The 57671-nt window shown below is 63.6% G+C and carries 50 protein-coding genes (1 of these 50 running past the window's edge); 22 read left to right on the plus strand and 28 right to left on the minus strand.

Annotated elements, in window-relative coordinates:
- From PH256_RS07390 to PH256_RS07410, 5 genes are all read left to right on the plus strand, one after another.
- Positions 1-183: hypothetical protein (locus tag PH256_RS07390; protein WP_270913596.1), on the plus strand; the 183-nt coding region annotated here is incomplete at its 5' end.
- The gene (locus tag PH256_RS07395) at positions 153-1040 is read left to right on the plus strand and encodes an aldose 1-epimerase family protein (RefSeq protein WP_270913597.1); all 888 of its coding nucleotides are present in this window, start codon (positions 153-155) and stop codon (positions 1038-1040) included. The genes PH256_RS07390 and PH256_RS07395, both read left to right, overlap by 31 nt.
- 79 nt (positions 1041-1119) lie before the next feature.
- Entirely contained in the window at positions 1120-1869 is a 750-nt protein-coding gene (locus tag PH256_RS07400) for a tRNA threonylcarbamoyladenosine dehydratase (protein WP_270913598.1), read from the plus strand.
- A gap of 40 nt (positions 1870-1909) precedes the next feature.
- A complete protein-coding gene (locus tag PH256_RS07405) occupies positions 1910-2395 on the plus strand; it encodes a MarR family winged helix-turn-helix transcriptional regulator (RefSeq protein ID WP_270913599.1) in 486 nt (161 codons plus the stop codon).
- Between the two features lie 38 nt (positions 2396-2433).
- A complete protein-coding gene (locus PH256_RS07410; RefSeq protein ID WP_270913600.1) occupies positions 2434-3648 on the plus strand; it encodes a MalY/PatB family protein in 1215 nt (404 codons plus the stop codon).
- Between the two features lie 131 nt (positions 3649-3779).
- Here PH256_RS07410 and brnQ read toward each other — a convergent pair whose 3' ends face one another.
- The 4 genes from brnQ to acpP all read right to left on the minus strand — a co-directional run bounded on the left by brnQ (position 3780) and on the right by acpP (position 8488).
- Positions 3780-5096, minus strand: a complete 1317-nt coding sequence (gene brnQ / locus PH256_RS07415) for a branched-chain amino acid transport system II carrier protein (protein WP_270913601.1) — start codon at positions 5094-5096, stop codon at positions 3780-3782.
- 306 nt (positions 5097-5402) lie between these two features.
- Positions 5403-6479, minus strand: a complete 1077-nt coding sequence (locus tag PH256_RS07420; protein WP_270913602.1) for a hypothetical protein — start codon at positions 6477-6479, stop codon at positions 5403-5405.
- A gap of 229 nt (positions 6480-6708) precedes the next feature.
- Positions 6709-8148 (minus strand): proline--tRNA ligase, encoded by a 1440-nt coding sequence (gene proS, locus PH256_RS07425; protein WP_087183031.1) that lies wholly within the window; start codon positions 8146-8148, stop codon positions 6709-6711.
- Positions 8149-8257: 109 nt separating this feature from the next.
- Positions 8258-8488 (minus strand): acyl carrier protein, encoded by a 231-nt coding sequence (gene acpP / locus PH256_RS07430; protein WP_058964107.1) that lies wholly within the window; start codon positions 8486-8488, stop codon positions 8258-8260.
- Positions 8489-8759: 271 nt separating this feature from the next.
- On the opposite strand from acpP, the gene dapF reads away from it, so the two are divergent.
- The 3 genes from dapF (at position 8760) to PH256_RS07445 (ending at position 11083) form a co-directional block, all read left to right on the plus strand.
- A complete protein-coding gene (gene dapF, locus PH256_RS07435) occupies positions 8760-9590 on the plus strand; it encodes a diaminopimelate epimerase (protein ID WP_270913603.1) in 831 nt (276 codons plus the stop codon).
- A 166-nt stretch (positions 9591-9756) separates the two neighbouring features.
- The gene (locus tag PH256_RS07440) at positions 9757-10161 is read left to right on the plus strand and encodes a pyridoxamine 5'-phosphate oxidase family protein (protein WP_270913604.1); all 405 of its coding nucleotides are present in this window, start codon (positions 9757-9759) and stop codon (positions 10159-10161) included.
- Between the two features lie 355 nt (positions 10162-10516).
- Entirely contained in the window at positions 10517-11083 is a 567-nt protein-coding gene (locus PH256_RS07445) for a 6-carboxytetrahydropterin synthase (RefSeq protein ID WP_270913606.1), read from the plus strand.
- Positions 11084-11184: 101 nt separating this feature from the next.
- Here the strand turns inward: PH256_RS07445 and PH256_RS07450 are convergent, their stop codons facing one another.
- The 5 genes from PH256_RS07450 to PH256_RS07470 form a co-directional block, all read right to left on the minus strand.
- Positions 11185-12549, minus strand: coding sequence for a murein hydrolase activator EnvC family protein (locus PH256_RS07450; RefSeq protein ID WP_270913607.1), 1365 nt, complete (start codon positions 12547-12549; stop codon positions 11185-11187).
- A gap of 157 nt (positions 12550-12706) precedes the next feature.
- The gene (gpmI, locus tag PH256_RS07455; protein WP_270913608.1) at positions 12707-14227 is read right to left on the minus strand and encodes a 2,3-bisphosphoglycerate-independent phosphoglycerate mutase; all 1521 of its coding nucleotides are present in this window, start codon (positions 14225-14227) and stop codon (positions 12707-12709) included.
- Between the two features lie 69 nt (positions 14228-14296).
- Complete coding sequence (gene tpiA / locus PH256_RS07460; protein WP_087185498.1) at positions 14297-15064, minus strand: triose-phosphate isomerase; 768 nt, start codon at positions 15062-15064, stop codon at positions 14297-14299.
- 108 nt (positions 15065-15172) lie between these two features.
- Positions 15173-16381, minus strand: a complete 1209-nt coding sequence (locus tag PH256_RS07465; protein WP_087185497.1) for a phosphoglycerate kinase — start codon at positions 16379-16381, stop codon at positions 15173-15175.
- Between the two features lie 140 nt (positions 16382-16521).
- On the minus strand, positions 16522-16743 hold the full coding sequence (locus PH256_RS07470; RefSeq protein WP_270913610.1) for a hypothetical protein: 222 nt from the start codon (positions 16741-16743) through the stop codon (positions 16522-16524).
- A gap of 55 nt (positions 16744-16798) precedes the next feature.
- On the opposite strand from PH256_RS07470, the gene PH256_RS07475 reads away from it, so the two are divergent.
- From PH256_RS07475 to PH256_RS07510, 8 genes are all read left to right on the plus strand, one after another.
- Positions 16799-17812 carry a zinc dependent phospholipase C family protein gene (locus PH256_RS07475; RefSeq protein ID WP_270913611.1) on the plus strand — a complete coding sequence of 338 codons (1014 nt, stop codon included), beginning with the start codon at positions 16799-16801 and terminating at the stop codon, positions 17810-17812.
- Positions 17813-18112: 300 nt separating this feature from the next.
- Positions 18113-19855, plus strand: a complete 1743-nt coding sequence (locus tag PH256_RS07480) for an aryl-sulfate sulfotransferase (RefSeq protein WP_270913612.1) — start codon at positions 18113-18115, stop codon at positions 19853-19855.
- Positions 19856-20167: 312 nt separating this feature from the next.
- A complete protein-coding gene (locus tag PH256_RS07485) occupies positions 20168-20899 on the plus strand; it encodes a sigma-70 family RNA polymerase sigma factor (RefSeq protein WP_270913613.1) in 732 nt (243 codons plus the stop codon).
- Positions 20896-21888, plus strand: coding sequence for an anti-sigma-I factor RsgI family protein (locus PH256_RS07490; protein WP_270913614.1), 993 nt, complete (start codon positions 20896-20898; stop codon positions 21886-21888). The genes PH256_RS07485 and PH256_RS07490 overlap by 4 nt, the downstream gene beginning before the upstream one ends.
- Positions 21889-22019: 131 nt before the next feature.
- Positions 22020-23330, plus strand: a complete 1311-nt coding sequence (locus PH256_RS07495; protein WP_270913615.1) for an anti-sigma-I factor RsgI family protein — start codon at positions 22020-22022, stop codon at positions 23328-23330.
- A complete protein-coding gene (locus PH256_RS07500; protein ID WP_270913617.1) occupies positions 23320-24009 on the plus strand; it encodes a polyphosphate polymerase domain-containing protein in 690 nt (229 codons plus the stop codon). Before PH256_RS07495 ends, PH256_RS07500 begins: the two co-directional genes overlap by 11 nt.
- A gap of 22 nt (positions 24010-24031) precedes the next feature.
- Positions 24032-24703, plus strand: a complete 672-nt coding sequence (locus tag PH256_RS07505) for a DUF4956 domain-containing protein (protein WP_087183935.1) — start codon at positions 24032-24034, stop codon at positions 24701-24703.
- A gap of 4 nt (positions 24704-24707) precedes the next feature.
- A complete protein-coding gene (locus PH256_RS07510; protein WP_270913618.1) occupies positions 24708-26114 on the plus strand; it encodes a CotH kinase family protein in 1407 nt (468 codons plus the stop codon).
- Between the two features lie 82 nt (positions 26115-26196).
- Here PH256_RS07510 and PH256_RS07515 read toward each other — a convergent pair whose 3' ends face one another.
- The 16 genes from PH256_RS07515 to PH256_RS07590 all read right to left on the minus strand — a co-directional run bounded on the left by PH256_RS07515 (position 26197) and on the right by PH256_RS07590 (position 45052).
- Entirely contained in the window at positions 26197-27471 is a 1275-nt protein-coding gene (locus tag PH256_RS07515; RefSeq protein WP_270913619.1) for a hypothetical protein, read from the minus strand.
- Between the two features lie 94 nt (positions 27472-27565).
- Positions 27566-27961 (minus strand): hypothetical protein, encoded by a 396-nt coding sequence (locus PH256_RS07520; protein WP_270913620.1) that lies wholly within the window; start codon positions 27959-27961, stop codon positions 27566-27568.
- A gap of 41 nt (positions 27962-28002) precedes the next feature.
- Positions 28003-30354: an ABC transporter permease gene (locus PH256_RS07525; RefSeq protein WP_270913621.1), complete on the minus strand. Its 2352-nt coding sequence runs from the start codon at positions 30352-30354 to the stop codon at positions 28003-28005.
- Positions 30351-31136: an ATP-binding cassette domain-containing protein gene (locus PH256_RS07530; protein ID WP_270913622.1), complete on the minus strand. Its 786-nt coding sequence runs from the start codon at positions 31134-31136 to the stop codon at positions 30351-30353. Before PH256_RS07530 ends, PH256_RS07525 begins: the two co-directional genes overlap by 4 nt.
- Before the next feature lie 33 nt (positions 31137-31169).
- On the minus strand, positions 31170-32354 hold the full coding sequence (locus PH256_RS07535) for a hypothetical protein (protein WP_270913623.1): 1185 nt from the start codon (positions 32352-32354) through the stop codon (positions 31170-31172).
- 28 nt (positions 32355-32382) lie between these two features.
- Positions 32383-33657, minus strand: a complete 1275-nt coding sequence (locus PH256_RS07540; protein WP_270913624.1) for a hypothetical protein — start codon at positions 33655-33657, stop codon at positions 32383-32385.
- Between the two features lie 126 nt (positions 33658-33783).
- Entirely contained in the window at positions 33784-35028 is a 1245-nt protein-coding gene (locus tag PH256_RS07545) for a hypothetical protein (RefSeq protein WP_270913625.1), read from the minus strand.
- Positions 35029-35093: 65 nt separating this feature from the next.
- A complete protein-coding gene (locus PH256_RS07550; protein WP_270913626.1) occupies positions 35094-36410 on the minus strand; it encodes a hypothetical protein in 1317 nt (438 codons plus the stop codon).
- A gap of 92 nt (positions 36411-36502) precedes the next feature.
- Positions 36503-37774: a hypothetical protein gene (locus tag PH256_RS07555; RefSeq protein ID WP_270913627.1), complete on the minus strand. Its 1272-nt coding sequence runs from the start codon at positions 37772-37774 to the stop codon at positions 36503-36505.
- 19 nt (positions 37775-37793) lie between these two features.
- A complete protein-coding gene (locus tag PH256_RS07560; RefSeq protein ID WP_270913628.1) occupies positions 37794-39065 on the minus strand; it encodes a hypothetical protein in 1272 nt (423 codons plus the stop codon).
- Positions 39066-39277: 212 nt separating this feature from the next.
- A complete protein-coding gene (locus tag PH256_RS07565; protein WP_270913629.1) occupies positions 39278-40186 on the minus strand; it encodes an SPFH domain-containing protein in 909 nt (302 codons plus the stop codon).
- 56 nt (positions 40187-40242) lie between these two features.
- Positions 40243-40707, minus strand: a complete 465-nt coding sequence (locus PH256_RS07570; protein WP_270913630.1) for an NfeD family protein — start codon at positions 40705-40707, stop codon at positions 40243-40245.
- Between the two features lie 422 nt (positions 40708-41129).
- Positions 41130-42431, minus strand: coding sequence for an MFS transporter (locus PH256_RS07575; protein ID WP_270913631.1), 1302 nt, complete (start codon positions 42429-42431; stop codon positions 41130-41132).
- 98 nt (positions 42432-42529) lie between these two features.
- Positions 42530-43468: an L-serine ammonia-lyase, iron-sulfur-dependent, subunit alpha gene (gene sdaAA / locus PH256_RS07580; RefSeq protein ID WP_270913632.1), complete on the minus strand. Its 939-nt coding sequence runs from the start codon at positions 43466-43468 to the stop codon at positions 42530-42532.
- Between the two features lie 28 nt (positions 43469-43496).
- Positions 43497-44159 carry an L-serine ammonia-lyase, iron-sulfur-dependent subunit beta gene (gene sdaAB, locus PH256_RS07585; protein ID WP_435890102.1) on the minus strand — a complete coding sequence of 221 codons (663 nt, stop codon included), beginning with the start codon at positions 44157-44159 and terminating at the stop codon, positions 43497-43499.
- 53 nt (positions 44160-44212) lie between these two features.
- Entirely contained in the window at positions 44213-45052 is an 840-nt protein-coding gene (locus PH256_RS07590) for a DeoR/GlpR family DNA-binding transcription regulator (protein WP_333766328.1), read from the minus strand.
- Positions 45053-45430: 378 nt separating this feature from the next.
- Here PH256_RS07590 and PH256_RS07595 point away from each other — a divergent pair, with 378 nt between their 5' ends.
- From PH256_RS07595 to PH256_RS07620, 6 genes are all read left to right on the plus strand, one after another.
- Complete coding sequence (locus tag PH256_RS07595; RefSeq protein ID WP_270913634.1) at positions 45431-46729, plus strand: MFS transporter; 1299 nt, start codon at positions 45431-45433, stop codon at positions 46727-46729.
- Positions 46730-46896: 167 nt separating this feature from the next.
- On the plus strand, positions 46897-47889 hold the full coding sequence (locus PH256_RS07600; protein WP_087183917.1) for a CehA/McbA family metallohydrolase: 993 nt from the start codon (positions 46897-46899) through the stop codon (positions 47887-47889).
- 79 nt (positions 47890-47968) lie between these two features.
- On the plus strand, positions 47969-49336 hold the full coding sequence (locus PH256_RS07605) for an alanine/glycine:cation symporter family protein (protein ID WP_087183916.1): 1368 nt from the start codon (positions 47969-47971) through the stop codon (positions 49334-49336).
- 329 nt (positions 49337-49665) lie between these two features.
- On the plus strand, positions 49666-50778 hold the full coding sequence (locus PH256_RS07610) for a glycerol dehydrogenase (protein ID WP_270913635.1): 1113 nt from the start codon (positions 49666-49668) through the stop codon (positions 50776-50778).
- Between the two features lie 33 nt (positions 50779-50811).
- A complete protein-coding gene (locus PH256_RS07615) occupies positions 50812-51279 on the plus strand; it encodes a hypothetical protein (protein WP_270913636.1) in 468 nt (155 codons plus the stop codon).
- The gene (locus PH256_RS07620; RefSeq protein WP_270913637.1) at positions 51276-52250 is read left to right on the plus strand and encodes a DUF3658 domain-containing protein; all 975 of its coding nucleotides are present in this window, start codon (positions 51276-51278) and stop codon (positions 52248-52250) included. Before PH256_RS07615 ends, PH256_RS07620 begins: the two co-directional genes overlap by 4 nt.
- A gap of 71 nt (positions 52251-52321) precedes the next feature.
- On the opposite strand, the gene PH256_RS07625 is transcribed toward PH256_RS07620, so the two are convergent.
- The 3 genes from PH256_RS07625 to PH256_RS07635 all read right to left on the minus strand — a co-directional run.
- Positions 52322-53239 (minus strand): hypothetical protein, encoded by a 918-nt coding sequence (locus PH256_RS07625; protein WP_270913638.1) that lies wholly within the window; start codon positions 53237-53239, stop codon positions 52322-52324.
- Positions 53240-53516: 277 nt separating this feature from the next.
- Positions 53517-55511: a glycoside hydrolase family 13 protein gene (locus PH256_RS07630; protein ID WP_270913639.1), complete on the minus strand. Its 1995-nt coding sequence runs from the start codon at positions 55509-55511 to the stop codon at positions 53517-53519.
- A 169-nt stretch (positions 55512-55680) separates the two neighbouring features.
- A protein-coding gene (locus tag PH256_RS07635; protein WP_270913640.1) for a glycogen/starch/alpha-glucan phosphorylase crosses the window boundary here: on the minus strand, positions 55681-57671 show its 3' portion. Its footprint extends 415 nt past the window's final position; only the last 1991 of its 2406 coding nucleotides appear in the window; its start codon lies beyond the right edge, outside the window; the stop codon is at positions 55681-55683.

Genomic DNA, 57671 nt, shown 5'->3' on the forward strand with positions numbered 1-57671 from the left:
CGGTTTCGTATTTGGCGTGCGGGCGGGTGCACCCCGCCCGCTCTGGTTCCAGAATATTCCGCAAACGTGCCAATCGACACTCTTGGAATTTTGCCTCGGGTGTACTATACTTTAGATAACGTCTTTACCAAAAAGAAAGGGGCAGCGTTTTTATGCAGCATACCATTGAAAATGAATTTTTGACCGTCACCGTGGAGTCCAAGGGTGCCGAGCTGGTGAGCGTGGTGGACAAGGCCACCGGCGCCGAGATGATGTGGGACGGCCAGAAGGATGTGTGGCCCCGCCGCGCACCCATCCTGTTCCCCTACTGCGGCAAGCTGAACGGCGGCCACTACACCCTGGACGGCGAGACCTACGAGGGCGGCCAGCACGGCTTCGGCCGCGACCTGGAGCACGAGTTTGTGGGTGCCGAAAACGGCGTGATGCGCTTTGTGCTGCGCTCCAATGAGGCCACCCGCCAGAAGCTGCCCCGGGATTTTGCCCTGGAGAGCACCTTCACCCTGACCGGCCGTACCCTGCGCCAGACCATCACCGTGACCAACACCGGCGACAAAGAGCTGCGCTTCGGCTTCGGCTTCCACCCGGGCTTCGCGCTGCCCTTTGACGACAAGCACACCACCGCCGACTACGAGCTGCGCTTTGACGCGCCCCAGACCCCCGTGGTCATCGAGACCGGCGCCACCAGCGGCCTGGTCACCGGCGCCACCCGCGTGCTGATGGAGAACAGCGACGTCATCCCCATGGACGACCGGATGTTCGACCACGATTCCATCTGCATGAGCAAGCTGACCGCCAAGACCCTGAGCGTGGTGGAGAAGGACACCGGCCGCCGCATCACCGTGGACCTGGAGGGCTTCCCCTACACCCTGATCTGGAGCGCCGTGGGCAACCCCGAGCTGCACTTCGTGTGCATCGAGCCCTGGCACAGCCTGCCGGACACCGAGACTGCCACCGGCAACTGGAACGACAAGCCCTGCGCCGCCGCCCTGGCCGCCGGCGAGAGCTGGAGCACCGACCTGAACATGACCTTCGAGCGCTGAGCGAGCGCCGGGCCGGGGGAACATGCCCCCGGCCCTTTTTCATCCAAACGATTTACCCCCAAAAGGAGAACCAAGACCCATGAGCATCGCACCCTTTGAACGGCGCACCGCCCTTCTGCTTGGCGAGGAGGGCGTGAACGCCCTGCACGCCGCCCACGTGATTCTGTTCGGCGTGGGCGGTGTGGGCGGCTACGTGGCCGAGGCCCTGGCCCGGGCAGGCGTGGGCCGCCTGACCCTGGTGGACGACGACACCATCGCCGACTCCAACCGCAACCGCCAGCTGATCGCCCTCACCGACACGGTGGGCCGCAGCAAGGTGGAGGTGGCCGCCGAGCGCATCCGGGCCATTAACCCGGACTGCCGGGTCCAGGCCCGCGCCCTGTTTTACATGCCGGACACCGCCGATCAGATTCCCTTTGAGGGGGCCAGCTATGTGGTGGACGCGGTGGACACCGTGACCGCCAAGCTGGAGATCATCGGCCGGGCGCTGGCTGCCGGGGTGCCGGTGATTTCCAGCATGGGCACCGGCAACAAGCTGCACCCGGAGCTGCTGGAGCTGACCACCATCGAGAAGACCACCGCCTGCCCTCTGGCCCGGGTGATGCGCCGGGAGTGCCGGGCAAGGGGCTACAGGAACATTCCGGTGGTGTATTCCACCGAGCCCGCCCTCACCCCCAAGCAGCTGGACGGACCGGCCGAGGTGCCGGGCGCTGCGGTGCGGGCAGGCAACCCCAAAAAGCAGACCCCCGGCAGCGTGAGCTTTGTGCCGGGGGCGGCGGGGCTGATCATCGCGGGCAAGGTGGTGCGGGACCTGACCGGCCAGCCCTGAGGACTCGGTGCAGGCAAAACAAGACGGGAGGAACACGGCTGTGAACGACGAAAAGCGCAGTGAATTGCTGGAGCAGGTATGGAACCAGCAGAACCAGGCCTACGACCTGATGTGTGAATACGACGCCATGCCCCACCGCTACGGCGCGTGTATGCTGTATCAGGCCCAGGCCCATATGATCGACCTGATTGCCCTGTACCCGGGCATCACCGCGGCGGATCTGGCCAGCATTCTGCGCAAGACCCCCAGCGCCTGCTCGCAGACGCTGCGCAAGCTGCGGGAGAAGGGGCTGGTGGAGCAGCTGCGCAACGCCGAAAACAACCGCCAGTACAAGCTGCAGCTGACCGAGAGCGGTCAGGCCCTGTACCGGGACCACGCCGCCTTCAGCGCCGACTGCCAGCAGCGAACCTTTGACCGGCTGGCCGAGTTCACCGAGGAGGAGCTGGCGCTTTATCTGCGGGTGCAGCAGCGCATCAACGAGGCCTACGCCGACGATGTGCGCCGCAGCCGGGAGGTGTTTGCCTGAAAGCGGGCACCCTTTGCGCGGAAAAGGAGACGAGTGCAATGAAATACGATTTTACTTCCATCATTGACCGGCGGGGCTTTGATGCAACTGCTGTTGAAGGCATCGGCCAGAGGTACTGGGGCAGTGAGCCGGAGGCCCCGAAGCAGGGGTTTGACTCCATCCCCATGTGGGTGGCGGATATGAATTTTGCCACCTGCCCGGCGGTACCGGCTGCCATCATCCGGCGGGCGGAGCATCCACTGTACGGTTATTTTCAGCCCCGGGAGGAATACTTTTCCAGAATCATAAGCTGGCGAACCCGCCGCAACGGCTTCGTCGATCTGAAAAAGGAATTCATCGGCTACGAAAACGGGGTGCACGGCTGCGTGACCAGCGCGGTGAAGACCCTGTCGGCCCCCGGCGACAGAATTCTTCTGCACAGTCCGGTCTATGTGGGCTTCAAGGCGGATGTGGATATGCTGGGGCGGGTGCCGGTGTACAGCCCCCTTGTGCTGGATGAGCAGGGGATATGGCGGATGGACTATGAGGACATGGACTGGAAGCTGCGGGAGAACCAGATCCATCTGGCCATCTTCTGCTCGCCCCACAACCCGGCGGGCCGGGTGTGGGAGCGCTGGGAGCTGGAAAAGGCCATGGAGGTGTTCGAAAAGAATCAGTGCCTGGTAATCAGCGATGAAATCTGGGCGGACATTGTGTACACCGGTCATAAGCACACCCCCACCCTGATGGTGAACGACTGGGCAAGAGAGCACACGGTGGCGGTGTATGCCCCCTCCAAAACCTTCAATCTGGCGGGTCTGACCGGCAGCTATCACATCATTTACAACCAGTATCTGCGCGACCGGGTGACCGGCGAGGGAAACTCCACCCATTACAACGAGATGAACGTGCTTTCCATGCATGCGCTGCTGGGCGCCTACAGCCAGGAGGGCGAGGAATGGGTGAAGGAGCTGCTGCAGGTACTGGAGGGCAACTGCCGCTATGCCTATGAGCACATCCGGGAGCATTACCGGGGCGTGCAGGTTTCCATGCCCCAGGGAACCTATATGCTGTTCCTGGACCTGACCGAATACTGCAGCCGCACCGGCCGCACGCTGGATGAGATTCTGAAGGCCGGCTGGGCGGTGGGCGTCGGCTGGCAGGACGGCCGGGCCTTCCGGGGACCCTGCCATATCCGAATGAATGTGGCTTCGCCGCTTTCCCGGATTCAGGAGGCCTTCCACCGGCTGGACAAATATGTCTTCAACGACTGAGCAGCGGCAAAGGATTTTTCTCTTTTCCAGAATACAAAACAAAACACAAGGCCCCCGCGGGGCGGCAGTACAGCCGCTGCCCTGCGGGGGCCTTGTGCATGTTGGGGAGAAAATGCATATAGAGGAGAAAATCAGAATTTGCGGCGGCGGCCCAGACCCAGGCAGCTGGCCAGCGCGCCCAGCACACCGCCCAGAACGGCGGGCAGCAGCCAGTAAAGGCCCTCGGTATACAGGGGCAGGCCTTCGAAGAAGGCCGCCACCGGACCGCCCAGCAGCTTTGCCTGCACCAGAGCGCCGGGTACGCTCATCAGAATGGTGAAGGCCACTGCCACCGGGTAGCACAAAGGCGCCTTGCCGGTGATGCGGTGGGCGAGGCCCAGCGCGATGAGCACGATGGCCACCGGGTAGATGGCGCTGAGGATGGGCACCGAGATGGCCAGGATGGTGTCCAGCCCGGCGATGGAAACAAAGAAGCTGATCACCGCGAAGATGACCACCCAGGCCTTGTAGGGGATTTTGGGCCACTGCAGGCTGAAGTATTCGCTGCAGCAGCTGAACAGACCGATGCAGGTGTTCAGGCAGGCGATCACGAAGATCAGGCCGAGCAGAGCGGTGCCCGCCGGGCCGTACATCCAGCTCATCAGATTGGTGAGCACGCCCGCGCCGTTGGAGTAATTGTCGAAGCTGCCGCCGCTCACCGCGCCGATGTGGGCCAGCGCCGAGTAGACCACAAGCAGCACCGCACCCGCGATCCAGCCCGCGCGGATGGTGTGGCGCACCACCGATTTTTCATCGGTCACGCCCCGGTTTTGGATGTTCAGCGCGATGATGATGCCGAAGTTCAAGGCGGCAATGGTGTCCATGGTCTGGTAGCCGTCCACAAAGCCCTGGGCCACCACGTTGCCGGTGTAGTTGCCGCTGGGCACACCGTAGCCGCCGGGGGCGTTCACAAAGCAGCCTGCCACCATAACGAAGATCAGCACCAGCAGGATGGGCCCCAGCGCCTTGCCCAGCCGGTCGGTGAGCTTTTCCGGCTTGAAGGCCACCAGCATGGCCACCGCGAAGAATACGAAGGAGTAAACGCACAGCACCCAGAGGGGAGCGTTTGGCCAGAAGGGGCTCACCGCCATTTCAAAGGAGGTGCTGGCGGTGCGGGGGATGGCAAGCCCCGGCCCGATGGAAACATAGATGAGCAGGGTGAACAGCCAGGCGAACTTTTTGCCCACCCGGCCTGCCAGCACCGGCAGCCCGCCGGACTGGGCCACCGCCACCACGCCCAGAACGGGCAGGCCGATGGCGCTCATGGCAAAGCCGATCATGGCGGGCCAGGTATCGGCGCCCGCCTGCGCGCCCAGAAAGGGCGGAAAGATCAAATTGCCCGCGCCGAAAAACATGGAAAACAGGGTCAGGCCCACAAAGAAGCAGTCCCTTTTGGATAATCGCTGCACGCTGCTCCCTCCTTATAAGAAAGCGTCATAAGAAAGCGTTGAATCGCTGTTTGAAAAAACTAAGTTGTTCCAGTGTAGCATAAAAACGAACACTTGTCCACGACAGAGCTGTAAATCGCCCCGGTCAAACCGGCAAAGACGGACGAATCACAGGGATAATTTGCACAAAAAAGTTGAGCAAACCCGGCAAATCGGACAAAAACATATCTTGTCAATAGGCGAATTGGCTGAAAAAGGAGAAAAAACTTTGGCAGAAGAAAAAGACGGAAAAAACCGCGCCCGGATCAATCCGGGCGCGGTTGGCATTCACAGCCGGTGGGCGCTTTGCAGCCAGGTGCGGCTCACCGGGCCAGTGTCGTCCGGCACAAGGCCGAAGGTGTATTCCATGGCCACGGTGCCGCTTTCCAGCGGCAGGGTCAGGGTGGCGGTGACCACGTCGCCGGTGCGGCTGTAGGCGATGGCGTTCGGGTCCGCGTCCAGCAGCGTTTTGATCTCCTCACAGCCCGCACAGGGGGCGGGCAGCGGCTCCTCTGTGTTTTCCAGTGCGGCGGGGGTCGGGTCCTCGCCGCTGATCCGGTCGGTGAAGTCTGCCCGGAAAATGGTGCCTGCGGGGGCTTCGGTGGAGCCGTCCTCCGCCAGGCCGAACCAGCCCTCGGACCGGGCATACAGGTAATTGGCCCATTCCTCGGCGGTCAGTTCGGTTAAGGGATCGTCAAGGTCCCGGAAGATGCCGGAAAGGGCCAGCGCCCGGGTCTGGTGCTGCAGCATCACCCACTGGTTCCGGGTCAGGCCCAGCTCCACCTGGGCCGGGTCCGGGCTGGGCTCTGGTGGCTCGCCGCCCATGTAATAGCGCCAGCCGTCCGCGATGGTCCAGCCCGCTTCTTCTTTCAGGGCCAGATACACGTAGTCGGCTGTGCCGTCGGAATACTGGGGCCCGCAGAGAATGGCCTCGGGGGTGTATTCGGTGGTGGTCCGCACCATCAGCAGGCAGCCGCCCGGGTCGGTGATGCAGTCCAGGCAGCTTCTGCCGTCCAGCCAGGGGGTGTTGTCGGTCAGCGGGATCTGAAGGTCCGCCCACTCCTTTGGCGGGATCACCTGCACGCTGTCCAGCCGGGCGGTCAGGTACCGGCCCGGACGGTCCCAGTCGGCCCGGAACCGGGTCTCCAGCACATCGGTGATGGCGGCCAGCTCCTCCTCGGTGGGCTGGAGAGGCTCCGGCAGCGGGTCCGGCAGGGGGATGGTGGTGGGCTCGGGCGTGGTGCTCTCGGCGGCCGCCGAGCCGGACGGAGCCCCCGAGGACGCGGGCGCGGCGGGGGCGCAGCCGGTGAAAATCAGCCCGGCACAGAGGGCCAGGGCGGCGAAACGGAACAAGCTGCGGGTCATGGAAAATCCCTCCTTTTTCGGGGAGTGGGAGAAAAAGATCGTTAAAAAATACTCCTCTTACCCTGAAAACGAACCGGGGGCCCCGCTCATTGCACAAACTGGATAAAATGCTGGGCGGGGAGAAGGAGAAAAATCCCCGCGTTTTTTGTACAGAACAGAAAACCCGCCCCCTCGGACACTTCCGAAGGGACGGGTGTTGTTGCAAAATGCGGGCTGCAAAGGGTGCGGCTTAGTAAGCCTTGCCCCAGTAGACCATCAGGTTGGCAGGCTTGCCGCAGCAGGGGCAAACGTCGCTGATGTGCTCCTGCTCGAAGGGCATGCAGCGGCTGGACAGGCCAACCTCTTCCTTCATCTTCTCCTCGCAGGCCAGGTCGCCGCACCACATGGTCTTGATGTAGCCGTTGTTCTTCTCGGCCAGCTCCTTGACCTCGTCCATGGTGGTGGCGCTCCAGGTGCGGTTCTCGCGGTTTTCCAGAGCACGGTTGTAGATGTTCTGAGCCAGCTCATTCAGCAGGCGGGGGATCTCGGTCTCCAGGTCATCCAGGCTCACGAAGTACTTCTCGCGGGTATCGCGGCGCACCAGCACGCACTGGTTCTTCTCGATGTCCTTGGGGCCGATCTCCAGACGCAGGGGCACGCCCTTCATCTCCCACTGGCTGAACTTCCAGCCGGGGGAGTTATCGCTATTGTCCAGCTTGACGCGGGCAAACTTGGAAACGCGGGCGGCCAGCTCCTCGGCCTTCTCGGTCACGCCGGGCTTGTGGGCGGCAACGGGCACGATGACCACCTGGAAGGGGGCGATGGCGGGAGGCAGAATCAGGCCCTCGTCGTCGCCGTGGGTCATGATGATGGCGCCGATCAGGCGGGTGGACACGCCCCAGCTGGTCTGGTGGGGGTACTGCAGGGTGTTGTCACGGCCGGTGAACTGCACGTTGAAGGCGCGGGAGAAGCCGTCGCCGAAGTAGTGGCTGGTGCCGCTCTGCAGGGCCTTGCCGTCGTGCATCATGGCCTCGATGGTGTAGGTGGCCTCAGCGCCGGCAAACTTCTCCTTGTCGGTCTTCTTGCCCTTTACCACGGGGATCATCAGGTAGTTCTCGCAGAAGTCGGCGTAGGTGTTCAGCTGCTGCTCGGTCTCCTGCTTGGCCTCCTCGGCGGTCTCGTGGATGGTGTGGCCCTCCTGCCACCAGAACTCGCGGCTGCGCAGGAAGGGACGGGTGGTCTTCTCCCAGCGCACCACGCTGCACCACTGGTTGTACTTCATGGGCAGGTCGCGCCAGGAATGCAGCACATGGGCGAAGTGGTCGCAGAACAGGGTCTCACTGGTGGGGCGCACGCACATGCGCTCTTCCAGCTTCTCGGTACCGCCGTAGGTGACCCAGGCCACCTCGGGGGCAAAGCCCTCCACGTGGTCCTTCTCCTTTTGCAGAAGGCTTTCGGGGATGAAGATGGGCATGGCCACGTTCTCGTGACCGGTGGCCTTGAACATGCCGTCCAGAATGTGGGTGATGTTCTCCCAGATGGCGTAGCCGTAGGGGCGCAGGATCATGCAGCCCTTTACGGTGGAGTAGTCCACCAGCTCGGCCTTCAGGCATACGTCGGTGTACCACTGGGTAAAGTCCTCGTTGATGGGGGTGATGGCCTCCACCAGTTTCTTCTTCTGCTCGCTCATTTGCTTTTTCCTTCCTTACTCGTCGCCTCGGAACCCCCGGGCAAAAATAAGCCCCCCAGGCGGGCCGGCCGGCCTGCCGGAGAGGCAGCATGATGTGATTGGGGTGGGATCAGGTGTTGTCTTCCACGTAGCGGACCACATCGCCCACGGTGTGCAGATTCTCGATCTCCTCGTCGGGGATCTCCACGCCGAACTCATCCTCCAGGCTCATGACCATATCGACCACGTCCAGGCTGTCGGCCTCGAAGTCCTCCAGGATGTTGCTGTCCATGGTGATCTTTTCCTCGTCGATGTCCAGCTGCTCCGCCAGAAGCTCACGGATGCGCTCGAAAGTATCCATATTCCAAAACTCTCCTTATTATATGCCCGGATGCCGGGTTTGTTCAGGGCAGCGCCGCCTGAGCCGTTAGGCGTGAACCGTGCGGGGCTGCCTTTTGATTACTATACATTTTATAGCGTATCTGTGGAACCTTGTCAAGGGTTAAATCTTTAAAACAAGGCAAAAAAGGCCTGCGAAGCCGCTTCTTGTGCGCCGGGCCAAATCCGGCTATAATAAAAGCAGAATCAACGGGCCGCTGCTGCGTGCCCGAACGCGACAGGAGGGGATGGGCATGCGGCTGGAATTCACCAAAATGCATGGCTGCGGCAACGACTACATTTATCTGGATTGTTTGAAGGGCATGATCGACAATGCCCCCGAGCTGGCCCGGCGGTTAAGCCCCCGGCGGTTCTCCGTGGGGTCGGACGGGCTGATCTGCATCGCCCCCTCCCAGGTGGCCGACGCCACCATGCGCATGTTCAACGCCGACGGCAGCGAGAGCGCCATGTGCGGCAACGGCATCCGCTGCGTGGCCCAGTGGCTGTATGAGCACAAGGTGGCCGGGGACGAGATGACCATCGAGACGCTGGCGGGCATCAAGCACCTTTCCCGCAAGGGCGAGGGCATCTGGCAGGTGGAGATGGGCGCCGCCGAGTTCGAGCCTGCCCTGGTGCCGGTGAAGGGCCTGGGGCCGGACCCGGTGATCAACCGGGCCATTGCGGTGGATGGCCTGCCCTGGCAGGTGACCGCCCTCTCCATGGGCAACCCCCACTGCGTGACCGTGGTGGAGGATGTGCAGAGCCTGGACCTGGAGCGCATCGGCCCCGGCTTTGAGAATCACCCGGCTTTTCCCGAGCATGTGAACACCGAGTTCATTCAGGTGATGGGCAAAAACCACCTGGCCATGCGGGTGTGGGAGCGGGGCAGCGGCGAGACGCTGGCCTGCGGCACCGGGGCCTGCGCCTCGGCGGCGGCCGCGGTGATGCTGCGGCTGTGCGAGCCGGATACCGACATCGCCCTGGACCTGCCCGGCGGGCGGCTGACCATCCGGGTGGGCCAGGACTGGCAGATCCGGATGACCGGCCCGGCCAAGACCGTTTACACCGGCGTGGTGGAAGTGTGAGTGCCTTTTATAGAAGGAACAGGCACGAACATGTACGGTGGTGCCGTAATAAATTTGTACTTGCACCCCGGGGGATGGATGCTATAATAGAAGAAAAGCGGCCTGAGCCGTGCGGCAAGGCCCCAGGAGGGGGCGGCGGACCAGGCACGCTGGGAGAGAGGGATTCATGATGGATGAATTGATGGAGCTTTTAAAGGCAAGACCCACGATGTATCTGGCCACTGTGGAGGGCTACTGCCCCCGTGTGCGCCCCGTGAACCACTATATGATTTATAAGGGTTACTTCTACCTGGCCCTGTGCAAGGACAAGGAAGCCTACAAGCAGCTGCTGGACAACACCAACCTGGAGCTGTGCGTGGCCACCGGCGAAGAGACCTTCCTGCGCATTCAGGGCACCGTGAACTTCGACCGCAGCCCCGAGACCTACGCGGCGGTGTACGAAGCCATGCCCGACCTGAAGGAGGCCTACAAGGCTGACAGCGGCAAGCATCTGGCCCTGATTTACCTGGATCACATCAGCGCAGTGCTGTTTGACCGGCAGGACGAGGGCAAGATCCTGGCCAAATTCTGATTCCTACATAAGCAAAACAAGCGCCCGCGCCGGCTACAAACCTGCGCGGGCGCTTTTGTGTGCCTGCCCTCAATGAACAAAATTGAAACGAAAACCGCCGTTGTTTGGAACAAAACAGCGGCGGATTTTTTGTATAGAATGGCTTATTTTCAAAATTGGATCAAAATAATAGGAATTATTCTTGACAATAGGAGAAAAAGCGTGTATCATCTAATCAGGAAATATTCCTGTTAATGCTTTTCTCCCAAGCGCCGAAGCCATGAACGGGCCGAACAGGCGAGGCCGCATCCCCGGCGGCCGGGGCGAAAAGCTCCCCAAAACGCAAGCAATCAAAAACAGTTAAGGAGGTTATCTTATGAGAAGTATCACCAAATTGGATCTGCAGTATGCCCACCGTTTTTATGGCTTCAAGGGCGAAGCCCAGTATCTGCACGGACACACCGGCGTGCTGACCATTGAAGTGGAAGACACGGTGGAGCCGGGCGTGAACATGGTGTTCCCCTGCAACGAGATTCAGAAGACTGCCTGGGAAGTGCTGAAAAACTTTGACCATGCGCTGATTCTGCGAGAGAATGACCCCCTGCTGCCCGCGGTGCTGAAGGTGTATGAGGAGCAGGGCATCCGCGGCGGTGCACCCCAGAACCAGATGAAGGGCCCGGCCTTTAAGACCGAGCTGGCCACCGCCTACCCGGAGTGCCGCCTGGTGGTGACCAAGGAGACCCTGACCGTGGAGGGCATGATCAAGATCGTCTACGACCTGCTGAAGGACAAGCTGAACATTGCAAAAATCACCTTCACCAGCGGCGTGAACGCGGCCAGCGCCGAGTTCGAGACCCATAACAACATCGACCGCTGCCCTCTGTGCGGCATCGCCCTGAACGAGAACGGCGTGTGCCCCAAGTGCGGCTACAAAAAGCCCTGATGTGAGACTGCAACGGCCCTTTCCCCCAAGGCCATAAGAAAAGTCCCCGCCCCGGATTGTTCCGGGGCGGGGACTTTTGTGTCTGGAAAACAGGGGAACGGTCAGGGGGAGACGTAGCCCAGCGGGTCCACCTTCTGGCCGTTCTTGCGCACCTCAAAGTGCAGGTGGTTGCCGAAGGAGAAGCCGGTGTTGCCCACGCCGCCGATGGTCTGGCCCTTCTTCACCGTCTGCCCGGCGCTCACCGCCAGGCTGCCCTCGGTCATGTGGGCGTATACGGTGGAGATGCCGTCCGAGTGGTTGATCAGGGCCCAGTAGCCGTAGCTGGAGTTCCAGCCCGCCAGCAGCACGGTGCCGTCCGCCGCTGCCACGATGGGGGTACCCTTGGGGGCGGGGATGTCGATGGCGTAATGGGGGCTGCCGTAGATCACCTCACCAAAATGGGTGGACAGGGTGGAGTAGCCGGGCAGCGGCCAGGTCATGGACAGGCCGGTGCTGGGCGCCTGGGTGGGCGCGGGCGTGGGAGCCGGTGTGGGGGCAGGGGTGGGGGCAGGGGTCGGTTCGGGCGTGGGCTGGTTTTCGCCGCCCTCGCTGCCGTCGCCGGTCTCGCCGCCTTCACCGGTTTCGCCGTTCTCACCGTCCGGGGCAGGGGTAGGCTCCGGCGTGGGTTCCGGAGTCGGCTCGGGTGTGGGCTCCGGCGTGGGGGCCGGGGTCGGGGTGGCCTGGGCCTCCGCCTTGGCCAGCGCGTCGGCGATCTGCTGCTCCAGCTGGGCTTCGGCGGCCTGCAGCTCCTCCTTGCGCATCTCATATTCCGCCTCGTAGGCAATCTGCTCGGCGGCGCCCGCACTGATCTGGCTGTCCAGCTTCTGCACCTGGGACTGGTATTCCTTGCGGGTCTCTTCCAGCTGCTGCTGGTTTTCGGCGGCGGTGGTGCGTTTGCCCTCCAGCTCCTCGGTCAGGTCCTCCAGGGCCTGCTTCTGGGTCTGTAGCTCGGTGAGCAGGCTGTCGGTGTAGCTGCTCAGCTGCTGCAGATTGGAGGAGAAGGTGAGCAGCTGATACAGGCTGTTGGCCTGCAGCATCAGCGATACCCCGCCGGAATCGCCCAGCTTCTGCATGGCCTGCAGCTGGCCCTTGTATTCGGTCATGGTCTCGTCGTAGCTCTGCTGGGTGGCGGTGATCTGCTCCTCACACTGGGCGATCTGGTCCTGGATATCGGCCTGGGCGTCGCTCAGGCTGTTGATCTGATTCAAAAGCATCTGGGCCTGCAGTTCGGCCTGGGCCTTGGCGTCCATGTCCTCCTGCACGTCCTCGGCGGCCTGCTGGGCCTGGCTCTGGGCCTGGTCCACCTTGTTCTGCAGGTCCTGGATGTCCTCCTCGGTCACCTCGTCCTGGGCAAAGACCAGGGTGCCCGCCAGCATCACAGCGGCGGTGAAGGCTGCGCCGGCGCGCAGAAGCCAACGCTTGCTCATATAAAATCCCTCCTCGCAAGTGGGTTAATGATGTTGAAATTACATAATTTTATCATTTTAATCATACACCGTCAAGGGGGAGTTTGTCCCGCAAAAAAATTGAAAAAAATGTGAAAAAAGCCCCCGGCCAAAGGCCGGGGGCAGAAAAACCGGAAAATTACTCGATGATGCTCTTGCCGGTCATCTCTTCCGGCTGGGGCAGGCCCATCAGCTTGAGCATGGTGGGAGCGATGTCCGCCAGAACGCCGCCCTCGCGCAGCTTCACGTCACCGGCGCCGGCCACCAGGAAGGGAACCGGGTTGGTGGTGTGAGCGGTGAAGGGAGCGCCGTCGGGCTCACGCATCTGGTCGGCGTTGCCGTGGTCGGCAGTCAGCAGAACCTGACCACCAGCAGCCAGAACAGCGTCGATCACCTTACCGGCGCAGGTGTCCACAGCCTCAACGGCCTTCACAGCGGCCTCAAAGATGCCGGTGTGACCCACCATGTCGCAGTTGGCGAAGTTCAGGATGATCACGTCGTACTTGCCGCTCTCGATGCGCTTGACGCACTCGTCGGCAACCTCGAAGGCGCTCATCTCGGGCTGCAGGTCGTAGGTGGCAACCTTGGGGCTGGCAATCAGAGCACGGTCCTCGCCCTCGAAGGGAGCCTCCACGCCGCCGTTGAAGAAGAAGGTCACGTGAGCGTACTTCTCGGTCTCGGCGATGCGCAGCTGGGTCTTGCCGCACTTGGCCAGGTACTCGCCCATCACGTTGGTCAGGCTCTGGGGCTTGAAGGCAACCTCCACGTTGGGCATGGTGGCGTCGTACTGGGTGAAGCAGACGTAGTTCACGGGGAAACGGCCGTTCTTGCGCTCGAAGCCGGTGAACGCGTCGTCCACGAAGGTGCGGGTGATCTCACGGGCACGGTCGGGGCGGAAGTTGTAGAAGATCACGGTGTCGCCCTCGGATACGCGGCCGCCCTCGCAGGTCACGGCGGGGACCACGAACTCGTCGGTCACGCCCTCGGCGTAGCTGTTTGCCATCACCTCAGCGGGAGTGCCCTTCACGCCCTCGCCGTATACGAAGGCAGCGTAGGCCTTCTCCACGCGGTCCCAGCGGTTGTCGCGGTCCATGGCGTAGTAACGGCCGGAGATGGAAGCGATCTTGCCCACGCCCAGCTCATCCAGCTTGGCCTGCAGCTCGTCGATGTAGCCCTTGCCGGAATCGGGGGGAACGTCACGGCCGTCCATGATGGCGTGCACGTAAACCTCGGTGGCGCCCATGTCCTTGGCCATGTCCAGCAGGCCGAACAGGTGCTGGATGTGGCTGTGAACACCGCCGGCGGACAGCAGGCCCATCAGGTGGATGGCCTTGCCGTTTTCGATGGCAGCCTTCATGGCGTTCACAATGGCCTCATTGGAGCGGATGGAACCGTCCTGGATGGCCTTGGTGATGCGGGTCAGCTCCTGGTACACGATGCGGCCGGCGCCGATGTTGGTGTGACCAACCTCGCTGTTGCCCATCTGGCCGTCGGGCAGGCCCACGTCCATGCCGGAAGCACCGATGGTGGTGTAGGGGCAGGTGGCGAACAGCTTGTCCAGATTGGGGGTTTTGGCGGCCACGATGGCGTTGCCCTCGGTCTTGTTGGGCACCCAGCCGAAGCCGTCCAGAATGCAGAGCATCAGGGGTTTCTTAGACATAATGGATTACTCCTTATCAAAACTGTAAAAAACGCGCCGCCCCAAAGACGGCGCGTTATAACAAAAAGCTTACTTGCTGGCAGCAGCCACGATGGTGGCGAAAGCGTCGGCCTTCAGAGAAGCGCCGCCGATCAGGCCGCCGTCCACGTCGGGCTTGCCCAGCAGCTCCTCAGCGTTGCCGGCGTTCATGCTGCCGCCGTACTGGATGGTGGTAGCCTTGGCAACAGCCTCGCCGTACAGCTCGCCCAGCACCTTGCGGATGGCAGCGCAGACTTCCTGAGCCTGGTCGCTGGTGGCAGTCTTGCCGGTGCCGATGGCCCAAACGGGCTCGTAAGCGATGACCACGTTGGCCATCTGCTCAGCGGTTACGCCGTTCAGAGCGATCTTGGTCTGCATGCGGACCAGCTCCTCGGTCACGCCCTGCTCACGCTGGGTCAGGTTCTCGCCCACGCATACCAGCACCTTCAGGCCGGCGTTCAGAGCAGCCAGGGTGCGCTTGTTCACGGTCTCGTCGGTCTCGGCGAAGTACTGACGGCGCTCGGAGTGGCCGGTGATCACGTACTCAACGCCCAGGTCAACCAGCATGTCGGCGCTGATCTCGCCGGTGAAGGCGCCGCTCTTCTCGAAGTGCACGTTCTCGGCGCCCACATGGATGTTGGTGCCCTTGGTCTTCTCCACGGCGGTGACCAGGGTGGTGAAGGGGGTGCAGATCACAACTTCGCAGTTGGCGTCCTTCACAGCGGGGATCAGAGCGTCGATCAGCTCAACAGCCTCGGTGGCGGTCTTGTTCATCTTCCAGTTGCCGGCGATGATGGCCTTGCGGTTTGCTTTATCCATGGTGAAATTCCTCACTTTTCTTGTTGATGGTTCCTGCGGATGGTATGAACCGGAAAATGCCCCAGCCGCCCGGCGAAAGGGGGGCGACTGAGGCTTTGGGTTCAAAACTTAGGCGTTCTGGATGCAGGCGATGCCGGGCAGCTCCTTGCCTTCCAGGTACTCCAGGGAGGCGCCGCCGCCGGTGGAGATGTGGGTCATCTTGTCGGCGAAGCCCAGCTGCATTACGGCAGCAGCGCTGTCACCACCGCCGATCACGGTGGTGGCGTCGGACTCGGCCATGGCCTTGGCAACGGCCAGGGTGCCGGCAGCCAGGGTGGGGTTCTCGAACACGCCCATGGGGCCGTTCCAAACAACAGTCTTGCTGGCCTTCACGGCGTCAGCAAACAGCTTCTCGGTCTCGGGTCCGATGTCCAGGCCCATCATGCCGGCAGGCATAGCGTCGGCAGCAACCATCTTCACGTCGATGGGAGCGTCGATGGGATCGGGGAAGGAAGCGGCCACAGCGGTATCAACAGGCAGCAGCAGCTTTACGCCCTTCTCCTCGGCCTTCTTCATCATTTCCTTGCAGTAGTCGATCTTCTCGTTGTCCACCAGGCTGGAGCCAACCTCGTAGCCCTTGGCAGCCAGGAAGGTGTAGGCCATGCCGCCGCCGATGATCAGGGTGTCCACCTTCTCCAGCAGGTTGCTGATCACGTTCAGCTTGTCGGCAACCTTGGCGCCGCCCAGGATGGCGGTGAAGGGACGAACGGGATCGTTCACGGCGTTGCCCAGGTAGCGGATCTCCTTCTCCATCAGGTAGCCAACAGCGGTGTCCTTGATGTAGTCGGTCACGCCGGCGGTGGAGCAGTGAGCGCGGTGAGCGGAGCCGAAGGCGTCGTTCACATAGCAGTCAGCCAGGCTGGCCAGCTCTTCGCTGAACTCGGGCAGGTTCTTGGTCTCCTCCTTGCGGAAGCGGGTGTTCTGCAGCAGCACCACGTCGCCGTCGTTCATAGCGGCAACAGCGGCCTTGGCCTGCTCGCCCACAACGTTGTCGTCGTTGGCGAACACAACGTTCTTGCCCAGCAGCTCGCTCAGGCGCACGGCCACGGGAGCCAGGCTGAACTTCTCTTCGGGGCCATTCTTGGGCTTGCCCAGATGGCTGCACAGGATGACCTTGCCGCCATTCTCGATCAGCTTCTTGATGGTGGGCAGAGCGGCAACGATGCGGTTATCGTTGGTGATCACGCCCTCCTTCATGGGAACGTTGAAATCGCAGCGCACCAGAACGCGCTTGCCCTTAACGTCCAGTTCCTCAACGGTTTTTTTACCTAAGCCCATTGTTCTTTCTCCTCTCATTTTTGAAAGTATCCCAAAGGGAACGGCCGCCCGCGCCAACCGGTGCGGATAGCCGCTTTGTCATACCTGCCCTTATTATAAACAACTTGCGCCGATTTCGCAAGTTTTTTCTTGTTACTCTTTTAACGAAATACGCCTCTTTCCGGCTGCAAAATCTGGGCGGTATGCGCTTTTTTGTAAAAAAACGGGAAAGAAACCGAAGGCTGGGGCAAAGCATCTGCGGCAAGGCAAAAATCGTGAAAAGAATTGGCAAACCTGCTCAGAGCCCCGGCAAATGTGATACAATAAAAATATAAGCCCGCGCCCGTGCCCGAACCGGGTGCGCGCGGAAAACGCCGGTTCATCCGCCGCCCGCAAAAAGCGAAGCGGCTTTTCTTCACTGCAAAGGAGGCAATGCGTATGCCGGGCCTTGTGACCCATTGTGTGTTCGGCGCCCGCACCCTGGCCCGTCTGCCGGACTGCGGGGCAAAGCGGGCCGCCCAGCGGCATTCCCGGGCCTTTTTCCTGGGGTGCCAGGGGCCGGACCTGTTTACCTACAATTTTCTGCGGCTGGCCTTTTCCAACCACCGGAACCTGGGGGCCTACCTGCACAACCACCGGGTGAAGGCGCTGTTTCTGCAGATGTTCGCCTGCCTGCCCGAGTCGGAGCCCGAGCGGGGAGTCTGCCTTTCCTATCTGGCGGGGGCCTACTGCCACTATGTGTGCGACAGCGTGTGCCACACCTTTGTGTACGCCCGCACCGGCTACGACCCGGCCCACAAGAGCGCCCGCTACTATGGCCGCCACGCCGCGCTGGAAAGCGATATCGACGCCTGGTACATGGCCCAGTGCGGCTACAGCTACACCCGGCTGCGCCAGGAGCAGGTGTTCCGGCTGAACGAGGCCGAAAGCCAGCTGGTGAGCAAGTATCTGGCGCGGGTGCTGCAGGGCACGTTGGGCGATTTGTTCCCGGTGCGCTCGCCCTTCCGCCCGGCCTTTGTGCGCCGGGCCATGACCATGGCCTCGTTTGAGTCCAGCCTGCTGCACGACCCGAACGCCCAGCGGCGGCAGATGGTGGAAAAATTCGAGAACAAGGTGATGAAGTTCCCGCTGCTGTCGGCCAAGTTCATCACCGACGCGCCCAGCAGCATGCCGGACCCCATGAACCTGGGCCACGCGTCCTGGCGGGATCCCTGGAAGCCCCAGCGCCTGTTTACCGACAGCTTCGACGAGCTGTTCTGCAAGGGGCTGCGGCTGGCGGTGTGGCTTTTACCCCAGATGGACGACCCGGTGCGCTTTCTGATGATGACCGGCGACACCAACTACCACGACGACCGGGTGCTGGCGCCCAACTTCCAGCGGCTGGAGCGGGCGGTGGCCGCGGGCCAGGCCGAAGCGGGCCGTCCCGCCCCGGCGGCAAGCTGCGTTCGCTGAGCGAACTTCTGTTACGGCAATTCCGCACCATTTTGGCGGGATACGCCGCCTGAGCCGCAGGATGTGAATGGCGCGGTGCTGACTGAAAAAGTCCCTCTTTCCGGCTTGGAAAGAGGGACTTTTTGTCGTTTTGGTCATGGGATTATTAAGAAAGAGCAAAAAAATTTGAAAAACCGATGAAAACCGCAAAAAAGGCCCCACAGAGCGAAAAAAACGCTGTATAATATCTGCGCGGCGACTGCCCCTGAGGGAGGGGCGCGTCAGACAGGAATAAAACAGAATGAGAAAGAGGATTGCACCATGAAAAAGAAGATCCTTGTGGGGGCGGCGATTCTGGTCGTGCTGGCCGCGGTGATTCTCACCGGCGTGCTGGTGGTCTCCAAGTATCTGGTGGGCGGCGAAAAGCGCACCCGGGACAAATGGGAGGTCGAGACCGGCACCTACACCTTCACCGACGATGAGATCAACGTGCAGATGTACCGCCAGCCGGTGGAAGCCAGCATCGAGGTGGCCCAGATCCTGCCCGGCGAGTATGAGCAGGAGGGCTTTACTTACTACGATGAAGAGGTGCAGCAGCGCCTGGCCCAGAGCCTGATGACCATGATGGACCGGGGCGGCTTCACCATCAGTGAGCCCCTGGCGGTGCTGAACCCCTTCGGCACCGGCTCCAACGGCCTGTATCTGTACTTCACCACCGACTACAACTGCCAGATCCGCTATACCATCACCACCGATGACGAGAGCATCCCCGCCTACACCGCCACCGCCAACTCCGCCCAGGAGTACGGCAAGGTGCAGGAATTTCTGCTCATCGGCCTGGTGGCCGGGCAGGAGAACCAGGTGACCCTGGAGGCGGTGAACAAGCAGGGCGAGGTGAAGGAGAGCTTTACCTTTACCATCCAGATGCCCGGGACCACCTCCGGCCATGCCAACCGGCTGGAGGCCACCGAGGGCGACAGCACCGCCGAGATGAGCGAGGGCCTGTTCTACGCCATGGGCCTGAGCGACTACTACGGCTACACCTTCTTCTTTGACAACGACGGCATCCTGCGCTACGAGATGCTGCTGGACGGCTACCACTCCGACCGCATCCTCAGCCTGGGCGACCAGATTCTGGCCTGCGTGGGCAGTAATAAAATCGCCCGCATCAGCCGCATCGGCCAGGTGCTGCAGGTGTATGACCTGGGCCGCTTCGAGCTGCATCACGACTTCAACTGGGGCCCGGACGGCGAGCTGGTGGCCCTGGCCACCAACACCGAGGGCGAGACCGTGGAGGACCAGCTGATCTCCATTGATATGGAATCCGGCGAGGTGACCCTGCTGGTGGATTTCAGCGCCCTGATGAACGACTACTTTGTGACCACCGAAAAGGTGGCGGCCAACAGCTCCTTCTTCTGGCAGGCAGGTCTCTGGGACTGGCTGCACCTGAACTCGGTGCAGTACCTGGAAGAGGAGGACGCGGTGGTGGTCAGCTCCCGTGAGACCTCCACCATCATCAAGGTAAAGAACGTGCACGAGGAGCCCGCCATCGACTGGATGATCGGCGACGATGCCTTCTGGGAGGGCACCGAGTTTGCCCAGTACAGCCTGACCCAGGAGGGCGATTTCACCCCCCAGTACGGCCAGCATGACGTGACCGTGATCTACGACTCTCAGCTGCCCGAGGGCCAGTATTACCTGCGCATGTTCGACAACAACTACTGGGCCAACAGCACCCGCACCGGCTATACCCCCAGCCTGCCGGATTCGGTGGGCCAGGCCCTCACCGAGGACGAGAGCATCGTGAGCCACGTCTACTACTACCTGGTGGACGAGAACGCGGGCACCTTCCAGCTGGCCTGGTCCTTTGACGTGCCCTACTCCAGCGTGGTGTCCAACGCGCAGCTGCTGGAGGGCGGCAACTATGTGGTGAACAGCGGCGTGCCCCAGGTCTACGGCGAGTACGACTCGGAGGGCAACCTGATCCGCCAGTTCCAGTACCACAGCATGATGAACGGCTACCGGGTCATGAAGGACGACTTCGTGGGCTACTGGTTCCGTTAAAACAAAGGTTAAACGCAGAAAAAGAAACAGCGGCCCCGCGCCCGGAAGCTTTCCGGGTGCGGGGCCTTTTTTGCTGCGTCCGGTTAAGGGGAAGAGAAGCGGCTGACAGGGCGAAAAAGAAGCTTGACCCAAGGTAAAAGCCGGGTAAAGAGCAGCGAAAAACTGGGTAAAAACCAGGCCGGGAGGCCCACAAGCGCCCCGGGGCCTTGGTATGATGGAAAAAAACCGGAAAATGAGCGGCCCGGCCCCGGTTTTGCCGCCGCCCGTTTCGTATTCTGTAATACCACGCCCGGGGAAAGGAACGACCACCCTATGCAGACCGACCACGCCATTCTGGAGCAGGTGGCTCAGGCCAAAACCAGCCTGGAGCGCGCCGACGAACTGATCCGGCAATACCAGCCCTTCATCAAGGCCCAGGCCAGCCGGGCGCTGGGCCGCCTGTGCACCGAGCAGGACGATGCCTTCAGCATCGGGATGATCGCCTTTCACGAGGCCATCCGGGGCTACAGCCGGGCACGCGGCAGCTTTTTGCAGTATGCGGCTCTGGTGATCCGCAGCCGGGTGCGGGACGAGCAGCGCCGGGAGCGCCGCCACGCCCCCCACGCCCGGCTGGACCAGCCCGGGCCGGAGGAGGGCCAGACCCTGGGCGAGCGGCTGGCCGACCCGGAAAACCCGGTGGACGCCGCCGAGGGACGGCTGGCCACCCAGGCGGAGATCCGGGAGCTGACCGCGACCATGGTGGAATTCGGCATCGCCCTTTCGGATGTGGCCGAAAACTGCCCCCGCCAGCAGCGCACGCTGGAGGCCTGCAGGCAGGCGGTGCGCTACGCCCGGGAGCATCCCGAGCTGCTGGAGGAGCTGCTGCGCACCAAAAAGCTGCCCATGGCACGGCTGTGCGAGGGCTCCGGCGCGGCCCGCAAAACGCTGGAACGGCACCGCAAATACATCACCGCCCTTCTTTTGATCTACACCAACGGCTACGAGATCATCCGGGGGCACATCTGCCAGATGCTGGCGCCGCAAGGAGGTGAACGCCCCGCATGAAATACCTTGTGATGGAGGCAAGGCCAAGCTACGCCATCCTGCTGGATGAGGAGGGCCGCTTCGTGCGGGCCGCCAACCTTCACTATGAGCCGGGCCAGACGGTGGAACACATCGTGCCCATGCGCACCCGCGCCCCCAAAAGCAAGGGGGTGCTGATCTGGCTGCCGGGTGTGCTGGCGGCCGCCTGCCTGGTGCTGATGGCGGCAGTGCTGCTGCGGGCGCCCATTACCCCCTATGCCTCGGTGTATCTGACCATCAACCCCCAGGTGCGCATCGACGTGGACCGACAGAGCGTGGCCCGTGGGCTGGAGGGAGTGAACCCGGACGGTCAGGCCCTGGTGGAGGGCTACGACTGGAAGGGCAAGCATCTGGACCAGGTGACCGACGAGCTGATCGACCGGGCGGTGGACATGGGCTATCTGGCCCCTGGCGGGGCCATCACCATCGACCTGGAGGCGGAGGATGAGGACTGGACCCACCAGACCAACCAGACCCTGCAGGCCCATCTGGAGGAATACCTGCAATACCAGAACCTGCGGGTCACGGTGCAGGTGGGCCAGAGCGTGAGCATCCCGGTGGCCACCGCCGCGCCCACGGCAGCGCCCGCACCCACCGCCGCACCCACGGCGGTGCCTTCCCCGGCCCCCAATGACTCCGGCTACGGGGATTCTGCTTACGGCACGGCCCCCGGAGCTCCCGCCGCCGCGCCCCAGACCGGCGACTCGGGTTATGGCGAGGAGGGGGATTCCGGCTACGGCACAGCGCCCACCGCGGCCCCGGCTCCCGCGCCGGAAACCGGCGATTCCGGCTATGGAGATTCCGGCCAGGTTGCCGCCCCGGTACCTACCGCACCACCCGCGCCCGCCGCCACCCCAGTGCCCGCCACCCCGGTTCCGCAGGGCGGCGACTCGGGCTACGATGCGCCCCAGCAGGGCGATTCCGGCTATGACCAGCCGGAGCAGGATTCCGGCTACGACGGGGACGACTGAAAAAGTTTTAAAATTTTTCGTTTCCGACCCCGGTTTTGCCCCCACGGGCTGCGTAATCTATGTCAGAAGCCAGGACAAACGGCTGAAGAAATCATAAAACAACAAATCACAGGAAAAAAGGAGACGATGGTATGACCAGAAAGAAACTGACCGCACTGCTCGGCGCCGGGTTGGCGCTTTCCATGGCCGTGTGCCTGCTGGCTGGCTGCTCCAAGCCCGCCCAGAGCACCGCCACCGCCGCCGCGCCCGCGGCCCTGAGCCAGGGGGGCGTGATCTATCTGAAGGTGAACCCGGAGATCGCCGTGCGCTACGATGACAAGGGCATGGTCACCAGCCTGGAGGGCCGCAACCCGGACGGCAAGGAGATCCTGACCGGCTACACCGGCTATGAGGGCAAGGAGTGCAAGGCCGTGATCGGCGAGCTGGTGGCACGCATCAACGAGGCCGGCTACTTTGTGGAAGAGGTGGAGGGCGAGAACCGCCAGATCACCCTGGAGGTGGCCCGGGGCTCCAGCCTGCCCGCCGATGATTTCCTCAGCGACATCGTGGAGCAGGTGCAGACCTACACCGCCGCCCAGCAGCTGTCCAGCCCGGTGGAGGTGGACGGTGAGAGCAACTACGGCTGGACCGACTACGCCGACACCGATTACGGCCCGGACAACGACGGTGTGACTGATTACGGCGCCACCGACTACGGCCCGGACAATGACGGCATCACCGATTATGCCGAGACCCAGCGCTCCGGCGGCGCGGCCACCCCGACCCCGGCAACTCCCGCCCCCGGCACCACCGATTATGGCGACACCGACTACGGCCCGAACAATGACGGCGTGACCGACTACAACGACACCGACTACGGCCCGAACAACGATGGCGTGACCGACTACAACGACACCGATTACGGCCCCAACAATGACGGCGTGACCGATTACAACGACACCGACTACGGCCCGAACAATGACGGCGTGACCGACTACAACGACACCGACTACGGCCCGAACAACGACGGCGTGACCGATTACAACGACACCGACTACGGCCCGAACAACGACGGCGTGACCGACTATAACGACACCGACTACGGCCCCAACAATGACGGCGTGACCGATTACAACGACACCGATTACGGCCCGAACAACGACGGCGTGACCGATTACAACGACACTGACTACGGCCCGAACAACGACGGTGTGACCGATTATAACGATGATGGCGATTCCGGCTACACCGCTCCGGCTCCCGCTCCCGCGCCCACCGCGGCCCCGGCACCCGCACCGGACGATGGCGACTCCGGCTACGGCGATTCCGCCTACACTGCCCCCGCGCCCGCTCCGGCGGCTCCGGCACCTGCACCGGACAATGGCGATTCCGGCTATGACGACGGCGGCGACTCCGGTTACGACGCACCGGACGACGGCGGAGATTCCGGTTATGACGACTGACCGCCCGCCGGTCTGGCGGCACGAATACAAGCACTGGATCACCCCCCAGGAGGACTGGGTGCTCACCCGGCGGCTGGAGCGGCTGTTTGAGGCCGACCGGCACGCCGGGCCGGGCGGGGTGTACCGGGTGAACAGCCTTTACTTCGACACCCCCGCCGACACCGCCCTGCGCCAGAAGCTGGACGGGGTGGACCGGCGGGAAAAGTTCCGGCTTCGGTACTACGGGCAGGACACCGGCTTTCTGCGGCTGGAAAAAAAGAGCAAGCAGAACGGCCTGTGCCAAAAGCAAAGCGCCCGGCTGAGCGAGGAAGAGGTGCGGCTGCTGCTGGCCGGGCAGATCGACTTTCTCTTGCACAGCGGCCGGCCCCTGCTGGTGGAGCTGTACAGCAAAATGCGCGCCGGGCTGCGCCCGCGCACCGTGGTCTGCTACGACCGGCAGGCCTTTGTGTACCGGCCGGGCAACGTGCGCATCACTCTGGACCGGGCGCTGCGCCGGGGCAACGGGCTCGCCGATTTTCTGGACCCGGAGGCCCTTGCCTGCACCGTGGCCCCGGGGGGCACCATTCTGGAGGTAAAATACGACGCCTTTCTGCCCGATCTGGTGCGCATGGCCGTGCAGGTGCCCGGCCGACGGGCGGGGGCATGGTCCAAATACGCGGCCTGCCGCAAATGGGAATGAGCGGTGAGCCGGGAGGGGTTTTATGACGTTTCAGGATATCTTCCGTTCCAGCTTTCTGGACAATTCCGCCGCGGTCAGCCCGCTGGATATGCTGCTGGCCATGGCGCTGGCTCTGGCGCTGGGGTTGTTCATCTTTTACATCTACAAAAAAAGCTACTGCGGCGTGATGTACGCCGCCAGCTTCGGGGTCACGCTGGTGGCCCTCTGCCTCATCACCACCCTGCTGATTCTGGCAGTCACCAGCAACGTGGTGCTGTCGCTGGGTATGGTGGGCGCCTTGTCCATCGTGCGGTTTCGCACCGCCATCAAGGAGCCCATGGACATCGCCTTCCTGTTCTGGAGCATCGCGGCGGGCATCGTGCTGGCGGCGGGCTTTGTGCCGCTGGCGGTGCTGGGCAGTCTGCTCATCGGGCTGGTGCTGGTGGTGTTCGCCGGACGCAAAAGCGCCGACCGGCCCTACATTCTGGTGCTGCACTGCGCCGGAGATGCCGCCGCCCGCGCCGCTGCCGCTTTTCTGGAAGAGGCGGTGGCCGCCCACTCGCTGAAAAGCAAGACCGTGAGCGCCCGGGGCACCGAGCTGAACTACGAGGTGCGGCTGCGGCAGGAGGACGCCTCCTTCGTGGAGCAGCTGGCCGCCATGGAGGGCGTGGAGGAAGCGGTGCTGGTATCCTACAACGGGGACTATATGGGGTGAAGCCATGCTGCGCCACAAACACATCGACCGCATCTGCCTTGCCGTCATGGCGCTGGCTCTGGTGCTGGCGGGGGTGCTCTGGCGAGGGGAGGCGCTGGGCATCCGCCCCACCCACAGCGACCCGGCCTACGCCTCCCGGCTGTTCGACGCGGATCGGGTACACACCATCGACATTCAGATCGAGGACTGGCAGGCCTTTCTGGCCGACGCACCGGAGGAGGAGTATTCCCCCTGCACGGTGGTGGTGGACGGCGAGCGGTTCGAGCAGGTGGGCCTGCGGGCCAAGGGCAACAACTCCCGGCGGCTGATCGAGGAATATGGCCTTAGCCGCTACAGCCTGAAGCTGGAATTCGACCACTACCAGACCGGGGCCAGCTACCACGGGTTGGACAAGCTCTCGCTGGACTGCTCCTTTCAGGACAACAGCTACCTGAAAAACCACACCGCCTACCGGATGATGGACTACATGGGCGTGCCCGCGCCCCTGAGCAGCTATGTGTGGGTGACGGTGAACGGGCAGGACTGGGGGCTGTTCCTGGCGGTGGAGGAGCCGGAGGAGGCTTTTGCCCGCCGCAGCTTCGGGCCGGACCACGGCCAGCTGTACAAGCCGGACTACAAGCGCCTTTCCGACGAAAACCCGGACGTGGCCCTGCGCTACACCGGCCCGGAGGAGGAAAACTACGACAACATCTTCCGCACCGCCAAGTTCGACCCCACCCCGGCGGACAAGCAGCGGCTGATCGAAGCGCTGGAGCAGCTTTCCACCGGGCAGCAACTGGAAAAGGCGGTGGACCTGGACCGGGTGCTGCGGTACTTTGTGGTGCAGGTGTTCACCGTCAATCTGGACAGCTACCTGGGCCGCACCGGCCACAACTATTTTCTCTACGAGGAAGACGGGCGGCTGAGCATGCTGCCCTGGGACTATAACCTGGCCTTCGCCACCTACTCGCTGGGTATGCCGGACCCCATCAACGACGCAGAGCTGTATGTGAATTATCCCATCGACACCCCCGCATCCGGCGAGGTGATGAAAAACCGCCCGCTCTACCATCAGGTGATGAAGCAGGACGAATGCTTTGCCGCCTACCACCGGTATTTCGACGAATTTCTGAGCGGATATTTTGAGAGCGGGCGCTTTGCGGCCGAGACCGCCGCCACCGCCCGGATGATCGCCCCCTATGTGCAGCGGGACCCCACCGCCTTCTGCTCCTACCAGGACTTCTGCACCGGGGTGGACACCTTCACCGACTTCTGCCTGCTGCGGGCCGAGAGTGCCCGGGGTCAGCTGGAAGGGGAAATCCCATCCACCTGGAAGGAGCGGGAGGAATGGGACGGCCCCTATGTGGACGCGTCAACGGTCTGGCTGCCGGACCTGGGCGAGATCGCCGACCTGGCGGACGGCGTGCACTGACCGGCAAACCTTAGCAATAAAAAGCGCGGCCCCGAACTGGAAAAACCGGTTCGGGGCCGCGCTGTTTTGCTTTTTGAGTGGGTCAGCTGCGCTGGATGGGGGTGAGCTGGGGGGAGGCGGCGGTGAACTGGTACTTGTCCACCAGGCTGTAGCCATAGCGCTGGTTGGAGAGGGTGGCGGAGGTGCCGTCGCCCCGGGGCGCCTGGATCTCCTCGGTGGTCAGGCTGCTCACCACAAGGTAGCTGGTCTCGTTTTCCGCCAGCACGGTGGCGCCCAGCTTGTCCTTGCCGTCGTCCCGGCTCAGGCACAGGTCCGACCGGCTCACTTCGCCGGTGGGGATGTCCACCAGAAGCTGACAGCCCTGTTGGAGCTGCTCGTCCCAGCAGGGGAGAAGGAAGGTGTCGCCGATCACATAGGGCTGCTCGGTCTGGCGAAGGGTTTCTCCCTGGGCCGTCAGCGGCAGGGTGCGCTGGGGCTGGCCCTTTTCGTCGCAGATGGCAAGCTGCAGCCCGTCGTTGGGATAAAACAGCAGCAGGGTCTCGCCCGCCATATAGGGCTCGGCATACTGCGTGTCATCCGGGCACAGGTCCGCCAGCTCGGTCAGCTGGCCGGTGGCCGGGTCCAGTGTGGTCAGGGTGTGGGTGGTGGCGCCCAGAACCCCCGTGCTGTCGGCCTTGTCCGGGTCGTAGCCCATCCGGTGCAGATACAGCAGCCCGTCCCAGCAGCCGACCAGGGTCACGTCCTGATCGCCCGAAAGGGTGGCCACGGTGGCGGCGCTGCCGCCCTCCTTGGGCACCCGGAGCACCTGGATGTCCTGCCCGGCGCGCCGGAACAGATACAGCTGGCTTGCATCCGCGGCGGCGCACATGAGCAGGTCGCCCCGGTCGCACTGATACACCAGGCGGCGGCCGGAGCCGTCCGGCTCCATGCGGTACACCGCGTCGGACCGGAGGAAGTAGAGCTGCCCGCCGGAGAGGAAGAGCCGGTACTCCCCTTCGATGGAGTCCAGGTAGGAGGTGTCGGTCTCGTCGGAGTGGTCGCTGTTCACCTGGGCGGAGAGGGGCACGTCCAGCCCGCTGGCGTAGTCCACATAGCGGAGCTGACCGGCCAGGCTGTTGGCCGGGGTGGGCTCCACGTAGTAAAAGCCCTCCTCGCTGCCCGTGCCCTGGGAAAACAGCTGGTAGGGCAGCGGGGCGGTCAGCTCCTGCACCGGGCCGGAGGAAAGGGCCGAACCGGCCTCGGCGGTCTGGCCGCTGCCGGAGGGGGCGGCGCTGGCCGGGACCTTGCCGCAGCCTGCCAGCAGAGCCAGCGCGGCGGCGACGGCGGCAAAACGGGTAAAACAGGTGGAAGGGTTCATAGGGATCGCTCCTTGTTGAAATCAGCTCCAGGCCCCCGCAGCATTTTGGCGGCGCCCGGCGGGCCGGAAAGACTTACCACGAAAAAGTGTTATATTAACCTTCTTTCACTTCCGCATGATAGTTTCCGTCTGTGACATGCAGCTCATAAATTTTTCCATCGGGAAGTTCCAATGTTGTCCCATCGGAAAAATGCTCCGAGGGCAAACGTTCAAGGGTATCGGGGTTCACGGGAATAAAAATCCTGTAGTCGGAATCCTCTGTGATCAAAATGCCTTCGTAATATCCGGCCTGATAAATCACGTTGCCATCCAGCACATAATCTTCCGCCAGATAGTAATAGTTTTCGCCCAGTTCACATGCTTCCATGCCGGGTGCCGGAAAGCTTTCTTCGGCACTACGTTCTTGCTTGTTCGCAATCACAAAAATTGCAGCAGCAAGAAGCAGAAGGGCAAGAACAGTAAGCATCACTTTTGCGCGGGTATGTTCCATTGTTGTCACCTCTCTCAGTTCAATTGCTCCTTGTTTCAGAGCTATTTCCATTTTTCATTCAGCCAGTTGATACACAAAAAGCCCACCCCCAGCGCGATGACCAGCGCGCCAAGCCCGGCCCAGACATCCGCCCGGCGGGCAAGCTCGGCCATGTGGAACAGGGGATAAAAGCCCACCCACCGCAGGCCGGAAAGCCCGCTCAGGGCCAGCAGCGGCGGCAGGCAGAAGGCGAGGCTGCCCAGGAACATGGCCCCCAGCGTGTTGCCGACGCACTCGGAAAAGGCCATCATCAGCAGCATCATGCAAAGGCAGGCCGCCAGCCGGGCCAGCACGGCGAAGACCAGCAGGTCGGAAAGGCTCACCCAGGCGGGGATGGCCGCGTAATCCTGCAGGCTCATGGCCGGGGCGAAGGGACGGCAGAGACCGTAATCCCGCAGCACGATCACAAAGCGGGGCAGGCAGGTGAACAGCCAGACCAGCACCGCGCCCAGCGCCCCCACCGCCAGCTTGCGGCGCAGGGTGACCCGGCGGCCCAGCGGCGTTGCCATCACCACCCGCTTCATGCCGCCCGCATGCTCGAAGGCAAACAGGCCGGAAAAACAGATGCAGCTCACAAGGCCCGCGATCAGGGTGTCCTGCAAGTCGCCCTCGCCGGAGAAGCCGAACAGCTTCTGCCAGCCGCTCTCGTAGACCAGCTGGGCCCTGGGATGCTCCTTCAGATAGGCCAGGTTCCCGTACTGGATGCGCTGGAACACGCCCATCTTCTGCTGTAAGCCGTAGTAGGCGCCCATCTGAGCCTGGTAGCTCTCCTCAGTGATTTCCCCCGCGGCCAGGGCCGCGTCCAGCCGGCGGATGGGCTCGAACTCCTCGTTCAGCTCCAGCAGCTTCTGGCGGGTGGCCTCGGTGTAGGGCCCGGCCAGCTGTTTCATGTACCAGGCGTAATAGATTTCCTCCGCGTCGATGTAGCTCTCGGTGGTCACGGTCTGCCAGGTTTGGTACCCGGCGAAGGCCAGCAGCACCACCGCCGCGCCGCAGAGCAAAAACAGCTTGCGGGCCTCCTGCCGCAGCACGGTGGTGGCTTTGGTTTTGGCCGCTTTCCGCCGCAGCCCGGCGAAGGCCGGGGCCGCCAGCAGCTGCCCCCGGCAGAAGAGCAGGCAGAAGCCGCCCGCCAGAAGGCTGCCGTACAAAATCACCGCCAGCCATTCCACCAGCGGCAGGCTGACCGGGGAATCGAACCAGTAAAGGTTCCGGTAGTTGCCCAAAAGCTCGTTGGTGCGCAGAATGCTTGCGAGATTCGCGTATTTCACCACGTTCAGGCGGCTGGTGGCGGGAATGGCCTGCCGGATGAGCCACTGGGCGGCGGGCAGGGCCAGCGCGGCGCACCAGCCCGCAAAGGCCCGGCGGGCCCACAGGGCGGCCAGCATCACCCAAAGGCCCATCACAAAGGCCCCGGCCCACTTGGCCAGCAAAAACAGCACCAGATACTGCCCTACCGTGATCTGCATGGTGCAGCGCATCAGGGCGGGCACGCTCTGGATGCTGCGCCCCAGCGGCCCGAGACCAAAGGTGAGCCCGCAGTAGACGAGGTTCACGCCGTATAACAGCAAAAGCACCGCCAAAAGGCTCACCGCCAGCGCGCCCAGCTTTGCCAGCGCGGTGTGCAGCCGCCCGCCGGGCATACTGCGCACCAGGTTCAGCATGCCGCTGTCCCGCTCCTGGCGCAGCAAAAGGCTTGCCACCAGCAGCATGGCCGCCAGCAGAATCAGGTCGGTGAACTGGTAGTCCAGCGCGGTGAACAGGCCCTTCTGGGGGGCATACTGAATGGATACGTTTCCCATGCCCGCATACACCGCGGCGGTCTTGTCGATGTTGGCCCGGTCGTAGCCGCTTTTGCCGGTGTTGAAGATGGAAATGCCGGAGAGCTGCTTTGCCTTGGCCTGCACGTCCTCCAGAAACTGGGGATAGCCCGCCACCGTGTCCAGCTCGGCCTTGAGCTGGCTCAGAAAGCTGTATTCCACCAGCAGATCGCCGGTGTAGAGCTGGTAGTCCTTGTCCTGATAGGCCTGCTCGTATTGGGCGAACAGATCGGCGTATTCCAGCCGCACGTCCACCCCCACATACCCGCCCACCGCCTGGTAGGAGAGGATCTGGTCGATCTGCAAAACACCGTACACAAGATCCAGCTTTTCGTTCAGAAAGGCCTGCTGGGCGGCGGTGTCCAGCCCGGCAAGGTCCCGGGCGGCGGCCCGCCAGGCCGCGGGCTGGGCGCTGTTTTCTCCGGGGCGGGTGCCGGTGTAGAGCAAAAACAGGTTGGCGGCGGCCAGCACCGCCAGGCACAAGGCGAAGATGCGCTGGCCCCAGACCTTGCGCAGTTCGGCAAGCAGCAGCCTCATTTGCCATCCTCCTCGCCGAAGACCGAAAGATACACCGCTTCCAGGTTCTGCCCCGGCGCGTGGGCGGCGATCAGCTCGCTCACCGGGGCCTGGTCCACCAACTTGCCGTTTTTGAGCAGCAGAATCTCGGTGGCCACCGTCTCCACGTCGCTCACCACGTGGGTGGCGATCAGGATGATCCGGTCCTTTGCCAGCTCGGCCAGCAGGCTGCGCAGCCGCACCCGCTCCTTGGGGTCCAGCCCGGCGGTGGGCTCGTCCAGAATCAGCAGCTTCGGGTCGCCAAGCAGGGCGCTGGCCAGCAACAGCCTCTGCTTCATGCCGCCGGAATAGGCGGCCAGGCGCTTGTCCAGCTCGCCGGAAAGGTTTACCCATTCCGCCACCCGGTCCACCTGATCGGGCACCTCCAGCACGGGAACGGATTTCAGCGCGCACATGTAGGAAAGGAACCGGCGGCCGGTGTAGCTGTCGTAAAGGCCCTGCTGCTGGGGCATGTAGCCCAGCACCCGGCGGAATTTGATGTCCAGCGCCCGGGCGCTTTTGCCGCACCACTGCACGGTGCCGCTGTCCGCCTTCAGGCTGCCGGTGATGATGTTGATGAGGGTGGATTTGCCTGCCCCGTTGGGGCCGAGCAGACCGTACAGGCCCGGGCCGAGGGAAAAGCTCACCCCGGCCAGAGCCTGCTTTTTGGTGACGGAGCGGCCAAACAGGCCGCCGTGGGTCAGGTAGCTTTTTTTCAGCCCCTCCACCGCAAGGAAAGGGGCGGGATTCGTTTGCTGGGTCATGGTCGTTCACCTCGAAAATGGAGCCGCGCCCGGTCAGACGCAGTCGTTTACCGGCAGATAGCCGTCCGGGTTGGAGTTCAGATAATTCTGTCGGGAAAGGAAGGCGTACACGTTGGCCGGAAGGCCGGTGCCGGAGTCGATGCGGTAGTCCGACGCCACCAGGCACAGCTCACCCACCTGGCTCAGCACCATCACCGGCCGGTCGTTGAAGGGGGTGCGCAGGGTCATCTCGGTGCAGCTGCCCGCCGGAAAATCCAGCACATAGGCGCACAGGTCGTAGGAGCCGCCGGTGCTTTGGGTGCTGGCGGCGGTGAGCAGCAGCTTGCCGTCGAACAGATAGCGCAGGGAGGGCGTGCCGTAGCCCTCCTTCAGCGAAAAGGAACAGGTGAGCTGCTCGCCGGTCGCAAGGTCCAGCCGCGTGACGGTGCGGGCGGTCTCGTCGATGGTGAAGAGATACCCGCCGCCCACAAGAGAGCTGCCGCTTTCGCTGCTGTCGGTGTAAAAGGGCTGCTCCAGCTTGTTGTCCCGGAGGGAGTACATGCAGTAGCGAAGCCCCTCTTCCGTGACCTGCTGAAAGCACAGCTCGTCCCCCGCGCAGCCGCAAAGGGCGTAATACGCCCCGTCCACGCCCAGGTCCAGCAGCGCTTCGGCCTTCCCGGCGGAAAGGTCCGCGCACCAGAGCTGGTAGCTGTTCTGGCCGTTTTCGCCGGTCTCCATCAGGTCAAAATACAGCCGGTCCCCGGCCAGGAAAAAGCTGCCCGCCGGCTGCTGATTGGCCGAAAGGGTGAAGGCGGTGCGCCGGTTGGAGCCGTCGAAATCCATGGTCATGGCCCGGGGGGCCTCCTCGTCGGTTCCGGCGAAAAATACCAGCAGCCCGTCCCCGGCGCGCAGCAGAAGGGGAGGAAAGCTGGCGCCGGGGGTGGCAATGTAGCTGGTGCAGCGGTCGCTGTCGTGGCTGCAGCCCGGGTCGGCGCACAGAAATATGCGGCTTTTGGTGGCGGCGTCGGTGTAAAACAGGTTGGCCGAGCCGGGGGAGATGCTCTGCAGTTCGTAAACGCCCTCCTCGGTGGGCACGTAGACGCCATCCCCGGCGCTGACAACGGCGGCGGAGCCGGACGGGGCCGCTGTCGAGGCGGCGGTTTTCCCGCCGCAGCCGGTCAGACAGCAGGCAGCCAGGGCCCCGCAGAGAAAAAGGGCGGAAATTCGGGTCGTTAACATGGTCATTCACCTCGAAAATGGGGCCGGGTCATTCCAGCCGGGTAACGGGCCGGTAATTGGGCTTGGAGGCCCAGAAATCCGCTTGGGAAATCAGGGCGAAGGCGTGGACCGGCTCGTCGATCCCGTAGGAAATGCCATTCGGTCCCGGTACCTTCACGGTGCGGTAGCTGCGGCTGGGGGCCACCAGATAATCGCCGCCCGGCTGGGCAAAGATGTCCAGCATGCGCAGCTTGTCGCGGGGGCCGGTGCTGTCGGCAAAAAGCTCCTGCCGGGTGGTTTTGCCCGTCTGGTCGATGAGGAAATTGTAGGCGGTGCGGCCCTGGTGGGCCTGCACCACATAGCCCGCGTCGGTCACAAAGGCAAGGGTGACAAAATCCAGCGAGCGGCCGCTGAACAGGTCGGTGGAGAGGGTGGTCTCCTGGCCGGTGGCGATCTGGATGCGGCGCAGCGTGCCGGTCTTGGTCTCCAGCAGAATCAGCGCGCCGTCCCGGCAGGCGGCGCTCACCGGTTCAGAGCCGTTGTACAGATCCCGCAGCTCGCCGCTGTCCACGTTGTAGGCGGCGTAGGCACTCAGGGTGTCCGACACCATGGATTGCAGCACCAGCTCCCGCCCGGCCGCGCCCACGATGCGCATTTCCCGCCGCTGCACCGAATTGTCGGTGGTCACCTTGCCGGTGGCCAGGTCGATGGCCGCGATGCGCTTTTCGCCGCTGCCCTCGCCCTCGCCGTAGTCGGTCACAATGGTGTAAAAGGTCCCATCCCCGGCGGCGGGCAGAGAGGTGAACGCATCGGATGCGCCGAAGCGGGCCAGCTCCCGGCGGCCGGAGCCGTCCGGCGCAAGGGTCAGCACCCGGGGCAGGGCGGCTTCGCCGTATTCCGCGAAGGCGTCGGAATCCCAGGGCGAGCCGTTGAAGGTGACGAACACCTGCTGGTCGGTGGCGTAAACGTTGGCGCTGGTGCCGCTGTATGCGAACCAGGCGGGGCAGGTTTCGCCGCTGTGGGAGCAGTTGGGCTGGCTGCACAGGGGCAGGTCCTGGCCGGTGGCGTAGTCGATGTACCGCAGCAGGAACGCGCCGCCGTCCAGTGTGGACAGGTAATAGTAGCCGCTGGAATTGCCGCTGCCGAAAGCGGTGTCCCGGCCGAGGGCCTCGAGCCCGCCGGAAGCGGTGGGCAGGGTGACCTGAGCGGTTTCGCTTTCGGCGCCGGCGGCGCCGGAACCCCCGGAAGGGGCCGGGGCCGCGCCGCAGCCGGCCAGCAGAAGGCAGGCGGTGAGGATGGCAAGCAGGCGGTTGGATCGTTTCATAAAAAGGGCCTCCGTTCGCTGTGCGGGGGGCGGTATTCCCCCGGCTGGTTTCTGGCCCCAGTATAGTCCTTCGCCGGGCACGGTGTATGCAAGGAGATGTAACGAAACTGCAAATTCCCGGCCCGGTCATGCGCCGGGGAAGGGAATCTCCTCGCCGTCTGCGCCCTGCAAAAACTCCTCCTTGGTCAGAACGGTGTAAACGCTGTAATACCCCAGCTCGCCCACCAGGTTTTCCTGTTCCTGGCCCTTTAAGGGCAGTTCGCCGTCCCGCACCCGGCAGATGAGCTGATCGCCCAGGTCGGCCACGATCATGTGGGCGTTCTCCTGGGTGGGCAGATAGCGCATACCGGTGAGCTGGCCGCTTTCCGTGTCCAGCAGCGCCCAGGCCACATTGTTCTGCGCGTCGTCCAGCGTCAGCGCAAACTGGTCGTCGAAGAAATGGACCAGACCAAACAGCCGTTCGCCCTCAGCCAAAGCGGGGGCGTCGAACTCCCGGGTCTCGCCGGTGAGAAGGTTCTGGTAGCCCAGACGGTTGGTATTGGCGTCATAGGTGCAGAAATAGTCCCCCTGTATGGTGCAGTAGGTGGTAACGTTATCATGCGCAGGGCCCAGCAGATTGTCCTGCCAGTGCTCCAGCGAGGCGCCGGGGGAGGAAAGGTCCACGGTGAAATACTGGCGCTGCTCGTAATTGGTGCACAGATACACAAGGCGGGTACCCGCCGCGCCCATCAGCTGGAACACCTGACGCTCCTGCTCAGGGTATTCCAGCACCACCTCCCGCGCGCCGGTGGCCGGGTCGATGCGCTCCAGGCGGCTGCGGGAGCCGCCGTTCTCGTCCACGCCGGTGACCTCCATCAGAAAGGAGGAGCCGTAGCCGAATATGGAACCCAAAAAGCGCTCGCCGTCCTGCAGCTCCAGCACGGTTTTGCGGTTGGCCCCGTCCGGGTCCAGCTGCAAAATTCGCGGCCCGTGGGACTGGGTGGTGGAATTCTGGACCGCATAGAGGTGGCCGTTCGCGAAAAAGAGCCCGGAGCCGTAGCCGCCGTCCAGGGGCAGCCAGGAGGTGCAGGCCTCGGAATCGTGGGTGCAGTTTGGCACGGCGCAGAGGTAGGTCTCCTGCCGGGAGCTGGCGTCCACATAAAACAGGTTCTGGCCGCCCAGCCGGACCTGGCTCACCGTATACAGGCCGTCGGACGAGACGGCGTATTCGCTGAAGCTGTCCACATAGGCCACGTGGGTGATGGGGGTGTCGCTGCCCGGCCAGGCGGCTGCCGGTTGGCCGGGCGCGGCTTCGGACGAGGGCGCGGCGCAGCCGGAAAGGGCCAGGCAGGCGGCCAGGGCAAGGGCGAACAGTGGCTTGGGTGATTTCATACAAGGGTCCTCCTTTGGACGGTGTGACACAAGAAAATGGCAGGAAGCGCGGGCGTTCCCCCGACTCACAGGCCCCAGTCGCCGAAGGGCTCGGCGTTGGGGGTACCGGCCCAGTAATCCGCCTTGGAGATGGCCGCGTACTGGGGCTTTGTGCCCGGAACGTAATAGGTGGTGCCGTCCGCGCCGGTCTGGGGCAGCGAGACGTCCTGCTGCGAGAGGATGATGAGATAGTGGTCCTGGTCCAGGTCGGTCACCCGGCTGGCGGCGGTGGTCTCGCCCAGATAGGAATAGGTCAGCGCCCATTCCTTTGGTGCGCTGCCGTCGGCGCTGAGGGTGTAAAAGCGTTCCTGTTCCAGGGTGCCGGTGCCGGGGGCGAAGACCCGCTCCTCAAACAGCAGGTGGCCCGCGTCGCAGTCGTACACGGTGGCCTGGGTGCTGCCGCCCGGCTCGGGCAGGGTGTAGCCGGAAAGGGCGGTGTCCTGCCCGGTGGCAAGGTCCAGCAGATGAAACCGACGGTCCTGCTGGTTTTCATACACCAGGGTGGAGCCGAAGAGGGACGGGTAGGGCTGATCCTCCGCCCACTGGTACACCGTTTCCCGCTCCAGGGTGGCAAGGTCCAGCCGCACCAGCTCGTAGCCCCCGGCCTCCCCGGTGCGGTAGAGGATGAGGGAGGAGCCCACGCAGCCCCACACCCACTCGTTTTGTTCGGCGCTCAGGGGGCAGACCGTCCGGCAGGTGCCCTTCACCGGGTCGATGCATACCAGCTCGGCCTCGGTGGTTTTCTCCAGGTAGGTGTTGAGCCGGGCGTAGATGACGCTGCCATCGGTGGCCATGGGGCGCTCCACCGTCTGATTGGCGGCAAAGCGCAGGGCCTCGCGGCGGTCGCTGCCGTCCAGGCCCATCACCTCCAGCCGGGGCAGGGCCGAGGCATCCGACCCGCCGCCGGGCTGGCCCGGGAAGAAGAGCACCAGTGTTTCGCCCACCACCTCCGGCAGCGCACCGCCGGGGGAAAGGGGGATGTAGCTGGTGCAGCTGTCGGAATCGTGGGGGCAGCTCGGCGCGGCGCACAGAGGCAGAATCTGGCGGCTGGCGTAGTCCGCGTACCAGAGGTTGAAGCTGCCGTCGGCCCGGGCCCAGGGGGTGACGAAGTAAAGACCGTCCGGCCCGAAGCCGCCCAGCGGAACACCCCCGAAGCCCTGCAGCAGGCGCAGCGGACCGGCGGGGGCGGTGTCGGCGCTCTGGGTGCTTTGGGCGCTGTTTTGGACGCTGCTTTGGGCGGGGGCGCTGACTGTTCGGGAAGCGGCCCCGGCATCGGGCTCGGCGCAGCCGGAAAGGGCCAGGCAGGCGGCCAGGGCAAGGGCGAACAGGGCGTTTTTTTGCATGGCGGGTCAACTCCTCTTCAGATGAATCAAATGCAAAAACACGCGGCCCCGGATGCGTGAAGGGCTCCGAGGCTGCGTTTGGTACAGGGGGGTCAGGCGGCGGGCTGGCAGGCGTTGTAATTGGCGCTGCCGGCCCAGAAATCCGCCGTGGAAAGCCAGGCGTAGTGGGGCGTGACCCGCTCCACCGTGCTGACCATGCCGCCGAAGGATTCCTGCACCTGCCGGGTGACGTACTGGTCAATCACATACACCCGGTCGCCGCTGGTTCCGCACACGGTCAACGGGCGGCCCATGTTGTCCAAAAGATTCAGCTCCCGAATCTGGCCGGATGTAAAATCCAGGCAGAAGTTGGAGCTGCGGGCCACGCCGCCCTCGGCCAGATCGGCGGTGAGGAAGGCCTTGCCGCCGATGGTGCGCACGCTGTAAAGGCTTTCAAAGGGCAGGCCCTCCGGGTTGGGCAGCTCCCGGGTCTGGCCGTCGGAAAAGCTCTGGCGGGTGAAGCACTTGGTGTCGTAATCGTAGAGATACAGGCAGTCCCCGTCCACCACCCCGTATTGCCGGGACAGCCGCCAGCTGGCCAGCTCCTCCAGCTGGGCGGGGGCGTCCGCGTCCAGCCGGCTCAGGTGGTGGATGTTGCGGCTGTCGATGGTCTTGACCAGCAGCGACCGGTCGTAGGCGCCCACCAGCCAGAAGCCGGTGTCCTCGGGGGCGTCCATCAGGGGGGAGAGCTGGCCGCTTGCCTTGTCCAGCGCGCAGAGGCTGCGCTTGAACCGGCCGTCCGCGCCGGTCTCGGACAGCATCAAGTAAAGAAAGCTGCCGTCGGCGGCGTAGAGGTCGGGGTCGGGCTCCTGCCCGGAGGAAAAGCGGGCCAGCACCCGGCGGCCGGAGCCGTCCGGCTCCATCACCTCCACCCGGGCGGGCTCGCTGCCGTCGGCGGAGGAACCGAACACCAGATACAGCTGCTCGCCGTCGCACAGAAGGCCGGGAGTGATGCCGCCGGAGGTGTCCACATAGGCGGTGCAGGCCGCCGAGTCATGGGCGCAATTGGGCGCGGCGCACAGCTGGGTCTGCTGGTTCGAGGCGTAGTCCAGGAACAGCAGAGTGCAGCCGCCGCCCTCGCCGGTTTCCAGGGTGTACAAGCCGTTATCGGCGGCGGCGTTGCTTCCGGGCCCGCCCGGGTCGCTGATGATGCGCAGGGTGCCGGAGGCGGCAGGCCGGGCCGGTGCGGCTTCGGCGCTCGGGGCGCTGCTCTGGCTCTGAGTAGGGGCGCTGGCTGCCCCGGCATCGGATTGGGGCGCGGCGCAGCCGGAAAGGGCCAGGCAGGCGGCGAGTAGGGCGGCAAGCAGCCGGTTTGTTCGGTTCATGAAGGATTCCTCCCTTGGGTCATTCGGAATAGTTGAGGGTCAGGTAGTTGGGGGACGAGCTCCAGTAGTCCGCCGCGTCCATCACGCCGTAGAGGGGGCGGGCGGTCTTCATTACGGTGGGGGTGCCGTCCGACAGCTCGGTGTGATAATCCACGGCCTGCTCCTCCATTTCCACCAGATACTGCTCGGTTCCCGGGAGAGAGGCCAGGACGCGCACCCGGCGCTCGGAGCCCATGATATCGAAGTAGGTCAGGGTAAAATCGGAGCTCTCGCCGGTGGCCAGGTCCACCTGGACCAGGAGCGTCTCATCGGAATCCGGCAGGAACAGGGAGAGAAGGGCGTGGTCGTCCCGGCAGTCCAGAAAGCTGGCGGAGCCGTCGCCCAGGCCGCCCTCGAACAGATTTTCCTTCAGCACCCGGTCCTCCAGGGCGACCCAGTCCAGGCCGTGGAGGGCATTTTCCGAGAAGGAGTAATAGTAAATCTTCCGCCCCTGGACGGCCATGGTGGTATCGCCCAGGTCCGGGTAGGGTACCTGGGCCTTTTCCCCGGTGGCCAGGTCCAGCCGGGTCAGGGGCATGGCCAGCTTGCCCTGAACGGAGGTCTGACTGCACAAAAGAACGCAGGAGCCGAAGGCGCCCATCAGCTGTTCGGAGTGCTCTGCATCCATCTGGTAAATGGATTCCCATTCGCCGGTGGCAAGATCAATGCGGATCAGGTCCTCTTTCGGCCACCCGTCTTCGGCGGTCTGCAGGGTGCAGTAAAGGTCCTTGCCGTCGGTGATATAGGGGTCGCGTAATTCCTGTTCGGCCCCGAAGCGGGTGAGCAGGGTTTTACCGCTGCCGTCCGGCTCCATGGTCATGATTCCGGCCAGGGCGGCTTCGCCGTACTCGTCCACCGAGCCGGACACGCCGGGGAGAACCAGTAAAATCTGCTCGCCGATGACCATGGAGCGGATGCCGCCGTAGGCAAACATCCGGCCCTGGCACTCCGGCCCGGTGTGGGCGCAGCCCGGCGCGGCGCACAGGGGAATCAGGGAGGAGGAGGCGAAATCCCCGTACAGCATGCGGATGGAACCGTCCGGCAGGGGGACCATGTCCACCGTATAAAAGCCCTCGGCGGTGACGGCGCTCATTTCGGGCAGGACCTGCAGCTCCAGTCCGGCCAGATCCGGGTTGGCCCCGGTGCTCTGGGCGCTGGATGCTGGGGAATCGGCCCCGGCATCGGATGAGGGTGCGGCGGCGCAGCCTGCCAGCAGCAGGCAGGCAGTGAGGGTGGCGACGAGTCGTTTCATAAAAAGGGCCTCCTTTCGCCGGGCAGCAGCGAATGTTCCCGGCTTATTTTCTGGCCCCAGTATAGCCCCCGGCGGGGCACGGTGTATGCAAGGAGATGTAACGAAACTGCAAATTCCCGGCCCGGCGGCAGGGCGCAAAAAAAAAACGCGGCCCCGAACCATTTTCCGGTTCGGGGCCGCGCTGTTTGTGTTGGCCTGTTTATTCAGTTTGCTTACTTGGCGGCGGTGTCGGTGGTGGCCATCTCCTTGATGGAGGTGACCAGACCCGCCAGGTTCTGCATGTCGCTGGGGATGATGAGCTTGGTGGCACGGCCGTCGGCCACCTTGGCCAGGGCCTCCAGGCCCTTCAAAGCCAGCACCTTGTCGTTGGGGGCGGCCTCGTTCAGCAGGCGCAGCGAGTCGGCCAGAGCCTTCTGCACCTCCAGGATGGCCTGGGCTTCACCCTGGGCCTCACGGATGCGCTGCTCGCGCACCGCGTCTGCCCGCAGGATGGCGCTTTCCTTTTCGCCCTCCGCCTTGGTGATGGCGGCGGTCTTTTCGCCCTCGGCGATCAGGATGGCTTCGCGCTTTAAGCGCTCGGCCTTCATCTGCTTCTCCATGGCGTCCTGGATTTCGGCGGGCGGGATGATGTTCTTCACCTCCACCCGGTTGACCTTAATGCCCCACTTGTCGGTGGCCTGGTCCAGGATGGCGGTGATCTTGGTGTTGATCACGTCGCGGCTGGTGAGGGTGTGGTCCAGCTCCATGTCGCCGATGATGTTGCGCAGGGTGGTGGCGGTCAGGTTCTCGATGGCGCTCATGGGCCGCTCCACGCCGTAGGTGAACATCTTGGCGTCGGTCACCTGGAAGAAGACCACCGAGTCGATCTGCATGGTCACGTTGTCCCGGGTGATCACGGGCTGGGGCTTGAAGTCCACCACCTGCTCCTTCAGGCTCACCTTCTTGACGACGCGCATCAGGAAGGGGACCTTGAAGTGGAAGCCGGCGCCCCAGGTGGCCTGGTACACGCCCAGCCATTCCACCACGTAGGCGTTGGCCTGGGGCACGATGCTGATGCAGCTGATCAGCAGAAGCAGCAGAATGACCAGGATGGGAATCAAAACAATCAATACTGTGGGCATAATCGTTACCTCCGTTTCTTATTCGAAATCGCTGTTACATAAGGGGTACGCGGGGGTTATTGAGCCGCGGCGGGGGTCTTTTCCGGGGCCACGGTCAGGGTGGTGCCGCCGATGGACTGCACGGTGCAGCGCTCGCCGGCGCGGATGGGGCTGTCGGTCACGGCGTTCCAGTCCACGCCGTCCAGCCGAACGCGGCCCACCACACCGGGGCGCAGGTCCTCCAGGGCCTGGGCGGTGCGGCCGATGTTCCGGTCCAGCTCCACGGCGGCGGCAGGCTTGCGGGCACGGGCCCGGCTGACCAGGGGCTTGGTGGCGATCAGCGCCACCAGGCTCACCAGCAGGAACACCAGCGCCTGCCACAGCAGGTTATGGGTGAACAGGCTGGCGATCAGCGCCGCCAGCGCGCCCACGGCAAACCAGACGGTGACCAGGTTGGCGGTGGCAAGCTCCACCACCACGAACACCGCCAGCAGAACGGCCCACAGCCAGATGGCCGCGGTGGTCGAAAGCAGGATCTCCATGGGTGTACTCCTCTCCGGCGGGATCAGATCACCGCCTTTTTTGTTTGCGGCGCCCCCGCAGCCTTCGTTTGAAAAATACGGGGCCACCTTTATTCAAGCGGATGTACCGCCTGTAAAACCTTATGCAGAAAAGTTTGGAACGAATATTCATTCGGGCGGCGGCCAGCTTCCGGCCCGGGCCGGAAAGTGGTGCCGTTGTCTGTATTTTAACAGATGGCGGGTAGGAATACAAAGCCCGCCTGGGGCAAAAATTGGCGGTTTTTTGCCTTTTTTGCGAAATTTTTGCCGGGGGGACCCCCAATCGAAGCCGGGCGAGGCGGGGCGAGTCCGGGCGAGCCCGGGCAAAAAACAAAGCCCGGAAGGGATGAAAGTCCCCCTCCGGGCACGAAAGATTGTTCAAGAAACCGGCGGAAAAGGGTGTGTTAGTGCCCCAAATACCGCCAGCTGAAATACTGCCAGGCCTCGCTGATAAACAGCGCCAGGGCGGACACGGTGGCCAGCGCCGCCCAGAGTAAGTACACCTGCTGCCAGCCCCACAGGTCGCTCACCCAGCCGGAGAGCGCGCCGCCCAGCGCCGCGCCCACATAGGCCAGGAAATTGAAGATGCCGGTGAAGGCCGCGCTCTGGCCGGTGCGGGCAAAGCGCAGGGGGAGCAGGGTGGTGAGGATGGTGGTCACGCCGTACACAAGCCCCAGCAAAAGGCCCAGGCAGACCACAAGCCCCGTCAGGCTGTTCTGCAGCGCCACCAGCAGCCAGCCGCACAGCGCCCCGGCCCCGGTGAGGGCAAGCAGCGCGCCCTCCTGCCCGCCGTGCAGCCGCCGCACCAGCCAGCCGGTGGCCAGCAGCCCGGCGGTGCTGAACAAAGGAATCACCGAGGTGAACAGCCCCACCAGACCCTCCTGACCCGGCCCGGCCAGCTGCTGCAGCAGGGTGGGAGCCCACAGGTTGATGCTCTCCTTGGTGGAGCCCTGGGCCAGAATCACAAAGGCGAAGCTGAGCATGGGCAGGGTGAGCATGGCGCGCATAAGGCTGCCCCGCTGCCGGGGCTCGCTCGGCTCGTCCTTTTTGGCGGGGGCGGCCAGCAAGGCGGGCCGGTAGCAAAGCCCCGCCGCCCGAGGGCTGGATTTCACCCCCCGCAGCCAGACCCAGAAAAAGCAGAAGGCCACGATGGCCGGGCAGAAGAACACCCAGCGCCAGCCCGCCACCCGCAGCACCGCGCCCAGGCCGCTCCAGGCCACCAGATAGCCCAGCGTGGTGGGCAGGCTCAGGAGAATCGAGACCTTTAAGTATTCCTCCGGCTCGAACCAGTTGGTGGTGATCTGCAGAATGGGCGGCCAGAACAAGGCCAGCGCCAGGCCGTTCAGCGTCCACAGCGAGGCCAGCGCCCAGTAGCCGGAACAGAAGCCGATGGCCAGGTTGCACAGCCCGCTGGCCGCAAGGCCCAGCGCCACCACCCGCTTGGGGTCCCACTTCACGCTCAGCCAGCCGCCCAGCAGCTGGCCGGAGGCGTAGGTCCAGAAATACAGGGTACTCACAAGGCCAGCCTGACCCCGCCCGATGGAAAGCACCTCCATCAGGTCCTCCAGCGCCAGCGAAAGATTGGTGCGCAGCAGGTAAGACACCGTGTAGGCGGCCACGCACACCGCCAGCACCCGCCGCTTTTGTACGGCCAGCACGTTGGACTGCTCCACAGCGATCACCTCACGTTTTTGATTTGTCCTCACAGAAAAAATGGAAACAGAAAACCAGAGCGGGAAGGGCTGCCCGCCCCCGGATGCCCGCTCTGGCTGTTTTGGTCTCTGTTTTGAATGTGCCGAAGCGCTTACCGGCCGCCGCAGGCCCCGCAGGACGCGCAGCCGCCGCCCGCCGCCGGGGCGGTGCCGAACACCTGCTCATACAGCTTCTGGCCGGTGGGCGTGGCCGCAAGGCCGCCCTCGGCGGTCTCCTTCAGGCTGCTGCTCATGGCGTCGCCCACCTTCTTCATGGCCAGGATGGTCTCGTCCGCCGGGATGGCGCTGCCGATGCCCGCCAGTGCCAGCTCCGCCGCCACAAAGGCCCCGGCCACGCCGGAGGCGTTGCGCTTGATGCAGGGGATCTCCACCAGGCCCGCCACCGGGTCGCACACAAGGCCCAGAATGTTTTTCAGGGCAATGGCAACCGCGTCGCTGGCCTGGGCCGGGGTGCCGCCCGCCAGCTCCACAATGGCCGCCGCCGCCATGGCCGCCGCGCTGCCGCACTCGGCCTGGCAGCCGCCCTGGGCACCCGCCACGCAGGCGTTGGTGGCGATCACCATGCCCACCGCGCTGGCGGTGAACAGGGCCATCACGCAGTCGTGCTCGGAGCAGCCCAGGTCGTTCTGCATGGTCAAAAGGGCAGCGGGCAGGATGCCGCAGCTGCCCGCGGTGGGCGCGGCCACCACACGGCCCATGGCCGCGTTCAGCTCGCTCACCGCCAGCGCCCGGTACAGCGCCCTGCCCAGCACGCCGCCGGTGAGGGTCTTGCCGCTTTCCACCGCCTTGCGCATCTTGAAGGCGCTGCCGCCGGTGAGGCCGCTGGTGCTGCGCAGGTCCTCGGCGCAGCCCGGCTCGATGCAGGCGGCCATTACTTTATAGGTCTCGGCCATCTGGTCGTAGACCTCCTGCTCGGTCTTTTCCAGCTGGGCGGCCTGCTGGCGCAGCACCAGAGCCGAAATGGGCTCGCCCGCCTTTTCGGCTGCGGCCACCAGGGCCGCCACGGAATCGTATTTCAGTTCAATGCTCATAAGGTACCTCTCTTTCCCGCGCCCTGTGTCAGTTGGCCAGCAGCATGGTGGAACTTAAGATGTGGGGCAGCGCCTCGATGCGCCCGTTCAGCGCCGGGTCCAGCCCGCCGTCCATCTCGATGGTCATCACCGCCACGCCGCCCTTTTTCTGGCGGGAAAGGCGGAAGTTGCAGATGTTCACCTGGCTCTCCGCCAGCAGCTCGGTCACCGCCGCGATGATGCCCGGGGTGTCCTGATGGAGCACGATCAGGGTGTTGTACTGGCCGGAGATGTATACCTCCATGCCGTTCACCTTGGTGACCAGGATGTTGCCGCCGCCCACGCTGGCCCCCTGCACGCTCACGGTGCGGCCGGTGGCGTCGGTGAGGGTGATGAGGGCGGTGTTGGGGTGCGCGCCGTCGATCTCGGTGGGCAGAATGCTCACCGAAAGGCCCGCCTCTTCGGCAAGGCGCGGCGAAAAGCGGATGCGCTCGTCGTCGGTGGCCATGCCCATGATGCCCGCGATGAGGGCCTTGTCGGTGCCGTGGCCCTTGTAGGTCTTGGCGAAGCTGCCGTGCAAAAGAATCTGGGCGCTCACCGGCTCACAGCCCAGCAGGGCCCGGGCCACCCGGCCGATGCGCACCGCGCCTGCGGTGTGGCTGCTGGAAGGGCCGATCATCACCGGGCCCACGATATCGAATACATTCATCATATTGCTTTGTTCCTCCCGATGGGTTTGTTCTTAATTTGAAGTAGTATGGCCGTTCACACCAGAATCAGCCGTGCGCCGCAGGCCTCCACCGCGGCGGCCTGCTCCGGGTCCACCCCGCCGTCGGTGACGATGGCCTCCACCGCGCTGATGGGGCAGATGCGCACCAGGCTTGCCCGGCCGAACTTGCTGGAATCCGCCACCACGATCACCCGGCTGGCGGCGTTGCGCATCTGGTTCTGCATGGAAATCTCGCCCAGCCGCTGGTCGGTCAGGCCCGCCACCGGGTCGATGCCGGTCACGGTCAAAAACAAAATGTCCACATGCACATGGTCCAGGATGCCGGTGGGGAAGTCGTTCACCAGGGTGCGTTCGTCCCGCGAGAGGATGCCCCCGGTCAGGATCACCGTGAAGCCGGGCTTGTCCGCTAAAATCAGCGCGTTCTGGATGGAGTTGGTCACCACGGTCAGCCGCTGGAACCGGGCGGCCAGCGCCTGGGCCAGCACCTGGCTGGTGCTGCCGTAGTCCAGCGCAACCACCTGGCCCTCCTCCACCATGGCGGCGGCCCGGCGGGCAATGCGCTGCTTTTCCTCCATGTGCAGGCTGTTCCGGGTGGAAAGCGCCACGTAGCCCACCATGGGCGCGGGGGCCTCCGGCTGCTGCAGGGGCACCGCGCCGCCGTGGATGCGCCGCAGCTTGCCCTGCCGGTCCAGCTCCTCCAGGTCCTTGCGCACCGTCTCGGAGGAAACGCCCAGCGCCTCCACCAGTTCGGCGGTGTGCACCGTACCGTCCCTGTCCAGCATTTCTAATATAATGGAATACCGTTTTTTCGCAAGCATTTGTTTTCCGCCCTTTCGTGTGCGCTTGTCGGGGCAAACCGCCCGCTGTTTCTGCATCAAATTATAGCAAAAGCAGCCGGGTTTGAACACTGTTTCACAGATAAATCCCAATTTTCGTCCCCCGCCGCCCCGGTCGGACCGGGGGAAACGGTTGGGGAGAAATTGCGAATTACTTGGCTTTACAATAAGTATACCGGGCCAAACCCAAAAATTAAACAGATAAAATGAACAAAAAATGAAGATTCTCTTTGTTTAATTGCTAAAAATGGGGAAAAGGGCTTGAAATCAAAGAAAACCGCAAGTATACTGTGATTGTTCCCAAGAGGGGCGGCCGCAAGGGCGGTGCCCCCGCAAGCAGAAACGGTATTCCGCGGCAAGGGCGTTTGCCGCGAAAACGAAAATGTGCAATGAGAGTGTTTTGAGGAGGAATTTACCGTGAGCAACAAGACCAAGGCCGCCATGATGAAGGCGGCTCCGAACCGCTGGTTCACCTTCTGCATCCTCACCCTGTCCGGCGGCATCGCCTTCAAGCTGGGCAGCATGAAGGATATGTTCTACGTTCCCATGCAGGAGTTCATGGGCCTGACCAATACCCAGATCGGCGGCGCCATGAGCGCCTACGGAATCGTGCAGACCATCGGCCTGATCGCCGGTATCTACATCTGCGACATGTTCAGCAAGAAGTACATGATCGGCGGAAGCCTGATCGGCATCGGTCTGGTGGGCTTCTACCTGGCCACCTTCCCTCCCTACTGGGGTTTCCTGGCAGCCTTCGGCGTGATCGCCATCCTGGCTGAGGTTACTTACTGGCCCGTTCTGCTCAAGGCCATCCGCCTTTTGGGCGACGAGAAGACCCAGGGCCGTATGTTCGGCTTTTTGGAAATGGGCCGCGGCATCGTGGACGTGATCATCGCGGGCACCGCGCTGGCCATCTTCGGAGCCATGGGCGAGGGCGCGGGTGCCCTGCGCGCCGGTCTGATTTTCCTGTCCTGCGCCACCATCGCGGCGGGCATCCTGTGCCTGATCTTCGTTCCCAACGACGAGAAGCGCGTGGGCGCCGACGGCAAGGAGCTGAACAAGGCCACCGCTGCCTTCGGCGGCATGGTGCAGGCCCTCAAGAGCGTGGACATCTGGGCCGTTGCTCTGAACGGCTTCGTGGTCTACTGCATCTACTGCGGCCTGACCTACTTCATCCCCTTCCTGAACAACATCTACCTGCTGCCCGCCACCGCGGTGGGTGCCTACGGCATCATCAACCAGTACGGCCTGAAAATGGTGGGCGGCCCCATCGGCGGCTTCATGTCCGATAAGGTGCACAAGTCCAGCGCCAAGCACATCCGCATGGGCTTCATCGTCTGCATCGTGGCCATGGCTCTGTTCCTGATGATCCCCCACGAGGCGCTGGGCGCTTCCGGCAACTGGATCATCGGTGCTGCCTGCACCCTGGGCTTCGGCGCCATCGTGTTCACCATGCGTGCCGTGTTCTTCGCCCCCATGGACGAGGTAAAGGTTCCCGCCGAAATCACCGGCGCGGCCATGAGCCTGGCTTCCCTGGTGATCTACCTGCCCAACTCCTTCGCCTACCTGATGTACGGCAACTTCCTGGACCGCTTCCCCGGCATGGCGGGCTACCGCATCGTGTTCGGCGTGATGATCGGCTGGGCCGTGATCGGCGTGTTCGTGTCCACCTTCCTGATCAGCCGCATCAAGAAACATCAGCAGGCCGGCAAGTAAGCAAAATGCACGCGGAATCCCTTGTTCTTCGTGCAAATCCATAAAAAAATTCGCACAGCATACAAATCCGTGGTGGAAATCCACGGATTTGTATGCTATTCTGAAACCAAGAGGCAAGACCCGCGCATCCGGGCGGCCCAAACAGATGACAAGGAGTGACGAAACCCATGCGTGAGTACCACGGCTTTACCGGCTGCGGGTCCTTCTATAAGGGCAACCTGCACAGCCACACCACCATTTCCGACGGCATGCTGACCCCCGAGCAGAACGTGGCCCAGTATAAGGAGCACGGCTACCATTTCCTGTGCATGTCCGAGCACGACATCTTCACCGACCACCGGGCCCAGTTCAACACCGAGGACTTCATCATCCTGCCCGGCGTGGAGGCCACCGCGGTGCTCTACCGGGCCATCGGCACCAATGAGCGCTACAAGCTGCACCACATGCATGGCATCCTGGGCACCAGCGAGATGCAGAAGAATGCCCCCGAGGGCACCTTCGGTCATCTGCAGTACCTGCCGCCCATCAAGTTCTTCGGCCAGTGGGAGGGCGCAAAGGCCGCCCAGCAGCTGAGCGACATGCTGCGCGCCCACGGCTGCCTGGTCACCTACAACCATCCGGTCTGGAGCCGCGTGCTGGACGAGGAATTCATGGACACCACCGGCGTGAGTGCGCTGGAAGTGTTCAACTACAACTCCACCAACGAGGCGGCGGTGGGCAGCGGCCTGGTCCAGTGGGACCGGATGCTGCGCGCGGGCAAGCGCATCAACGGCTTTGCCAGCGACGACAACCACAACGAGGGTCTGTTTGACGACGCCTGCGGCGGCTGGATCTGCGTGCAGGCCGAGAGCCTGACCCACGACGCCATTGTGGAGAACTTCATGAAGGGCAACTACTACTCCTCCGCCGGCCCCGAGATCTATGACTGGGGCGTAAAGGACGGCAAGGTGTGGATCGACTGCTCCAAGGTGGAGCGTGTGAACTTTGTGGCGGGCAACATCGTGAACGACGGCGGCACCGTCATCGGCGAGCTGCGCAAGGACACCCTGACCCACGCCGAGCACACCCTGAAGGGCCACGAGAGCTACGTGCGTGTGGAGGTGGTGGACCGGTTCGGCCGGGCCGCCTGGACCAACCCCATCTATCTGGAGTGGGACTGAACCGCCGCACCCATGCATGACCTCAAGCCTTGCGGCGTTTGCGCCTGCGCTTACGCGTAAATGTTAGGAGGAAAGACCCATGTTGGATCAACTGCAATCCACCCTGGAATTCATCGACGGCAAACTCTGGGGCGATTGGCTCATGTTCGTATTGCTGGGCGTGGGCGTGCTTTATACCATCGTGACCGGGGCGGTGCAGGTACGCCACTTCGGCTACATCATCAAGAAAACCCTGTGGGAGCCCATCCGGGGCAAAAAGAACGGCGAGGAGGATGCCGGCGGCATCACCTCCTTCCAGGCGCTGTGCACCGCCGTGGCCTCCTGCGTGGGCAGCGGCAACATCGTGGGCGTATCCACCGCGGTGGTGGCCGGCGGCCTGGGCGCCATCTTCTGGATGTGGGTGGCCGCCTTCGTGGGCATGGCCACCAAATACAGCGAGATCGTGCTGGGCCTTCTGTATCGTGAACGCAACGAGCAGGGCCAGTGGGTGGGCGGCCCCATGTATTACATCAAAAAGGGCCTGCACGCCCCCTGGCTGGCGGTGCTGTGCGCGCTGTTCATGGTTACCCAGATCATCGGCGGCAACTTCATCCAGTCCAACACCATCAGCGGCGTGATGAATCAGAGCTTCGGCGTTGCACCCCTCGTTACCGGCATCGTGCTGGTGGCCCTGATCTTCATTGTGACCCTGGGCGGCTTGCATCGCCTGGCCCATGTGGCCCAGAAGCTGGTTCCCGCCATGGCGCTGCTGTATGTGGTGGGCGGCCTGGTCATCATTCTGATCAACGCCCCCAAGGTGCCCGGCGTCTTCGTCGAGATTTTCCAGAGCGCCTTCGGCCTGCGGGCCATGGCGGGCGGCGCGATGGGCAGCATGATCATCGCCATGCAGAAGGGCGTGGCCCGCGGTCTCTATTCCAATGAGGCCGGCGAGGGCTCTGCCCCCGTCATCCACTCCTCCGCCAACGTGAAGCACCCGGTGCAGCAGGGCATGACCGGCGTCACCGAGGTCTTCCTGGACACCTTCGTCATCTGCACCATCACCGGCCTGGTGCTGGGCGTGACCGGCGTCATCGGCAGCGGCGTGCCGGACAACGTGCTGGCCATCAATGCCTTTGCCACCGTGTGGGAGCCGCTGAGCTATGTGGTTTCCATCTGCCTTTTGCTGTTCAGCGGCACCACCCTGATGAGCCAGTGGTACTTCGGCTTCGTGGGCCTGAACTATGTGTTCGGCGCAAAGGTTGCCGACAAGTTCAAGTACGTTTTCCCGGCCTTCTGCATCATCGGTGCGCTTTTGAAGGTGGAAATGGTCTGGACCATCCAGGACATCGCCCTGGCGCTGCTGACCATCCCCAACCTGATCGCCATGATCGTGCTGTTCCCCAAGGTGCGCAAGGCCACCAAGGAATTCTTCAGCGACCCGGAGCTGTACGAGGGCGCCCGGCGCTGAATGACCTCTTTCTTTTGATTCCAATTTGGATATTACGGCCTGTAATATCCGAGTTGTAATACCAGTTACCAACAATAGCCTATTGGTAATATATCCCCCTTTTTCATCCTTTCTCTCGGGCAGCCGGTCCCCACACTCCTTGGCCGGCTGCCGCAAATCATCTGCAAAAAGCGGCTTCGGGCGTTTGCCTGGGGCCGCTTTTTGCGTGTTCAAAAGGGGGATTCCCCCTGGAATGAGAACTTTACTCTTGCAAAGTGCTCCGGTTTGTGATACTTCTGTTAGTAGAGAGCAAGGGCCATGCGGCCCGAAAACGGGAGGGGAGTTTTGTAATGACAGACCATGAACAGGACAGACGCACCGGCGCACCCAGCCGGTATGTGCAGGGGCCGGGGGCACTGCGCCGCCTGGGCCGCTATACCCGGCGGCTGGGGCAGGGGCTGTTCCTCATCAGCGACGCGGCGGGCATCGAACGCATCCGGCGGGATGTGGAGGAGGGCCTGCCCGGCGCGGGCGGGGTGGAATTTGTGCCCTTTGAGGGGGCCTGCTGCGAAAAGGAGATCACCGAGCTGGTGCGCCGCTTTGAGGCCAGCGGCTGCCAGGTGGTGGCGGGCGCAGGCGGCGGCCGTCATCTGGACGTGGCCAAGGCCGTGGCGGCCTTCGCCCGCGCGCCCATGGTGATGCTGCCCACCGTGGCCTCCACCGACGCGCCCTGCAGCGCCCTGGCGGTGCTGTACACCCCGGACGGCATCTTTGACCGGTACCTGTATCTGGACAAAAACCCGGATCTGGTGCTGGCGGACACCGCCCACATCGCCGCCGCCCCGGCCCGACTGCTGGCGGCGGGCATGGGGGATGCGCTGTCCACCTGGTTCGAGGCCCGGGCCTGCGCCGAGGCAGGGGGCAAAAACAGCTTCGGCACCGCCCCCGGCGCGGCGGCGCTGTGCCTTGCCCAGGGCTGCTGGAACAACCTGCTTCGCTGCGGGGCCAAGGCCCTGGAGCAGGCCCGGGAAAAACGCCCCGGCGAGGAATTGGAAACCATTGTGGAGACCAACATCTACTTAAGCGGCGTGGGCTTCGAGAGCGGCGGCCTTGCCGCGGCCCATGCGGTGGCCAACGGCATCGCCAGCCTGGGCCGGGCAAACCGGGCAGGCCACGGCGAGGCGGTGGCCTTCGGCGTGCAGGTGCAGCTGGTGCTGGAGCAGCGGCTGGGCGCACAGCCCTTGCGGGCAAGGCAGGACCTTAGCCAGGTGCGGGCCTTCTGCAAGTCGGTGGGCCTGCCCACCGGCCTTGCGGACCTGGCGCTTGCGGACATCACCGGCGAGGAACTTTCCGAGCTGGCCCGGGTGGCGCTGGACCCGGCGGGCAACATGGGCAACATGCCCTTCGCCGTCACCGCCGAGCAGCTGATCGGCGCGGTGAAGGCGCTGGCGGAGCCGGTGTGAAGCCGGTTTGGTTAAAGAACAGGAGGGCACTTTATGGAGCAGCGGCAGTTTCAATACTGGCAGTGGCCGGGCCTGCGCTGGCTTGTTCTGGCGGCTGGGGGATTGCAGCTGGTGAGCCTGGCCATGCAGATCAGCGACTGGCAGGCCATTGCCGGGGCGGGCATTTTCAGCGCCGAGGAATGGCAGCGCTATTGCGCCCGGGAGGCGCTGCACTGTGGCTGCTCCGGCCTGATGGCGGCGGGGTTTCTGGGCTGCTTTGTCATCGGCCAGCGGGCCAAAAGCCGACGGGCGGCCCGGCGGGCCGAGGGCGTGCTGCTGCTGGCGCTGGCCGTGGTCTGGGCTGTGGGAGGCGTCGGGCTGCGCATGGCCGTTGCGGTGGATTTGGGCCAGGAGCTCTTTGAACTGGCGGTGCTGGCAGCACTGGCAGCGGGGGGCGGAGTGGCTCTGTGGCAATCCGCGCGCCTGTCCAAAACAACGAGCGGGGAGGAAACAGCAAAATGATGGACGTGGTGTTCAGCCGCAGCGCCTGCGGCAGCCTGAAGATGGCCCAGCATTACGGGCAGGGGGAGTACACCGGCGCGGTGAGCGTGATTGTTGCTGCCCGGGAGGGGGAGGAGCGCACCGCCCCCGCGCCCGAGGTGCAGGCCGCCCGGCAGGCGGCGGAGCAGCGGGCCCGCCGGGAGTGGGAAGAAGCCCGGCCCCTGGGCGGGGACCCGGCCAACGTGTTCAGCCTGGAAGGCGGCTGGAGCATGGGCGACATTGCCGAAAGCCAGTTTCCCCAGGGCCGCCGCCGCTTGCTGGAACGGCTGTTTGCCGCCAGCTTCGGGGGCAGCGAGGCCGAGCGGGAGCAGATCATCAGCGAATCGCTGAACGAGCTGCAGGCAAACCTGCAAACGGTGCTCACCCGCAGCGCAAACGGCGAGGAGCTGCGCATCTGGTACAGCGCGGGCCCGGACGACGCCTGCGGCCTGTGCTGGCTGCTGGCAAAGCTGAACGAACTGGCGCACCACGGGCCGGTGCAGCTGATCAAGCTGCCGGTGTGGGAATATGGCGAGGGCGAAACCATGATGGCCTACACCGGCTGGGGCGAGATCGGCCCCGGCGAGTGGGGGCGGTATCTGCCGCTGGCCCAGACCGCAAAGCCCGCCCTGCTGCAGGCCTGCGCCGGGCGCTGGAAGGAGCTGCAGCGGGAGAACGCGCCCCTGCGGGTCTGCCTGAACGGCGGGCTGCAGAGCATGCCGGAGAATTTCTACGACAGCTTCCTTCTGCGGGAGCTGGAGCGGCTGCCGGAGGAATTTCTGGAGGCCTCGCTGGTGGGCAACGTGCTGGGCCGGTACCAGCTGGGCGTGGGCGACGGCTGGCTGGCGCTGCGCATCGAGGCCTTCTGCCGCCAGGGTCTGCTGGAGGTGGTGCAGGACGGCCCCGGCATCCGCCGCAGGCTGCGCCAGCACAGCGACTGGGCCAGTCTTTGAGCAAAACAAAAGCGAAGTGTCTCAGGACAAAGGGCGCTTCGCTTTTTTCTGTTTTTTTGCCATGGGGCCGGTCAGTCCTCCGGCCGCTTGAGGCGGCGGGGGCGGTGCGGGGCCAGAAAGTCCACAGCGGTGTTCGGGTCAAAGGGGCGGCTGGTCTGCTGGAGCCAGGCGGGCATCCGGTACTTCTGCGCCTGGGCAGTGGGGGCCGCATCTTCCCAGCGGCGGTGGGTCAGCCAGCGGGCCGGGTGGGGGATATACCGCCCGCCGCTTTCCTTCCAGGGGGCGCTTTCACACTGGGCGGTCAAAGCGGCCAGCATGGTGTTTACCAGTTCCTGACTGGGCCGCAGCGCCTTCCAGGCCAGCAGGGCGGCTCGCTTGTCCGCCTTGCGGGGATAGGCCTGCCAGAACCGCTCAAAGCTGTCCGGCGTTTGGGGGACGGTTTGCACCGGGGCTGTTTGCCGGGAAGTGGCTGGCGTATCGGCTAAAACGTGTTCGGGTTTTGACTCTGCTTTCGGTTCCGCGTTCCCCAATTTCTCAGAGGAGGGAGAAGGCACACGCCCGCCGCAGGCGGTGTATGTGTGTTGGGTATCTTCTTGGATATCTTTTTGGGTATCTTTTATAGCTCTTTCGGATTCGTCATTTGAATGTTCCGGATTCGTTTCTTGCAAGTGACGATTTTGAAACATGGAAGCAGCGGATTCGCTGATTGCATACCACAGGGTGCGGTCAAAGGCGAAACGGCCGAACCGCCCCTCCAGCAAAGCACCCTGGCGGACAAGACTTTTCAGCAGACGGCGGATTTGGGGCACGCTCCAGAAGGAAAAATGTTCCGCCAGCCGGGCGGCGCTGGCGTACATCCAGCAGCGGCCCTCTTTTTGGCAGTCCGGGTTTGATTGATTTTTCTCGCACCAGAACCGGATGTGATCCAAGAGAATGGCCTCCTCCACCCCGTACCGGGCGGCGATTTCGGTATCAAAGGAATAACGCATGTGTGACCCTCCTTTTGCTCAGAGATAAACCGGGAAAAACAAAAACCGCCCCCGGCGCGCCTGTTTTTTGCACAAAGCGCACCGGATGACGGCATGTAAAAAGGCGGGGTCAATGAATGACCTCGCCTGATCTTCTCAGTTTATATGGTAGCACAGGTCGAACCGGGCTTGCCAAGGGTCAAAACGCAAAAAAATCCGGGCTTTTCGCGGCGGGGAGGAGAGGACACAAAAAAGCCCCGCGCGGCGTTTGGGCCAGCGCGGGGCAGGGGTTGATGGGTTATTTTTCAGAGGCGGCTTGTTTCGGCTTTTTCTCCGCTTTTGCGGGGGTCTTGGCCGCCTTTTCGGCCTTGACATCCGCCTTTGCCTGGGCCGGAGCTTTGGCCGGTTCCGCTGCCTTTGCGGGCGGGGTGAGGCCCGGCTCTTCCATGGATTGCTTTTCCAGCGCCGGGGGCGGGGGCGGGGGAACGTCCTCCACCAGGATGGTGAAGCCGTAGGGGTTTACCTCGGTGTGCTTGCCGAAGGCCTCCTCCGCAATCAGCCGGGAGGACCGGTTCACGATGATCTCGGCCATCTGGGCACAGCCGGTGCGGCGGTAGTGCAGCACATCCCCCTCCGCCTTGATGATCTGCATGTCGCCCTCGGCGAAGGCGTCGCATTCCCGGCGCAGGTGGGCCAGCTGGCGCAGCACCGGGCGTACCCGGCTCTCGGTGGATTCCCAGTTGAAGTAGGCCCGGTTGAAGGGGTCCCGGTAGCCCTGCATGGCGATCTCGTCGCCGTAGTAGATGCTGGGCACACCGGGCAGCGTGAAGATCATGGCGTAGGCCAGCCGCAGCAGCCGCACGCCGTGGTCGTACCGGTCCCGGGGCAGGGTGCGGCCGCTCTGCCAGTACCGGTCCTTGCCGTCCGAGGGTTCGTCGGCAATGGCGGTGAGCGCCCGCTCGGTGTCGTGGGTGCTCATGAAGTTCATCAGGCAGTGCAGCGCTGGGGCCGGGTAATGCTCGCAGATGGCCATGATGTCCTCGGCGGTGTCCGCCGCGCTGCGGCCCTTCAAAAAGCCCAGCACCGCGTTGCGGAAGGGGTAGTTCATCACCGCGTCCAGCCCGTTGCCCAAAAGATAGGTCCGGCGCACGCCGTAGGCCTCCTTGGTGGTGGCGTCCTCCCACACCTCGCCCAGCAGGTAGCAGTCCGGCCCGTGGGCCTTCACCGCCTTGCGGATTTCCTCAATGAAATCGTCCGGCAGCTCGTCCGCCACGTCCAGCCGGAAGCCGGACGCGCCCAGGCTCAGCCAGGTGTCGATCACGCCGCCCTTGCCGCAGATGAACTCCCGGTAGGCCGGGTCGTTCTCCTGCACCTCGGGCAGGCTCTCGAAGCCCCACCAGCTGCGGTAGCCGCAGGCGTAGTTGGGGCCGAAATCGTACCAGCTGCGATAGGGGCTTTTGGGGTCGTGGTAGGCACCGCCCGGGCCGTAGCGGCCCTCCCGGTTGAAGTAGATGGAATCCGAGCCGGTGTGGCTGAACACGCCGTCCAGGATGATGCGGATGCCCTGACGGCGGGCCGCGGCGCACAGCTGGCGGAATTCCTCCTTGGTGCCCAGCAGCGGGTCCGGATTCAGGTAGTCGGCGGTGTTGTAGCGGTGGTTGGAATGGGCCTCGAAGATGGGGTTCAGATAGATCCAGCTGACCCCCAGCTCCTTTAAGTAGGGCAGCTTTTCCATGATGCCCGCAAAGTCGCCGCCGAAGTAGTCCATGTTCAGATAGCCGCCCTCTTCGTTGGGCCAGAAGTAGGGCTCGCCGTGCTTGTTCTCCCGGTAGATGCGGTCCGAGAAGGGCATGGGCTTGTGCTTTTTGCCCTCGTAGAACCGGTCCGGGAAAATCTGATACAGCACCCCGCCCTTGATGAGTGCGGGGGTGACGAAATCCGCCTCGTACACGGTGAGCTGCCACCAGGGACCGGTGGTCCAGCCCATCACAGCCTGGCCCATGGGGCCACGGAAGAGCTTGCGGAAATCGGAATACAGATCGAAATAGTAAAAGTGCAGCCCGGCCCGGCTCAGCGAAAGGGTCAGCGAGAAGCGGTTGATGCCCTCCTCGCAGCCGTCGAAGGCCATGGCGTGATGCACCGGCTCGCCGCCGTCCCGGATGAGCACCAGGTGCGGGCGCACGAATCCGTAATCGTAGGGGATGGTGAGCCGGAAGGTGACCTCCTGGCCGGTTTTTACCGCGCCGAAGGGGGTTTTATAGGCCGGGTCAAAGCTGTTGTATAACTGATCCACACAAACACTCCCAGAACAGAATACCGGCAGCAGCCGGGAAAAAGCGGATATCGAACAGGAAAAGGCCCCGGGGCCGGACTGGCCGGCGCCCGGGGCGAAGGGGTAGCCGCAGAGACTGCCCGGAAATCAAAGATGAGAAAACCGCAAGGGCAAGTGGTGCCCTAAAAAATTACTTTACGGGATGAGCGCCCCAGATGTCGCGGGCGTAGTCCAGCACGGAACGGTCGGCGCTGAACACACCGCTGTTGGCGATGTTGGCCAGACTCATCTGGTTCCAGCGGGTGCGGTCGGCATACAGCTTCTGCACGTCGGCCTGGGCGCGGCGGTAATCCTTGAAGTCGGCCATGACCATGTAGGGGTCGCTGGTGCGCAGGTTGTTGACCACCTCGTGGAAGCTCTCGCCGTTCCAGCCCTTCTCCAGGAAATTCAGCACCTCCATGGCCACCTCATCGCTGTTGATGAACATGGTGGGATGGTAGCCGGTGGCCTTCATCTGGTTCACTTCCTCGGTGAGCATACCGAAGATGATCTCGTTCTCCTTGCCGGCGGCGGCGGCAATCTCAACGTTGGCGCCGTCCAGGGTGCCCAGGGTCACAGCGCCGTTCAGCATGAACTTCATGTTGCCGGTGCCGGAGGCCTCGGTGCCGGCCAGGCTGATCTGCTCGCTCACCTCGCTGGCGGGCATCAGACGCTCGGACAGGGACACGTTGTAGTCCTCCAGGTAGACCACGCGCAGCTTCTCGCGCACGGCGGGATCGGCGTCGATCAGATCGCCCAGCTTGCAGATCAGACGGATCATCTGCTTGGCCATGTAGTAGCCGGGGGCAGCCTTCGCGCCGAAGATGTAGGTCTTGGGGGCGAATTCCGCATTGGGATGATCCTTCAGGTACAGGTACTGTGCGGCGATGTTCAGCGCGTTCAGATGCTGGCGCTTGTACTCGTGCATGCGCTTGACCTGGCAGTCGAAGATGGAATTGGGGTCGATCACCTGGCCGGTGGTCTTCTCCAGGTAGGAGGCGAACTCCACCTTGTTGGCCTTCTTCACATCCTCCAGGGCCTTGAGAACGGTCTTGTCGTTCTTGTAGGCGTTCAGCTTGGACAGCTGAGAAGCGTCGTGCTTGAAGCCCTCGCCGATGGTCTCGCTCAGCAGCTTAGTGAGGCCGGGGTTGGAGGCCAGCAGCCAGCGGCGGTAGGCGATGCCGTTGGTCACGTTCTTGAAGGCCTGGGGCTTATACAGGTAGTAGTCGTGGAAGACGCTGTCCTTGATGATCTGGCTGTGCAGCTTGGACACGCCGTTGATGGAGTGGCAGACGTAGCAGCAGATGTTGGCCATGCGAACCTGGTTGTCGCCCAGGATGGCCATGTAGTTGATCTTGCCCCAGTCGCCGGGGAAGGCCTTCTCGAAGTCGGCGCGGCAGCGGCGGTCCATCTCCTCCACGATGGAGTAGATGCGGGGCAGGGTGGAACGGAAGATGTCCAGATTCCACTTCTCCAGCGCCTCGCTCATGACGGTGTGGTTGGTGTAGGCGAAGGTGCGCTGGCAGATATCGAAGGCCTTATCCCAGTCGTAGCCGCACTCGTCCAGCAGGATGCGCATCAGCTCGGGGATGGCCAGGGTGGGATGGGTGTCGTTCAGCTGGATGGCTGCCTTCTCGGGCAGGGTGTCCAGGCTGCCCCACTGGGACAGGTGATTCTGGCAGATGTCGCCGATGGAAGCGGCGGACAGGAAGTACTGCTGGCGCAGGCGCAGAATCTTGCCCTCGCGGTGGTTGTCGTTGGGGTAGAGGATCTTGCTGATCAGCTCGGCGGAGGCGTTCTTGGTGATGGCGCTGCCGTACTCGCCGGCGTTGAAGCTGTTCATATCGAAATCGGGGGCCTTGGCCTGCCACAGACGCAGCTTGGCAACGCCCTGTCCGTCGTAGCCCTGCACGTACATGTCGCTGGGCACGGCGATAACGCTGTTGTAGTGACGGTGGGTCACATGATGGTAGCTGCCCTCCCAGCTCTCCTCAATGTCGCCGTCAAACTTGATCTCGATGCTCTGGTCGGGGTGGCTCTTCAGCCATACCTGGCCGCCGGGCAGCCAGTTGTCGGCCTTTTCCTGCTGCCAGCCGTCCACGATTTTCTGCTTGAAGATGCCGTACTCGTACAGGATGGAGT

Origin of the sequence: Allofournierella sp. CML151 (assembly GCF_027853465.1) — a bacterium.
In the GTDB taxonomy this organism is placed as follows: domain Bacteria; phylum Bacillota; class Clostridia; order Oscillospirales; family Ruminococcaceae; genus Allofournierella.

Excerpts from the sequence above, each read along its gene's own strand:
- dapF (WP_270913603.1), top strand. The coding sequence starts at position 8,760 with ATGCGGCTGGAATTCACCAAAATGCATGGCTGCGGCAACGACTACATT.
- PH256_RS07565 (WP_270913629.1), bottom strand. The coding sequence starts at position 40,186 with ATGCCCACAGTATTGATTGTTTTGATTCCCATCCTGGTCATTCTGCTG.
- PH256_RS07570 (WP_270913630.1), bottom strand. The coding sequence starts at position 40,707 with ATGGAGATCCTGCTTTCGACCACCGCGGCCATCTGGCTGTGGGCCGTT.
- PH256_RS07450 (WP_270913607.1), bottom strand. The coding sequence starts at position 12,549 with ATGAGCAAGCGTTGGCTTCTGCGCGCCGGCGCAGCCTTCACCGCCGCT.
- PH256_RS07605 (WP_087183916.1), top strand. The coding sequence starts at position 47,969 with ATGTTGGATCAACTGCAATCCACCCTGGAATTCATCGACGGCAAACTC.
- PH256_RS07410 (WP_270913600.1), top strand. The coding sequence starts at position 2,434 with ATGAAATACGATTTTACTTCCATCATTGACCGGCGGGGCTTTGATGCA.
- PH256_RS07625 (WP_270913638.1), bottom strand. The coding sequence starts at position 53,239 with ATGCGTTATTCCTTTGATACCGAAATCGCCGCCCGGTACGGGGTGGAG.
- PH256_RS07400 (WP_270913598.1), top strand. The coding sequence starts at position 1,120 with ATGAGCATCGCACCCTTTGAACGGCGCACCGCCCTTCTGCTTGGCGAG.
- PH256_RS07590 (WP_333766328.1), bottom strand. The coding sequence starts at position 45,052 with ATGCAGAAACAGCGGGCGGTTTGCCCCGACAAGCGCACACGAAAGGGC.
- PH256_RS07475 (WP_270913611.1), top strand. The coding sequence starts at position 16,799 with ATGCCGGGCCTTGTGACCCATTGTGTGTTCGGCGCCCGCACCCTGGCC.
- PH256_RS07525 (WP_270913621.1), bottom strand. The coding sequence starts at position 30,354 with ATGAGGCTGCTGCTTGCCGAACTGCGCAAGGTCTGGGGCCAGCGCATC.
- PH256_RS07490 (WP_270913614.1), top strand. The coding sequence starts at position 20,896 with ATGAAATACCTTGTGATGGAGGCAAGGCCAAGCTACGCCATCCTGCTG.
- proS (WP_087183031.1), bottom strand. The coding sequence starts at position 8,148 with ATGAGCGAGCAGAAGAAGAAACTGGTGGAGGCCATCACCCCCATCAAC.
- PH256_RS07620 (WP_270913637.1), top strand. The coding sequence starts at position 51,276 with ATGATGGACGTGGTGTTCAGCCGCAGCGCCTGCGGCAGCCTGAAGATG.
- PH256_RS07530 (WP_270913622.1), bottom strand. The coding sequence starts at position 31,136 with ATGACCCAGCAAACGAATCCCGCCCCTTTCCTTGCGGTGGAGGGGCTG.
- PH256_RS07560 (WP_270913628.1), bottom strand. The coding sequence starts at position 39,065 with ATGAAACGACTCGTCGCCACCCTCACTGCCTGCCTGCTGCTGGCAGGC.
- PH256_RS07545 (WP_270913625.1), bottom strand. The coding sequence starts at position 35,028 with ATGAAATCACCCAAGCCACTGTTCGCCCTTGCCCTGGCCGCCTGCCTG.
- sdaAA (WP_270913632.1), bottom strand. The coding sequence starts at position 43,468 with ATGAGCATTGAACTGAAATACGATTCCGTGGCGGCCCTGGTGGCCGCA.
- PH256_RS07470 (WP_270913610.1), bottom strand. The coding sequence starts at position 16,743 with ATGAACCGGCGTTTTCCGCGCGCACCCGGTTCGGGCACGGGCGCGGGC.
- PH256_RS07515 (WP_270913619.1), bottom strand. The coding sequence starts at position 27,471 with ATGAACCCTTCCACCTGTTTTACCCGTTTTGCCGCCGTCGCCGCCGCG.
- PH256_RS07510 (WP_270913618.1), top strand. The coding sequence starts at position 24,708 with ATGCTGCGCCACAAACACATCGACCGCATCTGCCTTGCCGTCATGGCG.
- sdaAB (WP_435890102.1), bottom strand. The coding sequence starts at position 44,159 with ATGATGAATGTATTCGATATCGTGGGCCCGGTGATGATCGGCCCTTCC.
- tpiA (WP_087185498.1), bottom strand. The coding sequence starts at position 15,064 with ATGGATAAAGCAAACCGCAAGGCCATCATCGCCGGCAACTGGAAGATG.
- PH256_RS07420 (WP_270913602.1), bottom strand. The coding sequence starts at position 6,479 with ATGACCCGCAGCTTGTTCCGTTTCGCCGCCCTGGCCCTCTGTGCCGGG.
- PH256_RS07395 (WP_270913597.1), top strand. The coding sequence starts at position 153 with ATGCAGCATACCATTGAAAATGAATTTTTGACCGTCACCGTGGAGTCC.
- PH256_RS07600 (WP_087183917.1), top strand. The coding sequence starts at position 46,897 with ATGCGTGAGTACCACGGCTTTACCGGCTGCGGGTCCTTCTATAAGGGC.
- PH256_RS07505 (WP_087183935.1), top strand. The coding sequence starts at position 24,032 with ATGACGTTTCAGGATATCTTCCGTTCCAGCTTTCTGGACAATTCCGCC.
- acpP (WP_058964107.1), bottom strand. The coding sequence starts at position 8,488 with ATGGATACTTTCGAGCGCATCCGTGAGCTTCTGGCGGAGCAGCTGGAC.
- PH256_RS07610 (WP_270913635.1), top strand. The coding sequence starts at position 49,666 with ATGACAGACCATGAACAGGACAGACGCACCGGCGCACCCAGCCGGTAT.
- PH256_RS07520 (WP_270913620.1), bottom strand. The coding sequence starts at position 27,961 with ATGGAACATACCCGCGCAAAAGTGATGCTTACTGTTCTTGCCCTTCTG.
- PH256_RS07495 (WP_270913615.1), top strand. The coding sequence starts at position 22,020 with ATGACCAGAAAGAAACTGACCGCACTGCTCGGCGCCGGGTTGGCGCTT.
- PH256_RS07555 (WP_270913627.1), bottom strand. The coding sequence starts at position 37,774 with ATGAACCGAACAAACCGGCTGCTTGCCGCCCTACTCGCCGCCTGCCTG.
- PH256_RS07540 (WP_270913624.1), bottom strand. The coding sequence starts at position 33,657 with ATGAAACGATCCAACCGCCTGCTTGCCATCCTCACCGCCTGCCTTCTG.
- PH256_RS07550 (WP_270913626.1), bottom strand. The coding sequence starts at position 36,410 with ATGCAAAAAAACGCCCTGTTCGCCCTTGCCCTGGCCGCCTGCCTGGCC.
- PH256_RS07500 (WP_270913617.1), top strand. The coding sequence starts at position 23,320 with ATGACGACTGACCGCCCGCCGGTCTGGCGGCACGAATACAAGCACTGG.
- PH256_RS07615 (WP_270913636.1), top strand. The coding sequence starts at position 50,812 with ATGGAGCAGCGGCAGTTTCAATACTGGCAGTGGCCGGGCCTGCGCTGG.
- gpmI (WP_270913608.1), bottom strand. The coding sequence starts at position 14,227 with ATGTCTAAGAAACCCCTGATGCTCTGCATTCTGGACGGCTTCGGCTGG.
- PH256_RS07485 (WP_270913613.1), top strand. The coding sequence starts at position 20,168 with ATGCAGACCGACCACGCCATTCTGGAGCAGGTGGCTCAGGCCAAAACC.
- PH256_RS07480 (WP_270913612.1), top strand. The coding sequence starts at position 18,113 with ATGAAAAAGAAGATCCTTGTGGGGGCGGCGATTCTGGTCGTGCTGGCC.
- PH256_RS07440 (WP_270913604.1), top strand. The coding sequence starts at position 9,757 with ATGATGGATGAATTGATGGAGCTTTTAAAGGCAAGACCCACGATGTAT.
- PH256_RS07535 (WP_270913623.1), bottom strand. The coding sequence starts at position 32,354 with ATGTTAACGACCCGAATTTCCGCCCTTTTTCTCTGCGGGGCCCTGGCT.
- PH256_RS07465 (WP_087185497.1), bottom strand. The coding sequence starts at position 16,381 with ATGGGCTTAGGTAAAAAAACCGTTGAGGAACTGGACGTTAAGGGCAAG.
- PH256_RS07445 (WP_270913606.1), top strand. The coding sequence starts at position 10,517 with ATGAGAAGTATCACCAAATTGGATCTGCAGTATGCCCACCGTTTTTAT.